Origin of the sequence: Pseudonocardia lacus, from assembly GCF_018531445.1 — a bacterium.
Classification (GTDB): domain Bacteria; phylum Actinomycetota; class Actinomycetes; order Mycobacteriales; family Pseudonocardiaceae; genus Pseudonocardia; species Pseudonocardia lacus.
In genome coordinates this window covers 1-41,335 of the sequence record NZ_JAHDTH010000046.1, presented here as the reverse complement: position 1 = coordinate 41,335, position 41,335 = coordinate 1, and the positions used below count along the sequence as shown (strand labels likewise).

Here is a 41,335-nt window from a genome sequence, read left to right as displayed (position 1 = left end):
GGCGCGGGGGCGGCGGTGACCGGCGGCGGGGCCGGGGCGGCGGTCGTCGGGAACGTGGGGACGGCGACGGGGATGGTGGTCGCGGGCGGCGCGACCGTGGTCGGCGCGGCGTCGGTGGGCGGGGCGGCGGTCGCCGTCTCCCCGCCGGGCGGGGCCGCGGCCTGGCCGTCACCGCCGCCGTCGAGGGCGAGCGAGGCCAGCCCGATGATCCCGGCGATCACCCCCACCCCGACCAGGGCCAGGCCGGCGACCCGACGACGGGACGGCCCTCCGGACGGAGCGGGTGACGTCACGATGGCCTCCAGTGCGGACGATGACCGGCATGTCGGGCGAGTGCCCTGCGGTCATCGTTGCGTCACCAGGGCTCGATGCCCAGCCGACGCGCCGCGCGGGTGCGCTGCCGACTGGCCCGCAGCCGGCGCAGCCGCTTGACCAGCAGCGGGTCGGCCGCGAGCGCTTCTGGGCGGTCGACCAGCGCGTTCAGCACCTGGTAGTAGCGGGTGGCTGACATGTCGAACAGCTCGCGGATGGCCTGCTCCTTGGCCCCCGCGTACTTCCACCACTGCCCCTCGAAGGCGAGGATCTCGCGCTCCCGGCGGTCGAGCTCGCCGACCGCGACGGTGCCTGCCGATCCTGCGCTGCGCCCGGTGGCGGACTCCATCAACGCTCCTCGCGGCCTCGTTCGACGTCCTGACGACAATCGCGAACGACAGCGGTGTCATTACACGCCTGTCATTAGCGGGCGTCATTGAACCACGCTCGTCCGACGGAACCGGCGCAGGCGCGCTGGCCCGCGGCGGCCCCCAGTAGGCTCGTCGGGTGGCGGTCCGACCCATCCGCATCATCGGCGATCCGGTGCTGCACACCCCGACCCGGCCGGTCGAGGTCTTCGACGAATCGTTGAAGGCGCTGGTCGAGGACATGTTCGAGACGATGGCGGCGGCCGAGGGCGTCGGCCTCGCGGCCAACCAGGTCGGTGTCGACCTGCGGCTGTTCGTCTTCGACTGCCCCGACGAGCAGACCCGCACCCGCGTGCGCGGCGTCGTGGTCAACCCGGTCCTGGAGACCTCCGAGCGGCCAGAGGGCATGCCCGACGAGGACGAGGACGACGAGGGCTGCCTGTCGGTGCCCGGGGAGGTCTTCCCCACCGGGCGCGCGGAGTGGGCCCGGGTCACCGGCGTCGACGTCGACGGCGCGCCGGTCGAGGTGGAGGGTCGCGGGTTCCTGGCCCGCTGCCTGCAGCACGAGACCGACCACCTCGACGGCATGCTCTACGTCGAGCGCCTGGTCGGGCGGTGGGGGCGCGCGGCGCGCAAGCAGGTGCGGCGCAACGGCTGGGGCAGGCCGGGGCTGTCCTGGGACCCCTCCACGCAGCAGGCCGAAGAGGTCTGAAGCGCGCGTACGCTGGTCCTGCAACGGTGTAATCGCCGCAGGAGGTCCCGGTGGACGAGCTCGACTCCTACTCCCGCACGGTCAGCGCCGTCGCCGCCGAACTCACCGCCCGCGTGGCGGCCGTGCAGGTGCGGCGGGGCAGCGGCTCGGCGGTGCTCGTCGAGGTCGACGCGGACGACGGCGCCGTGCTGGTGACGAACGCGCACGTGGTCGGCGACGCCGACCGCGGCCGCGCGGAGTTCGTCGACGGCACCGGGCTCGACGTGGCGGTCGTCGGCACCGACCCGCTGTCCGACCTCGCCGTCCTGCGCACGCGCTCGACCACCGGCCTGCCCACCCCGGCGCGGCTCGGTGACGCCGACGAGCTGGTCGTCGGCCAGCTGGTGGTGGCGGTGGGCAACCCGCTCGGCCTGGCCGGCTCGGTGACCGCGGGTGTGGTCAGCGCGCTCGGTCGGGCGCTGCCCACCCGCAGCGGCCGCGCCGGGCGGGTCGTCGAGGACGTCATCCAGACCGACGCCGCGCTCAACCCCGGCAACTCCGGCGGCGCGCTCGCCGACGGTCGCGGCCGGGTGGTCGGCATCAACACCGCGGTGGCCGGGGTCGGGCTGGGGCTGGCGGTGCCGGTCAACGCCACCACCCGGCGGATACTGGCCGCGCTCCGCGCCGACGGCCGCGTCCGCCGGGCGTACCTGGGCGTCGTCGGCAGCCCGGCGCCCGTCCCGGCCGCGGTCGCCGACCGCTACGCCCGCACCAACGGCCTGCGCCTGGTCGAGGTGGTCCCGGGCAGCCCGGCGGCGCGGGCCGGGCTGCGGGCCGGCGACCTGGTCCTCGACGTCGGCCGCACGCCGGTGCACGACGCCCAGGGCATCCAGCGCCAGCTCTTCGGCGACGCGGTCGGCGTCCCGCTCCCGGTGACGGTGCTGCGCAACGGCGCCATGGTCGACGTGATCGCGGTCCCCACCGAGCTCGGCTGACCCGTCGAGAACGAACCTGTCGTGATCAACAGGGCTTTTTGATCACGACAACTTCGTTCTCGACGGTGGGGTCAGTCCTGGACGAGGCCGTTCTCCCAGGCCCACGCCGCGATCTCGACCCGGTTCCGGGTCGACAGCTTGGCGTGCACGTTGGTCAGGTGGGTCTTCACCGTCGACAGCGAGACGAACAGCTCGGCGGCGATCTCGGAGTTCGTCCGGCCCCTGGCCACCGCCCGCACCACGTCGAGCTCGCGCGGTGAGAGCGCCCCGGTCACCGCGGAGCGGGCCTTCGGCGCGGCGGACAGGTGCTCCAGCAGCCGCACCGTCACCGACGGCGAGACCAGCGCGTCGCCGTTGGACGCCGCCCGCACCGCCTCCACCAGCAGCCGCGGCCCGGCGTCCTTGAGCAGGAACCCGCAGGCGCCCGCGCGCAGCGCGCCGTAGACGTACTCGTCGAGGTCGAAGGTGGTGACCACGACGACCCGGGGCGGCTCGGGGTCGGAGGTGAGCGCCTTCGTGGCGGCGAGGCCGTCGAGGTCGGGCATCCGGATGTCCATCAGCACGACGTCGGGCTTGAGCCTGCGGGCCAGCTCGACGGCGGCGACCCCGGTGCCGGCCTCGCCGACCACCTCCACGCCGTCCTCGGCGGACAGGATCAGGCGGAACCCCGTCCGCACCATCTCCTGGTCGTCGGCCAGCAGTACCCGGATCACCGGACTCCCTCCAGCGGCAGCCGCGCGGCCACCGTCCACACCCCCGGCGCGGTCGGCCCGGCGCTCAGGTCCCCGTTCAGCGCCGACACCCTCTCAGCCATCCCGGCCAGGCCGAACCCGCTGGTCCCACCGCGCGGAGTCGCTGTCGCCTTCACGCCATCGCTGCGCACCGCCAGGTGCAGGGCGTGGTCGCGCAGCCGGATGTCGATCTCGACGACGGTCGCCTCCGGGGCGTGCCGGCGCACGTTGGTCAGCGCCTCCTGCACCACCCGGTAGCCGGTGGCGGCCACTCCCGCGGGCAACACGGCGCGCTCCAGGCCGGGGTCGGTGCTCAGCCGGACCATCCGGGCGTCCGGGTCGAACCGCTCGACGAGCGTGCGCACCTCGGCGAGCTCGGCACCGGGGGTGCGGGCGCCGTCGCCGTCCTGGCCGCGCAGGACCCCGACCATGCTGCGCATCGCGGCCAGCGCGTCGGTGCCGGCGGTCTCGATGGCGGTCAGGGCGCGGTCGACGTCGTCGGGGGAGGTGCGGGCGACCACGGCCGCGGCCTGCGCGGCGACCACGATGCCGGTGACGTGGTGGGCGACGACGTCGTGCAGCTCGCGGGCCAGCTCCATGCGCTCGCTGGTGCGGACGTCCTCCAGCGCGACCCGCCTGCGCGTCTCGACCTCGCGCAGGGCGAGCCCGATGGCGACCGCGCCGCCCCAGCCCACCGCGCAGATCACCGCGAGCGAGAGCTCGCCGGCGATCCGGCCCAGCGGCGCCCACACGATCGCCACCGCCGCGGCCGCGGTGAGCAGCATCGCCGTGCGCAGGTTGCTGCCGCGCAGCACGGAGACCACCAGGATGGCCAGCGCCAGCTGCTCGGTGAAGGAGAACCCGCGCAGCACCATCGTCTCGAGGTAGTCGCCCTGCGTGGCACCGACGATCTCGGCCTGCAGGGTGAACGCCAGCGACACCGCGATCGCGAGCGCCGCCACGACGTCGCGGCCCACCCGGGGGAAGCGGCGCAGCAGCGCCAGCCCGGCGACCGTCACCGCCGCCGGGATCGTCATCATCGAACCGCCGGCCGTGCCCATGACGACGTCGATGGCGAACCAGAAGCCGAGCGCCACCAGCTCGGCGATCAGCCCGAGCCGCTGCCGCAACCAGCGCAGCCTCCGGATCACCCGGCCAGGCTAGTGCGGGCGCGGCCGACGACGCCCTCGGCCGGAAGTACGAACCGCCCGCCGGGGCTCTGGCCGTCCGGCCGAGGTGCGGGCTGGCCGTCGACCGCCAGTGTCTGCGTCCATGACGGACACCGCCACCGCGCTCCCCGGCCGGGCCACGGGCCCCGCCCCGGACGCCGCGCCGCCCGCACTGCGCGGGATCGCGCTCACCCACCGCTTCGGCGCCACGACCGTGCTGCGCGAGGCCGACATCACCGTGCACCGGGGCGAGGCGGTCGCGGTGACGGGGCCGTCGGGCTCGGGCAAGTCGACGCTGCTGCACTGCCTGGCCGGCATCCTGGTGCCGCAGAGCGGGCAGGTGTGGCTGGGCGCCGACCGGATCGAGGGCTGGTCGGAGGCGCGCCGGACCCGGCTGCGCGGGTCGCGGTTCGGGTTCGTGTTCCAGTTCGGCCAGCTGCTGCCCGAGCTGCCGGCGGTCGAGAACGTGGCGCTGCCGCTGATGCTGGGCGGGATGGGTCGCCGGCAGGCGGTGGACGAGGCCCGCAAGTGGTTCGCCCCGCTCGGCCTGGCCGGGTTGGAGGAGCGCAGGCCCGGGCAGCTGTCCGGCGGCCAGGAGCAGCGGGTGGCGATCGCCCGCGCGCTGGTCACCGGGCCGGACGTGGTGTTCGCCGACGAGCCGACGGGCGCGCTGGACAGCGCCACCGGCCGGCACGTGATCGACCTGCTGGCCGGGCTGGTGGCGCGCACGGGCGCCGCGCTCGTCGTCGTCACCCACGACGCCGAGGTCGCGGCCCGCTGCCACCGCACGGTCGTCCTGCGTGATGGCCGCACGGGCGGTGCGGCATGAGCGCAACGCCGCCCTCCCCGCCGCCGCCCGGAGTTCAGGAAAGCCACGTTCCGGTCCCCACGGGGCAGCATCGTGGCTTTCCTGAACCGGGGGCGGGGGGACGCGCGGGGGCGCGGGGCGGCGGACGGCTGGTCCGGGCGGTGGGGTTGAGTCTTCGGCTGCTGCGCCTGGGCGGGCGACGGGCGTGGACGGCGGCCGGGCTGATGGGGGCCGGCGTCGCGGTCGGCACGCTGCTGCTCGCCGTGGCGGTGGGCGCCCTGCACGGCTGGGACGCGCGCGAGTCGCGCACCGGGTGGCGCCCGGCGGCGCAGGGCCCGGAGACGACGGATGTGCCGGCGTCGGCGGTGGCGCTGGTGCGCACGACGTCCGACCGGGTCGCCGGGCAGCCGCTGCAGGTGGTGGACGTGGCGGCGGTCGGCACCGGGACCGGCCCCGCCGACGTCCCGCCCGGGTTGCCGCACGTGCCGGCTCCCGGTGAGCTGTGGGTGTCGCCCGCGCTGGCCGAGCTGCTGCGGGAGCTGCCGGCCGACCGGTTGGCCGACCGGTTCGGTGGCGTCGCCCCGACCGGGACGATCGCCGCCGAGGGGCTGCGCGACCCGGCGGAGCTGGTGGCGGTGCGGGGCGCGGCCGCGCCGCTGCCGGGGGGCGCGGCGCTGGACTCGTTCGCCGGTTCCCCGCTGCAGCTCGACGAGATCGAGGTGTACCGGCAGCTGACGGTCGTCGCCGTGGTGCTGATGGGGGTGCCGGCGGTGGGGCTGCTCGGCGCGGCCGCCCGGTTGAGCGCCGCCCGGCGGGTGCGCCGGCTGGCCGCGCTGCGGCTGCTGGGCGCGGGGACCGGGCAGGTGACCGTGGTGGCGGTGGCCGAGGTCGCCGTGGTGGCCACGGCGGCGGCGGTCGCCGGGGCCGCGGCGCAGTGGGCGCTGGCCCCCGCGCTGGCCGCGATCGAGCTGGGCGGCTCCGGCTGGTACGCCGACGACCTGCGCCCGTCGCCCGTCGCGCTGCTGGTGGTCGTCGCGGCGGTGGCGCTGCTGGCCACGCTGGCCGCGGTCGGCGGCACCCGGCAGGTGGTGGTGGGGCCGCTGGGGGTGGCCAAGCGGGACCGCCCGGGCGGGGCGCGGCTGGTCCGGCTGCTGGGCGTGGTCGCGGCGGTCGCGGTGTTCGCCGCGGCGAACGCGGTCATGCGGACCGGTAGCCCGGACGTGGCCGGGCTGGTGTTCGGCGGCGGGATGCTGGCGCTGTTCGGGGCGGCGTCGCTGGTCGGGCCGCTGGTCGTGCGGCTGTGCGGGCGGGCGATGGCGCGCTCGGCGCGCACACCCGCGGTGCTGCTGGCCGGGCGCAGGCTGCTCGACGACCCGAAGGGCGCGTTCCGGCCGCTGGCCGGGCTCACCCTGGCGGTGTTCGTGGCCGGCTTCCTGGCCCCGCTGACCGCGACGGTCAGCGGGACCTTGGCCGCGGACGACGTCGCGCTGCGGATGGACCCGCGCGACGGGCGGCCCGCGGTGGTGGCCGAGGCGGTGCAGCGGCGGCTCGCGGACCAGGAGCTGGCGGCCGAGGTCACGACGACGCGCAGCGAGGTCGCCGTCGTGCCGGGCCCGGGCGTCGACCGCGACCGGGTCCGCACCGCCCTCGCCCCGCTCGCGCCGGGCAGCTCGCTGCTCACCGAGGCCGAGCGCGACGGCCAGGGCAGCGTGCTGGTCGGCGACCTGGTCCGGGGCGCGCTGGTGGTGCTGTCCGGCACGTTCGTGCTCGCCGCCACCTCGGCCGGGACGACGGCCGCGGCGCGGGTGCTCGACCAGCGCGACACGCTGCGCAGGCTCCGCCTGGCGGGCACGCCGCTGGCCGTGCTGGACGCGGCCCGGCGCATCGAGACCGTGCGCCCGCTGCTCGTCAACGCGGCCATCGCACTGGCACTCGGGCTCATCTGCGCTGCGCCGTTCGTCGCGCTGACGGAAGTGTTCGATCCGGCCGCACTCGTGCTGCTGGGTTCGGTCCTCGCCGTCGGGCTGCTGCTCGTGGTGCTGGCCTCGGCGGCCAGCCGGCCGCTGCTGCGGGCCGTCACCGCCGAACGCGGCGGTGACGAATGACAGGCGGGGACGAATGCGGGACGGGCCCGTGGACGACCACACGATCGGAACCGATGGGAGAACGATGAGCGAGTTCGCGAGCGGATCACCGGCCCGGCGCGAGGACCCCGGCTACGCGGTGCGGACCGCCGCGCTGGTCAAGGTGTACGGGCGCGGCGCGGCCGCCGTCCGCGCGCTGGACGGGGTGAGCCTGGACGTCCCGGCCCGCCGCTTCACCGCGATCATGGGGGCGTCCGGCTCCGGCAAGTCGACGCTGATGCACCTGATGGCCGGGCTGGACACGGCCACGTCCGGCTCGGTGCTGCTGGGCGGCACCGAGCTGAGCCGCTGCGGCGACGCCGAGCTGACCGCCGTGCGGCGCACCCGCGTCGGCTTCGTGTTCCAGGCGTTCAACCTGCTCCCGCAGCTGACCGCCGAGCAGAACATGGAGCTGCCGGCCCGCCTCGCCGGCGTCCGCCCCGACCCCGCCTGGCGCCACCACCTGGTCGACCTGCTGGGCCTGCGGGCCCGCCTCGACCACCGGCCCACCGAGCTGTCCGGCGGGCAGCAGCAGCGGGTGGCGCTGGCCAGGGCGCTGCTCACCCGCCCGGAGGTCGTCTTCGCCGACGAGCCGACCGGCAACCTGGACACCGTCACCGGCCACGAGGTGCTGGAGCTGCTGCGGCACTCGGTGGGCGACCTGGGGCAGACGGTCGTCATGGTCACCCACGACCCCGTCGCGGCGTCCTTCGCCGACCAGGCCGTGCTGCTGCGCGACGGGCGCCTGGCCGGCTCCCTGCCCTCCCCGCGCCCGGAGGAGGTGCTGTCCGCGCTGGCCGGGTTGTCCCGGTCCGTGGCGTGACGTCCCCGGCGCTCCCGGCCCGGGCCGCACGCGACGAGAGTGGCTTTCGTCCAGCCAGATTGGGCGAGAGCCACTCTCGTCCGCCGAGGTCGCCCGTCGAGCGGCGGGCCGACCGGGGCTCAGCGGCCGGTCAGGACTCGATCGGGTCGAGCACGAAGACCGGGATCTGCCGGGTCGTCTTCTTCTGGTAGTCGGCGTAGTCGGGGTAGGCCGCCACGGCCCGCTCCCACCACTGCGCCTTCTCCTCGCCCTCGACCTCGCGGGCGATGTAGTCGCGGGTGACCGTGCCGTCCTGCAGCTCGACGTGCGGGTCGGCCTTGACGTTGTGGTACCAGACCGGGTGCTTCGGGGCGCCGCCCAGCGACGCCACGATCGCGTAGCGGCCCTCGTGCTCCACGCGCATGAGCGGGACCTTGCGCAGCTTGCCGCTCTTGGCCCCGCGCGTGGTCAGCAGGATCACCGGGATGCCGCGGATCGTGGTGCCGTCGGTCGTGCCGTTGGCCTGGATCTTCTCGGTGTGCTTGCGGACCCAGTCGGTCGGGCTCAGCTCAGTCTCTCCTTGAAGGGGCATGTCCCGATCCAACACAGCGGCGCGGTGATTTGCTCCGCGGGTCACCCGCTACCGTCGCCGCCATGGGGGAACCGGCCGTGGGGACGACACCGCCGCGGGTCATGACGATCGCCGGCACCGACTCCGGGGGCGGCGCGGGCGTGGCCGCCGACCTGCGCGCGCTGACCGCCTGCGGGGTGCACGGGTGCGTCGCGGTCACCGCGGTGACCGTGCAGAACTCGCTCGGCGTGTCCGACGTGCACGTGCTCCCGCCCGAGACGGTGGCGGCGCAGATCATCACGGTGGCCTCGGACATCGGCCTGGACGCGGTCAAGACCGGCATGCTGGCCGGCACCCCGACCGTCGAGGCGATCGTCGGGGCGTGCGACGAGGTGGGGATCGGCGTCGGCGGGCGCACCCCGCTCGTGCTCGACCCGGTCGCCGCGTCCATGCACGGCGACCAGCTGCTCGCCGACTCCGCGCTCGACGCCTTCCGCTCCCTGCTGTTCCCGCGGGCGACGATCGTGACGCCCAACCTCGACGAGGTGCGGCTGCTGGTCGGCATCGACGTGCACGACCGCAAGGGCCAGTACGACGCCGCCCGCGCGTTCCACGACCTCGGCGCGCGCCACGTCCTGATCAAGGGCGGTCACCTGGTCGAGGACACTGAATCCTGCGTGGACCTCTACTCCGACGGCACCGGCTTCACCGAGCTGCCCGGGCCGCGGTTCGACACCGGCAACACCCACGGCGGCGGCGACTCGATGGCGTCGGCGATCGCGGCCGCGCTGGCCCGGGGAGCGTCGGTGGCCGACGCCGTCGCGTTCGGCAAGCGCTTCGTCACCGAGGCGGTGCGCAACTCCTACCCGCTCGGTGCAGGTCACGGACCGGTGTCCAGCATGTGGACGGTCCGTCACTGGTGGGAGTAGCCCGCCGGCGGACACGCGACAAGGAGCCGTCGCGCGATGTTGCCGGGCGAACTAGGGTCCCGAATCGATGAGCATCATGGGCACGCGCGTCCGCCGCGTCGAGGATCCGGTATTCCTCACGCGGGGCGCCACATACACAGACGACCTCACCGACGAGCGGCTGTCCGGTGCCCTGCACCTGACGTTCGTCCGCTCCCCAATGGCCCACGCCCGGATCACGAGCGTGGACGCGACGGCAGCCCGGGAGGCCCCGGGCGTCGTCGCCGTCATCACGGCCGAGGAGATGGACCTCGAGCCGACCAAGCACTTCCCCGCCGTTCCCGACGCCATGGCCCGGCCGTGGTTGGCCAAGGACGTCGTGCGGTTCGTCGGCGAGCCGGTCGCCGCCGTGCTGACCGAGCAGGCCTACCAGGGCGAGGACGCCGCCGAGCTGGTCGAGGTCGACTACGACCCGCTGCCGGTGGTGACCACCCTCAAGCAGGCGGCCACCGACGAGACGCTGCTGTTCCCGGAGGCGGGCACCAACTTCGCGGTCCCGTCCTTCGGCAACGACGACTTCAGCGACGACCTCTTCGAAGGGTGTGAGGTCGTCGTCACTCGGGAGATCGTCAACCAGCGCGTCGCCGCGGCGCCGCTGGAGACCCGGGGCGCGGCCGCGGCGTGGGGCGAGGACGGCCGCGTCACCCTGTTCCTGTCCACCCAGAACGCCCAGCAGAGCAAGGGCGAGGTGGCCGGCTGGCTCGGCGTCGACCCGGCGCAGGTCCACGTCATCACCCCCGACGTGGGCGGCGGGTTCGGGGCCAAGATCGGCGCCGACCCGGAGTTCGCGCTGGTCGCCTGGGCGGCCCGGCACGTCAAGCGCCCCGTGCGCTGGAACGAGTCGCGCTCGGAGAACATGACCGGGATGCTGCAGGGCCGCGCCCAGCTGCAGACCATCACCATCGGCGGCAACCGCGACGGCAAGGTACTGGCCTACCGGCTCGACGTGCTCGCCGACGCCGGCGCCTACCCGCGGATCGGCACCGCGCTGCCGACGTTCACCCGCATGATGGCCGGCGGCGTCTACGACATCCCCAAGGTCGAGACCCGGGCCAGGGTGCTGGTCACCAACACCACCTCCACCGGCGCCTACCGCGGCGCCGGGCGCCCGGAGGCCACCGCGGCCATCGAGCGGGCGTTCGACCTGTTCGCCGCGGAGATCGGCATGGACGTCGCCGAGGTCCGCAAGCGCAACGTGCCCCCGCCGGACGCGTTCCCGTTCACCAACAAGGGCGGCGCGCAGTACGACACCGGCGAGTACGCCAAGGCGATCGACACGGTGCTGGAGGCCGGGGGCTACCAGGCCCTGCGCGCCGAGCAGAAGGCCCGCCGCGAGCGCGGCGACGTCATGCAGCTCGGCATCGGGCTGTCCTGCTTCGTGGAGATCACCGCGGGCGGGATGGCGGCCGAGGACGCCACGGTCGAGGTGCACGCCGACGGCACCGTCACGGTGCTCACCGGGACCTCACCACACGGCCAGGGCCATGCGACGGCCTGGGCGATGCTCGCCAGCGAGAAGCTCGGCATCCCGGTCGAGAAGATCACGGTCAAGCACGGCGACACCGACCTCATCCCCAAGGGCGTCGGCACGATGGGCTCGCGCAGCCTGCAGTCCGGCGGCGTGGCGGTCTACAACGCCGCGGGCGAGCTCGCCGACCTGGCCAAGCAGCGGGCCGCCGAGCTGCTGGAGGCCAGCGTCGACGACCTGGAGGTCGCCGAGGGCGAGGTCCGGGTGGCCGGCACCGGCACCGGCATCACGCTGGCCCAGCTGGCCGAGAAGGACCAGCTCCGCGTCGAGACGCACTGGGACCAGCAGCTGCCCACGTTCCCGTTCGGCGCGCACCTGGCCGTCGTGGAGCTGGACACCGAGTCCGGGAAGGCGGTCGTCGAGAAGATCATCACCATCGACGACGCCGGCACCATCCTCAACCCGCTGCTCGCCGAGGGGCAGCGCCACGGCGGCATCGCCCAGGGCATCGCCCAGGCGCTGCTGGAGGAGGTCGTCTACGACGCCGACGGCAACCCGCTGACCGCCACCTTCGCCGACTACGGCATCCCCTCCGCGGCCGAGCTGCCCAGCTTCACGCTGCTCACCATGGAGACCCCGACGCACCTCAACCCCATCGGGGCCAAGGGCATCGGCGAGGCGGGCACCATCGGCGCCACGCCCGCCGTGCAGAGCGCGGTCTGCGACGCGGTCGCGCACCTCGGCATCCGGCACATCGACATGCCGGCCACCCCGCTCCGGGTGTGGGAGGCCATCAACGCCGCACAGAACGGCACCGCGACCACGAACGGGAGCGACGCATGACCGTCAAGGTCGAGATCACCGTCAACGGCGAGTCCACCAGCGCGGACGTCGAGCCCCGCCTGCTGCTCGCGCACTACCTCCGCGACCAGTTGGGGCTCAAGGGCACCAACGTCGGCTGCGACACCACCTCCTGCGGGGCGTGCACCGTCCTGCTGGACGGCGAGTCGGTCAAGTCGTGCACCGTGCTGGCGGTCCAGGCCGACCAGCAGTCGGTCACCACGATGGAGGGCCTGTCCAGCGACCCGGAGAACCTGCACCCGGTGCCGGCGGCGTTCCGCGCCGAGCACGGCCTGCAGTGCGGGTTCTGCACCCCGGGCATGGTCATGGCCGCGGTCAGCCTGCTGGAGGAGAACCCCAAGCCCACCGAGAAGCAGGTCCGCGAGGGCCTGGAGGGCAACCTCTGCCGGTGCACCGGCTACCACAACATCGTCCGCGCGGTGCTGGCCGCGTCCGGTCAGGACCCCGACAAGGCCGAGGGTTCCGAGCCGGACGTCGTCGCGCCGGGCTTCTCCACCGGGAGCGGCGCATGATCCCCGTCGGATTCGCCTACGAGCGCCCGTCCAGCGTGGACGGCGCGCTGGCGCTGCTCGCCGAGCACGGCGAGGAGGCCTCGGTGATGGCCGGCGGGCACTCGCTGCTGCCGGTCATGAAGCTGCGCCTGGCCGCGCCCGAGCTCATCATCGACATCAGCAAGCTGTCGGAGCTGAGCTACGTCAAGGTCGACGGCGACGAGGTCGCCATCGGCTCGGGCACGAAGCACCGCACGGTCGAGGCGTCCGAGGTGCTGGCCGCCGAGGCGCCGCTGCTGGCCGCCGTGGCCCGCACCGTCGGCGACCCGCAGGTGCGCCACCGGGGCACCATCGGTGGCTCGCTCGCGCACGCCGACCCGGCGTCCGACCTGCCCGCCGCGGTGCTCGCGCTCGGCGGCACGGTGGTGCTGCGCAGCCCGCGCGGCACCCGCTCCGTGCCGATCACCGAGTTCTACACCGGGGTGTTCTCCTCGGTGAAGGAGCCCGACGAGCTGATCGTCGAGATCCGGGTGCCCCGCACCGGTGGCGCCGGGTGGGCGTACGAGAAGTTCACCCGCCGGGCCAACGACTGGGCGGTCGTCGGCGTCGCGGTGGTCGACGGCCGGGTCGGGCTGGTCAACATGGGCCAGACCCCGCTGCGGGCCACCGCCACCGAGGAGGCGCTGGCCGCCGGCGCGTCGATCGCCGACGCCGCCGCGCTGGCCGACCAGGGCACCGAGCCCCCCGAGGACCTCGCCGGCACCAGGGAGTACCGCCGGCACCTGGCCCGGGTGCTCACCAAGCGGGCGCTCACCACCGCCGCCGGCGGCTGATCGTCCCCGCCCACCCGGCCCCGCCGACCCGGCCGACTCGGTTCAGGAAAGCCACGATGCTGCCCTCTGCGGGCAGCATCGTGGCTTTCCTGGCGTTCGGGGGGCGGGGGTGGGACAGGGGTGGGACAGGCTCGGAGCGAGAAAGTTCGGTGGATTTGTGTGATCCGCGGTGGGGTCGGGAACGTGACCATCGTGACCGCCGAGACCCCCGATTCCGGCCCACGGGTCGTCGCGGGGCGGTACGTCCTCGGGCGAGTGCTGGGGACGGGCTCCTCCGCGGTGGTTCGCAAGGCCCGTGACCTGCGCAGCGGCGCCCTGGTGGCGCTGAAGCTGTTCCACCGCGGCGCGAACGCCGTCGACCTGCGCCAGCAGCGCCAGGAGATCGAGGCGCTCTCGCGCCTCGACCACCCCGCGCTGGTCGGGCTGCGCGACGGCGGCAGCGTCGAGGGGCGCCCCTTCGTGGTGACCGACCTGGTCAACGGCCCGTCGCTGGACGTGCGGCTCAAGGAGGGCCCGCTCGACCCGTCCGCCGTGCGCCGGGTGGGCCTGCACGTGGCCCGCGCGCTCGACCACGTCCACCAGGCCGGCTACATCCACCGCGACGTCAAGCCGGCCAACGTCCTGCTCGGCGACGACGGCCGCGCCCGCCTCGCCGATTTCGGCATCGCCCGCGCCGTCGACGGCACCGCGGTCACCACCACCGGCTGCATCGTCGGCACCGCCGCCTACCTGGCTCCCGAGCAGGTCCGCGGCGAGCGGGTCGGCCCGCCGGCCGACGTGTTCGCGCTGGGCCTGGTGATGCTCGAGGCGCTCACCGGGCGCCGGGAGTACCCGGGCCGGGCCATGGAGTCCGCGGTCGCCCGCCTGCACCGCGTGCCCACGATCCCGGCCGGCCTGCCCGGTGGCCTCACCCGGCTGCTCGCCGCCATGACCAGCCCCGACACCGCCGCTCGCCCGACCGCGGCCGAGGTGGCCGAGGCCCTCACCGCCGCGGAGGCCCCCGCCGCCGACTCGCCGCCCACTGGCCCGACCCCCGTCGTGACGCCCGTGGTGATGCCGGAACCGGCTGCGGTCGGCCGGCACCGGCGCGCCGTGCTGGTGCCCGTCGCCGCGGCGGCGCTGCTGCTGGTCAGCCTGGTCGGGGTGCTGGCGTTGATGATGGGCGTCGGCCCGGTCGGCGCGGAATCCGCCGACCCGGTCGCCAGGTTCCCCGCCGTGCAGCCCGTCCCGGCGGTCGTCGAGGCGGTCCTCCCCGACGGCCCCTGACTCCCGCCGCCGTCAGCCGGCGAGGCCGGCGGAGCGGGCGGCGATGGCGGCCTGCACCCGGGAGCGCAGGCCGAGCTTGGTCAGCACGCGGGAGACGTGCGTCTTCGTGGTCGCCTCGGTGATCACCAGTCGGGCCGCGATCTCGGCGTTGGACAGGCCCTCGCCCAGGCAGCCGAGGATCTCCCGTTCGCGTGCGGTCAGCTCGTCGAGGCCGGGGACCTGCGCGGGCGCTGGGGCGGTGGGCGCCGGGAGGCGGGCCAGCACCCGGCGGGTCACCTCGGGGGCCAGCACGCCGTCGCCGCGGGCGACCGAGCGGACCGCCGCGATCAGCGCGGGCGCCTCCACCGTCTTGAGCAGGAACCCGGCGGCACCGGCGGCGAGGGCGTCGTCGATGTAGTCGTCGAGGTCGAAGGTGGTCAGCACCAGGACGTCGCAGACGCCGTCGCCGACGAGGCGGCGGGTGGCCTCGATGCCGTCGATGCCGGGCATGCGGATGTCCATCAGCACCACGTCCGGGCGCAGCCGGACGGCCTCGGCGACGGCCCCCAGCCCGTCGGCGGCCTCGGCGACCACCTCGATCCCGGGCGCCGAGCCCAGGATCAGCACCAGGCCGGTGCGGATGGCGGCCTGGTCGTCGGCGACGACCACGCGCACGGGGGCGTCGGTCACGGTGCCCCCGCCCGGTCGGGGACGGCGGTGGGCAGGTCGGCGCGCACCGTCCAGGTGCCGCTGCGGGCGCCGGCTTCCACGGTGCCGCCGACGGCGGCGGCCCGCTCGCGCAGCCCGAGCAGCCCGGTGCCGGTGCCGCCGGGGTCGTGGCCCGGCACGGACCCGACGGCGTTGGCGAGCTCGACGGTCAGCGTCTCGTCCGCGCGGGCCAGCCGCAGCGAGACGGTGCTGCCCGGGGCGTGCTTGGCCGCGTTGGTCAACGACTCCTGCACGATCCGGTAGGCGGTGAGGTCCACGGCGGCCGGCAGCGGGTCGGCCGGTGGGCGGCGGTCGTCGACCTCGATGCGCAGCCCGGAGGCGCGTCCGGCGTCGAGCAGCGGGGCGAGCTGGTCGAGGCCGGTCGGGGCGGTGCGGGCGTCGGCGTCGATGGCGTCGCCCGCGCGCAGCAGCCCGATCATCGCCCGCATCTCGTTCAGCGCCGACACGCTGCCGGCGCGCACGGCTTCCAGGAGCCTGCGCTGGGTGGCCGGGTCGACGTCGGGCAGGGTCAGCGCGGCCTCGGACTGGATGGCGATGGCCGAGAGCTGGCCGGCCACGACGTCGTGCAGGTCGCGGGCCATCCGGGCGCGCTCGTTGGCGATCGCGGCCGCCCGGTCGAGGTCGGCCACGCGGCGGGCCTGCTCGGCGCGCTCCTCGGCGGCGACTATCAGCTCCCGGTGGTGGCGCACCTCGCGCGCCCACACGACCGGGACCAGCAGCAGCGACAGCCCGAGCAGCGCCAGCACCGCCTCCCGGGTGCCGGCGGCGGCGAAGCTGCCCAGCGCGCCCAGCGCGAGCACGACCCCGACCGCCGCGGTGATCGTCAGGCTGGCCCGGCGCGACGAGTACAGCACCGCGTTGTAGATCGCCTCACCGCAGGCCAGTGACACCCCGATGTGGATGCTGCCGGTCAGCACCGCGCCGGTGACCGCGACCGATCCGCACACCACCAGGCCGGTCACCGGGTACGAGCGGCGCAGCACCAGCCCGGCGCAGGCCCCGCCCAGGATGAGCAGCGCCTGCCAGGCCGGCGGTGGCGGTGGCGGCGGGCCGTTGATGCTGATCGAGTTGGCGACGTCGGGCACGATCGCCACGAGCAGCACGCCGAGCGCGAAGTAGACGCCCGCGCGCAGCGCGTCGTCGGTCCGAACCCGCCCGGTCACCACCCCATTTCACCACCCGCCGCCGACCCCGGCGTCGATCGAAGGATGTACGCGGCGGCCGGGGAAGACCGATCCTCCGCCCGACGCGCCCGGGGCGCCCGCGCAGCAGGCTCGTCACCATGTCCGAACTGCTCGCCAACCCGCTGGTCTGGCTGATCGCCGCGGCCGAGATCGGGTTCTGGGTGCTGCTGGGCGCGGGCCTGGTCGCCCGCTACCTGCTGCGGCTGCGCCGCACCAGCGCCGTCCTGCTGCTGCTCGTCCCGGTGCTGGACCTGGTGCTCATCGGGGCCTCGCTGGCCGACGTGGCCACCGGCTCGCCACCGGGCCAGGTGCACGGCCTGGCCGCGGTCTACCTGGGCGGCACCGTGGCGTTCGGGCACTCGCTGATCCGCTGGGCGGACGGCTGGGTGGCGCACCGGTTCGCCGGCGCCCCGCGCCCGCGGGGCAAGCCGAAGTACGGCGCGGAGAGGGTCGCCTACGAGTGGCGCGAGTGGGCGAAGATGGCGCTGCTGACGGGCATCGCGGTCGCGGTCATGCTGCTCGTCGCCGGTGTCGCCGGGACGGGCGTGCCGCCGGTGCCGCAGTGGGGCGCCGACCCGATGTGGAACTGGGCGTTCCGGGTCGGGATCGTGACGCTGATCTGGTTCGCCGTCGGTCCGGTGTGGACCACGATCGCCCCGCCGCGCGACCGGGAGCACGCCGATGCCGACCGCTGAGCGCACCCGCGGCCGGATCGCCGCCCTCGACGTGCTGCGCGGCGTCGCGATCCTGGGCACCTTCGGCTCGAACGCCTGGCTGTTCGCCCAGGCCGGCGGCCCGGCCGCGCTGCTGACCGGGGGCGGCGGCCTCGCGAACGACCCGGTGCAGGCGGGGCTGCTGGTGCTGTCCAACGGCAAGTTCCTGGCCCTGCTGACGCTGCTGTTCGGGATCGGGGTCGAGGTGCAGTACCGGTCCGCGGTGCGCCGCGGGCTGCCGTGGCCGGGGCGATACTGGGTCCGCGCGGCGATCCTGTTCGTCGAGGGCCTGCTGCACTACCTGCTGGTCTTCGAGTTCGACGTGCTCATGGGCTACGCGATCGCGTCGCTGGTGGTCGCGCACGTCATCGGGCGCTCCGACCGGGTCGTGCGCGCGGTGATGGGCGTGGTCGGCGGGGTCTACGTGGCGGCGCTGCTCGGGCTGACCGCGCTGCTGGCCGCGTTCCCCGGCGGCGGGGGCGGTCCGGCGCCCGCGCCGGCGTCGACCGCGAGCTGGACGGCGCAGGTGGGCGAGCGGGTGGCGAACTTCGGGCTGTTCCGGGTCGAGCTGGTGCTGATCGTGCCGTCCGCGGTCGTGCTGTTCCTGGCCGGCTCCCGCCTGATGCGCGCCGGGGCGTTCGAGGACTCCCCTGCGGGCGCCCGGATCCGGCGCAGGCTGATGGTGCTGGGGCTGGGCGTGGCCGCGCCGCTGAACGTCGTGACCACGTTCGGGGGCACCGCCTTCGTGCTGGTCGACCGGTACCTGGTGGCCCCGGCCGTCGCGTTCGGCCTGCTGGCGCTGATCACGGCGGTGGTGCTGCGCGGACCCGGCGGGGCCGCCCGGCGCGGACTCACGGCGGTCGGGCGCACCGCGCTGTCGTGCTACGTGCTGCAGAACCTGCTGGCCGCGGTGCTGTGCTTCGACTGGGGCTTCGGCCTGGCCGGCCGGCTGCAGGGCGCCTGGCCGTGGTGGGTGGTCGGGCTGTGGGCCGGCACGTCGCTGCTGCTGGTCGGGCTGGCGACGCTCTGGCTGCGCCGCTTCGACCGCGGCCCCCTCGAACTGCTGACCCACCGCCTCCTCCCGACCCCGTCGAGAACGAACTTGTCGTGATCATTCCGCCTTGTTGATCACGACAACGTCGTTCTCGACGGCGGGGAGGCGCTCGACCGTGCCGCGGCCGCCGTCCACCCGCACCCGGTCGCCGGTGCGCAGGACGGTGGTCGCGTTGCCGCAGCCGACGACGGCCGGGATCCCGAGCTCGCGGGCGACGATCGCGGCGTGCGAGAGCGGCGCCCCGACGTCGGTGACGACGGCGGCGGCCCGCGGGAACAGCGGGGTCCAGCCGATGTTGGTCACCGTGGTCACCAGCACCTCGCCGGCCTGCAACCGGTCGCCCTCCTCCGCTCCTCGCAGCACCCGGACGACACCCTCCACGACCCCGGACGCCCCGGGGAACCCGCTGACGGTGCCGTCGGCCGGCACGGCGGTGGTGTCGTCGGCGCTGAAGACGTCCCCCCGGCGGTGCGGGTCGGCGGCCCAGGCGAACGGGTCGAACCGCCCCCGGATCACCGACGGGTAGGCCGGCAGCGCGGTGTAGCGCTCGTGGGCGGCGCGGCGATCGGCGAGCGGGGGCACCGGGCCGCCGCGCAGCACCGCGGTCAGCTCGTCGACGGCGAGCATGAAGACGTCGTCGCCGAGCCCGGTCAGCTCGCCCGCGCGCAGGAACAGCGCCCGGGCCACGGTGAACGCCCGCACCACCTCGGTGCGCGCCTGCTCGCGGCCGCGCTCGGTGCGCGCCCACCGGTCCAGGCGGGCCCGCAGGGACCGCTCCCGGCCCGGGTGCGCGGCGACCAGCCGGTCCCACGCGGCGCGGTTGGCCGCCTCCACCCGCTCCAGCATCTCCAGCGGGTCGGTGCCGGCGGCGCGCAGCGCGGCGATCTGCTCCCGCACCCACCCGGGCCGCTCGACGGGCCGGGGCAGCGACACCTCGAACTCGTGCGGGCTGCGGTGCCCGTACTCCCGGGCGTACTCGGCCTCGTCGATGTCGCCGCGCTCCAGCCGGGCCAGCCCGACCACCGGGCCGAGGCTGGCCAGCACGTCGCCGTCGACGGTCAGGCCGGAGGTCAGGGCGGCGGCGTCGGCCTCGCCGACGAGCTTGCGCAGCCGCCGCTGCGTCGTGAGCAGGGCCAGCGGGTCGGCGCGCCCGGCGGCGGCGAGCATGTCCGAGGCGAGCACGACCAGCGGCGCCACCTCGTCGTCCCAGACGCGGGCCAGCGCCGCGGGATCGTCGGTGGCCCGGACGCGGTCGATCGCCGCGGCGCACCGCGCCGGGCTCCCGGCGACGTAGGCCGGCAGGCGCGGCGCGTTGCGGCGCACCTCGCGGACGAACCGCACGGCGTTGGGCACCAGCACCCGCAGCACGCGCAGGCGGGCGAGCGGCACCGGGTCGATCGCGACGCCGGCCGGGAGCCGGCCGAAGACCTGCTCGGTCAGCGCCCGGAACCTGACCAGCGAGACGCCGAGCGCCCCGGACAGCGCCGCGGACAGGCTCAGGTTCAGGTACAGCCGCCCGCCGATGCGCCCGTAGGCCTCGTACCCGGGCAGCGCCAGCGTGCGCATCGCCCGGCCCAGGAAGATCCGCACCAACGACCACGTCGCCGGTGTCATCACGTCCGGGATGGCCTCGCCCAGGTTGGTGTTGGTCCACAGGAAGTCGCCGCCGGCGCTGTCGTTCCACGGGTCGCGCACGCCGGTGACCGGGCGGGCCTGGACGATCGCGAACACGCCCGCGGCGCGGGTCCACTCCACGTCCATCGGGCCGCCGTACTCGGCGGCGATCCGCCGGCCCAGCCCGGCCAGCTCGGCCGCGGCGGCGTCGTCGAGGACGGGCGCGGCGCGGCGGTCGTCGGGCACCGGGCGTTCGACGGTGCCGTCGGGGGTGCGGACCGTCATCACCGCCTTGTCGCCGGTGCGCCGCTCGCGCACCGCGCCGGTGGCCGCGTCCAGCACCAGCTCGTCGGGGGTGACGGCGCCGCCGACGAGCGACTCGCCCAACCCCCAGGTCGCGTCGACGACCATCCGGTCCGCCGCCCCGGTGACCGGGTCGGCGGTGAACAGCACGCCGGCCGCGTCGGCGTCCACCAACTCCTGGACGACCACCGCCAGCGCCACGTCCGGCGGCGCGATCCCGGCGCGCTCGCGGTAGGCCACGGCGCGGTCGGTCCACAGCGACGCCCAGCAGCGCCGCACGGCGTCGACCACGGCGTCCGCGCCGCGCACGTCCAGGAAGCTGTCCTGCTGGCCGGCGAACGACGCGCCCGGCAGGTCCTCGGCGGTGGCCGACGAGCGCACCGCGACCGCGGGCGACCCGAGCGCGGCGTAGGCGGCCCGGACCGCGTCGGCGATGTCGGCGGGCACCTCGTGCGCGGCGAACAGGGTCGCGACCCCGGCCCCGTCGGAACCGGCGATCCGCTCGTCGAGGTCGTGCTCGGCGACGAACCGGCGGTAGGCGGCCGTCGTGACGTGGAAGCCGGCCGGCACGGGCAGCCCGGCGCGGGCCAGCCGGCCGAGCGACTCGCCCTTGCCCCCGGCGGTGGCCAGGTCGGCCGCGGGGTCGGCGAGGTCGAGCACCACCGGGGCGGTGACGGGGGCGGTCATGGCGGGTCCTCCCTGCCGGCGCCGGCGGCACCATCTGCGGCGTCATCGGCGGCTACGGCGGTGCTGACGTGGTCGCGGACGGCCGCGTCCAGGGCGGCGGCCGCGGTGGGGTCGAGCGGGTCGGGTGGGGCGAGGGCCAGCTGCAGGACGTCGGCGACCAGGTCGGGGGCCGCGTCCTCGGGCAGGCGCAGGGGTCCGACGAGCAGCGGGGCGGTCACGAAATGGCCGTGGAAGACCGAGCTGAGCACGGCGACCAGCTCGGGCAGGGTGCGGTCGGCGCGGACCAGCCCGGCGCCCTGCAGCCGGCGGAGCAGCGAGACGGTGCCGTCGCGGGGCATCGGGTCGCGATCGCCGCGCACGAGCGGCGCGATCAGCCTGCCCAGCACCTCGCGGTCGTTCAGCAGGATGGCGGTCATCAGCCGGTGCCGCTGGTAGGCGCGCACCTGCGCGGCGAACAGATGACGCAGCCCGACGAGCCCGTCGCGGCCGCTGATCTCGGCCCGGACGTGGCGGTGCATGGCGGCGCGCTGGTGGTGCAGCACCGCGACGAACAGCGCTTCGCGCGCTCCCCACCGCTGGTAGAGCGTGCTCTTGGAGACGCCCGCCGCGCGGGCGACGTCGTCGAGGGTGGTGCGGTCGTAGCCGCGGTCGAGCAGCAGGGCGGCGGCCGCGTCGAGGATCGCCGCCCCGTCGACATCGGACCGTCCCCTCGGCGACACCGCTCCTCCGTTCGTTGTGACCAGAAAACCTCATCTGGTCACGATGCACAATAGTCTTCACGGAACTGGCAACCGGGAGCCCCTAGGCCCCGGTCACCGGCCGCAGCAGCGCCGCGGTGGCCTCCTGGTGGTTGTGCTCGGCCCAGCCCAGCGGGGTGGCGTCGAACCGGGCGTCGCGGCGGTCCGGATCGGCGCCCAGCTCCAGCAGCAGCGCCACCATCGCCGCGTCGCCGGCGTGCGCGGCCTGGTGCAGCGGCGTGGCGTCGCCGTCGGGGTGCAGGTCGAACCCGAGCTCGACCAGCAGTCGCACGGCCCCGGTGCGGCCCACCTCGGCCGCGACGCGCACCGCGTTCGGCCGGCGCTCCTTCGCCCGCGCCAGCAGGGCCGGGTCGGCGGCCAGCGCGGCGTCCCGGTCGCCGGCGAGGCAGGCGCTGAGCAGGTCGTCGACCGGATCGGTGCGGGGCACGGTGGCGCCGGCGGCGCGCAGCAGTTCGGCGACCTCCCGGTTGCCCCGCCCGATCGCCAGCTCGTAGGGGCGCAGGCCGTGCCGGATCGGGTGGCGGGTGCCCAGGCCGTCCGGGTCGGCGCCGGCGGCCAGCGCCAGCCGGGCCCACTCCGGGCGGTCGTGCTCGGCGGCCACGGAAAGCTGGTCCTCCAGTAGCGCCGCCGGCCGCTGGCGCAGCAGCGCCGTCCACGGGCCGCTGCCGTCGCGGCCGAGGCCGAACTCGACGAGCAGCCGCAGGTGGCTGTCGTCGGGGGTGAACATGCGGTTGTAGAGGGCCTGCGCGTCGTTCGGGTCGGCGCCGGCCTCCAGCAGCACCCGGGCCAGCGCCTCGGCATGCCGGTGGGGCGGCTGGTTGGCGCCGTCCTCGCCACCGCCGAAGGCCCCGGTGAGCGCGGTGAAGGCGCAGATGCCGCCCCACAGGTAGCCGGAGTCCGGGTCGGCGCCGTGGCGCAGCAGTAGCCTGGCCACGCCGAGCGGGTCGGCGCCGGGGGCGTCGATCCGGGAGTAGGCCAGGTACAGCAGCGGCACCCAGTCGAACGGGCCGCCGGAGCGGGTGGCGGCGGCGGGGTCGGCAGCCAGCAGTCGCTCGGCGGCGGGCGGGTCGCCGGTCGCGGCCGCCGCGTGGATCGAGGCGCCGCCGAGTGCGGGGTCGGCGGCCAGCAGCGCGCCGGCCCGGGCCTGGTCGAGCAGGCTGTCGCCGCCGTAGCGCAGGCAGCCCAGCCGCAGCAGCTCGTCGACCGGGTCGTCGGCCGGCGCGACCTTGTGCGGCGACCGGGTGCGCGCGAGCACCGCGTCGAGGTGGTGGCGCAGGTCGGGCCAGCTGGTGAAGCCGTACGCCCTGGCCAGCGCGAGCTGGGCGTCGGCGAGCTTCGGGGCGGCCGGCGGGCGCGGGTGGTGCTCGGCGAAGAGGGCGGCGGCCCGCTCGTCGCCCTCGCGCAGCCCGCGCAGCAGCCTGCGGGCCTGTCCGCGGAGGTGGTCGAGGCTCGGGTCCTCGGGGAAGTGCAGCGTCGGCATGGCGGCCTCCGGTCCGTGAGCCCGGCGTCCGCATGCTCGGGCCGGACGGGAGTGCCGTGGCGGCCGTGCTGACCTGCGACAGGTGGGCTGAGCCCTTCCCGCGGACCGGGGGCGACCTGCGCGCCGGCCCCGACGCTACCGCCCGCGCCCCCACCCGTCGAGAACGAGGTTGTGGCGCGTTGGACCGGTCCAATATCACGACAAGTTCGTTCTCGACGGTCACCGGCCGATCAGTCCAGGCGGCAGGGATCAGCGGGCGGGGAGGACCTTGGTGGCCTCCCAGGAGCGGGTGACCCCGGTGAAGCCGCGGCGGGCGTACCACCGGCGGGGCCAGTCGTCGGCCTCGGCCTGCAGTACCAGCAGGTCGCAGCCGGCCGCGGCGGCCAGCGCCCGGCTGGTGCGCAGCAGCGTGTCGCCGTGCCCACGGCCGCGGTGCGCCGGGTCGGTGGCCACGGCGTCGACCAGCGCTGTCCCACCGTCGATCTTGAGCACGCACGCGGCGACCGGCACGAACCGGGAGAACACGGCCAGGTAGCGCAGGTCGACGACGGGTTCCTCGGCGGAGTAGCGGGCGGCCAGCTGGGCGATCTCCGGCGCGGTGATGCCGGGCAGGGTGCGCCGCCAGTTCGCCGCCCAGAACGAGGTCAGCCGCACCCGGGCGACCTGCTCGGCCCACGGCTCGCCGGCGACGGGCTCGATCGGCCCGTCGACCGGGGAGGCCATCCCGACCAGCGCCTCGACCGTCCAGCCGCGGCGGGCCAGCCCGGCCGCGGTGCCGGCCAGGTGGTCGCCGGTGAGCCGGGCCCTGCGGTGGCGCAGCCCGGCGCCGCCGAGCACGCGGTCGGTCTCGGCGATCACCTGCGCGGTGTCGACCTCGTCGTCGACCAGCAGCTGGTTGTGCTGGTAGGACGCCGGGTAGGGGTCGGTGAGCACCGCGGTGCCGCCGGCGACGGGCAGTTCGTGGGTGGCCGCCCGGCGCAGCAGCGACGGTTCGAGCGTCGCCAGCCGGCCGGCCGCGTCCTGGCGGGGTAGCCGCGGCGGGGCGAAGCGGCCGTCGGGTCCGGGCCGGTAGGGCAGCACGGCCGTCACCGCGCAGAGCGGGACCGCGCCGTAGGCGTGCGGGAACAGCATCGACGCCGGGTCGGTCGGCAGGCCGGGCTCGTAGCGGACCTCGACGCCGATGCGGTCGGGGTCGAGCACCAGCAGCCAGACGTCGGGGCGGCCGGCGAACATCCGGTCGGCGGGCAGGTGGACCTGCTCGGGCGTGGACAGGTGCACGAAGCCCACCTGGGCGAGCGAAGGCGGGGCCAGCACGCCCGCGGCGACCGCGGCCTTCCACTGCTCGATCGTCGCCAGGTGCAGCAGCGGTTCCCCCACCCGTGAATCATCCCGCACCGCCGCGCCGGTGGACGCGGGGTCGCGCCACTCCGGGACCGCCGCCGACGGACCGCGACGGGCGATACCCGTCCGACCACGACCGGTCACCGACCCCTCCGGTCGGGTGGGTCCGCGGGGTCCGGTCGGTGGGGGAGTCTTGTATTGGCACCCGGTGCCACTTAGCGTCGGGGGCGTCCGCGCAGCCGACGTGAGGAGCCGCTTATGGCCGCCACCCCGCAGAACCAGTCCGCGCCCGCGGAGCCCGTCGTCGAGGAGACCCTGGTCGAGGAGGTCTCCATCGACGGCATGTGCGGCGTCTACTGACCCGGCGCGGAAACCGTTGACGGACTCGACCGGCGCCGGTCCCGCCCCCGCGGCGGGGCCGGCGCTCGACAACGCCGCGACCGACGCCGAGCAGTTCGACCCCACCCGCGCGTTCCGGTGCAGCCCGCAGGTCTCGCTGCGGCCCGAGCCGTTCGGCGCGCTCGTCTACCACTTCGGCACCCGCAAGCTGTCGTTCCTGAAGACGCCGCAGCTGCTGGCGGTCGTCTCGGGGCTGGAGCGGCACCCGTCGGTGCACGCCGCCATCGACGCCGCGGGCGTCGAGCCGGCCCAACGCCCCGCCTACCTGAAGGCACTGGCCGGTCTGGCCGCGAACGGAACCATCGAGGAGCGTTAGCGTGAAGCTGGTCGAGCACTTCCAGTACGGCCTGAACTCGCCGATCTGCCTGACCTGGGAGCTCACCTACGCCTGCAACCTGGCGTGCGTGCACTGCCTGTCGTCGTCCGGTCGGCGCGACCCGCGCGAGCTGACCACCGCCGAGGCCAAGGGCGTGGTCGACGAGCTGCAGCGGATGCAGGTCTTCTACGTCAACATCGGCGGCGGCGAGCCGACGGTGCGCCCGGACTTCTGGGAGCTGCTCGACTACTCCATCGACCACAACGTCGGGGTCAAGTTCTCCACCAACGGCGTGAAGCTCGACAAGAAGCGCGCCGCCCAGCTGGCCCGCACCGACTACGTCGACATCCAGATCTCGCTGGACGGCGCCACCGCCGAGATCAACGACCACGTCCGCGGCCCCGGCTCCTACGCCACCGCGATGCGCGCGCTGGAGAACCTGGCCGAGGCCGGGTTCGGCCAGCCCAAGATCAGCGTCGTGATGACCCGGCAGAACGTCGACCAGCTCGACGAGTTCGCCGCCATCGCCGCCAAGTTCAACGTCCAGCTGCGGATCACCCGGCTGCGCCCGTCCGGGCGCGGCGCCGACGTGTGGGACGAGCTGCACCCCACCGCCGCCCAGCAGCGCCAGCTCTACGACTGGCTGGTCAGCCACGGCGACCAGGTGCTCACCGGCGACTCCTTCTTCCACCTCTCCGCCTACGGCGAGGCCCTGCCCGGGCTCAACCTGTGCGGCGCGGGCCGGGTCGTCTGCCTGATCGACCCGGTCGGCGACGTCTACGCCTGCCCGTTCGCCATCCACGAGAACTTCCTGGCCGGCAACGTCCGCGACGAGGGCGGCTTCCAGCGCGTCTGGCAGCACTCCGAGCTGTTCACCGAGCTGCGCCGGCCGCAGACCGGAGGGGCCTGCCGCTCCTGCTCGTTCTACGACTCCTGCCAGGGCGGGTGCATGGCGGCCAAGTTCTTCACCGGCCTCCCGCTCGACGGCCCCGACCCGGAGTGCGTGCGCGGGTTCGGCGAGCAGGCGCTGGCCGCGCGCGACGGGTCGACCGCCATCCCGAAGTCCGACGTCGACCACTCGCGGTCGGCCCCACGTAACTCCCGCGGGCGCGGGCCCGTCCCGCTCACCCTGACCGCCCGCCCGGCGGACGCCGCCCGCCCGGACCGCGCCTGCGACGCCAGCCCGCTCGCCGTCGGCGCCGACTCGCCGCTGTCCCCGGCCGCCGCCCGCGCCTGAACCCGCTCACCGGCGCGTTCACCCTGCGGGGGCGCACGGCGCCGAGCCGGGTCCTGTTCGGACCGCACGAGACCAACCTGGGCGACGGGCGGCGGTTCTCCGCCCGGCACGCCGCCTACTACGGGCGGCGTGCCGCCGGCGGCGCCGGCGTGGTCGTCACCGAGGTCGCCTCGGTGCACGACTCCGACTGGCCCTACGAGCGCGCCCCGCTGGCCGCGTCCGGCTGGGGCGGTGTGCTGGCCGCCTGCCGACCGCACGGGGCGCTGGTGCTGGCCGGGATCGGCCACGCCGGCGGGCAGGGCAGCTCGGCGCACCGGCGCGAGGCGCTGTGGGCGCCGTCGCGGGTGCCGGACGTGGTCTCGCGCGAGGTGCCGATGGCCGTCGAACAGCCCGAGATCGACGCGCTCGTGGCCGGCTTCGCGGCGGCCGCCGCGCTGGCCGCGGCGCAGGACCTGGACGGCGTCGAGGTCGACGCCGGCGAGTTCTCGGTCCTGCGGCAGTTCCTGTCCGGGCTGACCAACCGCCGCACCGACGGCTACGGCACCGACCGCACGCGGCTGCTGCGCGAGGTGCTGGCCGCCGTGCGCGCCGGGCTGGGCGACGACCGCGTCCTGGGCCTGCGGCTGAGCTGCGACGAGATGGCCCCGTGGGGCGGGATCACCCCCGACGAGGGGCTCGCGACCGCCGCCGCGGTGGCCGGCGCCGTCGACTACCTCGTGCCGGTGCGCGGCGGCGCGATGGCCGCGTCCCGACCCGACCTGCACGTCGCGCCCGGCTTCGGCACCCGGCTGTGCGCGGCGGCGCGGCGGGCCACCGGTGCGCCGACCGTCCTGCAGGGCGGCGTGGTCGACCCGGCCGCCGCGCGGGCCGCCCTCGACTCCGGCGTGGCCGACCTGGTGGAGATGACCCGCGCCCAGATCGCCGATCCCGACCTCGTCGCGCACGTGCGCGCCGGCCGTCCCGACCGGGTTCGCCCGTGCACGTTGTCCAACCAGCGCACCGCCGTGCGCGACCCGCGCAACCCGGTCGTCTCCGACGAGGTCGAGCCGAGCGCCGGCCACGAGCTCGACGACGAGTGGCCGCCCCCGGTCGACCCGGTGCCCCGCGATGCGCTCGTGGTCGGCGGGGGCCCGGCCGGGCTGGAGGCGGCCCGCACGCTGGCGCTGCGCGGGCACCGGGTGCGGCTGGTCGAGCGGGGGCCGGTGCTGGGCGGGGCGCTGCACTGGGCCGCCGCGGTGCACGGCCGGGCCCGGATGGGTCTTCCGGTGCCGTGGTGGGCGGCGGAGCTGCGCAGACTCGGGGTCGTCGTGGAGCTGGGCGTCGAGGCCACCCCCGACGACCTCGACGCGGTCGAGCGCGCCGGTGCCGCGGTCGTCCTCGCCACCGGCTCGCGCCCGGCGCCGCCGGCGTTCGACTCCGACCGCCCGGTGGTGGCGGCCGGCGAGTTCGAGGCCGCCGTGCTCTCCGCGGGGTCGACGCCCGCGGCCCTCGCCGATCTCACCGGTCCGGGGTTCAGGAAAGCCACGATGCTGCCCCCTGGGTTCCGGAACGTGGCTTTCCTGAACCCGGGCGCGGTGGTGGTGCGCGACCCGATCGGCGACGGCACGGGTGTCGGGATCGCCGAGCAGGTCGCGGCGGCCGGGTGGGCGACCGTCCTCGTCACACCCGACCAGGTCGCCGGCACCCAGCTCGCCCGCACCGGCGACCTCGCCCCCGCCAACGCCCGCCTCGCCCGGGCCGGGGTCGCGCGGGAGCTGCGCTCGACCGTGCGCGCGGTCGTCGACGGGCGGGCGGTGCTGGAGCACGTCTGGACCGGCGAGGGCCGCACCCTCGACTGCGCCCTGGTGCTCGACTGCGGGCACCGGCTCCCGGCCGACGCCCTCTGGCGGGCGCGCCCGCACCTCAGCCGCGCGGGCGACTGCGTGGCACCCCGCACGCTGTACGAGGCGGTCCTGGAGGGCCGCCGCGCCGCAGCGGCGGCGGTGTCGCGGTGAGGCTCGCCGAGCCGCTGCGCGTCGGGCCGCTGCGGCTGCGCAACCGGCTCGTGTTCTCCGCGCACCTGACCAACGCCGCCGTCGACGGCCTGGTCACCGACCAGCACGTCGCCTACTACGCCGCGCGCGCCGCCGGCGGGGCCGGGCTGGTGATCACCGAGGAGCACTCGGTGCGCCCCGACGACCACCCCTACGAGAAGCTGATCCGCGGCTGGGACCCGGCGGTCGTGCCCGGCTACCGGCGCCTCACCGGGGCCGTGCACGCGCACGGCGTGCCGGTGCTGGCCCAGCTCAACCACAACGGCGGCCAGTCCAGCGGCATGTACTCCCGCCGGCCGGTCGTGGCGCCCTCCCCGGTGGCCGACCCGATGTTCCGCGAAGTGCCCTGCGAGATCACCACGGCCGGCATCGCCGAGCTGGTCGAGGGCTACGCCCTCGTCGCGCGGCACTGCGTCGAGGGCGGGTTCGACGGCGTCGAACTGCAGTGCTCGCACGCCTCGATCCTGCGCCAGTTCCTCTCCCCGCTGACCAACCACCGGACCGACGACTACGGCGGCCCCCTGGAGAACCGCGTGCGTACGGTCCGCGAGGCCCTGGTCGCGGTGCGCGCCGCGGTCGGGCCCGACCGGGTGGTCGGGGTGCGGCTCTGCGGCGACGAGGGCATCCCCGGCGGAACACCCCTCGACGAGATGGTGCGCACCGCGCGGCTGCTCGAACCGCACATCGACTACGTCAACACCTCGATCGGCGTGGCCACCGCGACCCTGCACCTGATCGAGGCGTCGATGCACGTCGAGCCCGGCTACGCGCTGCCCATCGCCGCGGCCGTGCGGCGCGCGGTCTCGGTCCCGGTGGTCGGGGTGGGCCGGTTCACCGCGCGGGAGCACGCCGAGCGCGCCCTCACCGAGGGCCACTGCGACCTGGTCGGCGTCGTCCGCGCCCAGATCGCCGACCCCACCTTCGCCGCCCCCCTCCTCCCGCCCGCCCCCGCTGCGTCGGCCCCCTCGCAAGTTCAGGAAAGCCACGTTCATGAACCTGCGGTTCAGCAACGTGGCTTTCCTGTCCTGTGGGGACCTGAACGTGGCTTTCCTGAACCGGGAGTTCCGGAACGTGGCTTTCCTGAACCGGGAGTTCCGGAACGTGGCTTTCCTGAACCTCCGAGGCGGGGCGGCCCGTCCGAACGGCGCAGCGGGCAGGCGTGCATCGGGTGCAACCAGGAGTGCGTGGGGCGGGTGGGGCTCAACCGGAGCCTGCAGTGCGCCGTCAATCCGCGGGCCGGGCGGGAGGCTGTGCCGCTGCCGGCGCCGACCGGGTCCCGGCGGGTGCTGGTGGTGGGGGGAGGGCCCGGTGGGCTGCGCGCGGCCGCGACCGCCGCGGAGCGCGGCCACCGGGTGCTGCTGTGCGAGCGCTCGGCGGCGACCGGCGGGCAGGTCGCGCTGGCCGCCAGCGCTCCCGGCCGCGCCGAGCTCGGCCACCTCACCCGCGACCTGCTGGCCCGCTGCCGGGCCCTCGGTGTCGAGGTCCGGACCGGCTGCGAGGTCGACGCGGACCTCGTGCGGGCGCTGGCACCGGACGCCGTCGTGCTGGCCACGGGGGCGGGCCCGGGGCGCCCGGAGTGGGCGCGGGGCGTCGACCGGGTCGTCGACGTCCGCGACGTGCTGGCCGGTCGGGCGGCGCCCACCGGGTCGGTGCTGCTGCACGACGAGGTGGGCGACCACGCGGCGACGTCGGTCGCCGAACTGCTCGCGGCCCGCGGCTGCGCCGTGCGGATCTCGACCCCGGCCATGGTCGCGGCCCAGTACCTGGGCACCACGCTGGACGCGGAGATGTTCCACCGCCGCGCCCACCGGGCCGGGATCGCCCTCGACACCGACCGGGTGGTGCTCGCCGCGACCGCGCGCCCCGACGGGGTGCTCGTGCGGGTGCTGGAGCACACGACCGGCGCGGTTGCGGACGTCGAGCACGACTGGGTCGTCACGGCCGTCCCGGCCGAACCCCGCGACGGCCTGTGGACCCAGTTGCGCGGGCGCCCCGGCGTCCACCGCGTGGGCGACTGCCTGGCCCCGCGGTCGGCCGGGGCCGCCGTCCGCGACGGCGACCGGGTCGCCCTGGTGCTCTGACCGGTCCTGCGGGATCGGCGCCGCCGGCACCCGTTCGGGGTCCACCGGTGGTGCCGCTCACCGCGTGGTCCTCCGCTGGGTGACCGCTCGCTGCTCCGGTGCGGCGATCGGGCGTCGGCGGCGTTGGTGACGGGGTCCGCGCTCGCTACGGTTCGGTCGTGCGCTGCCGCTCCGCCCACCGTCTCCCCGCTCCGCGCCCCGGCCCGGCAGGGGCGCGGTGACCGGGCGCCTGGGCGAACGCACCTGGGTCGAGCTGGACGGTCCGGCCCCGCGCACCGTCCTCGTCCCGGTCGGTTCCCTCGAGCAGCACGGCCCGCACCTGCCCCTGGACACCGACGCCCGCATCGCGTCGGCGGTGGCCCGCCGCGCCGCCGACGGCGACCCGTCGGTGCTGCTGGCCCCGCCGCTGGCCTACGGCGCCTCCGGGGAGCACGAGGGCTTCCCCGGCACGCTGTCGATCGGCCACGACGCGCTGCGCGTGGTGCTGGTGGAGCTGGGCCGGTCGGCGGCGGCGTGGGCGTCGCGGCTGGTGTTCGTCAACGGCCACGGCGGCAACCTGCCCACCGTGCCGGCGGCGGTCGACACCCTGCGCCACGAGGGCCGCGACGTGGCCTGGTACGGCTGCGCGGTGCCCGGCGGCGACGCGCACGCCGGGCGCACCGAGACCTCGATCCTGCTGGAGCTGGACCCGTCGGTGGTGCGCAGCGGGGCGGCGCAGCCCGGCAACACCGCGCCGCTGCGCGAGCTGCTGCCCGCGCTGCGCCGCGGCGGGGTGACCGCGGTCAGCCGCAACGGGGTGCTGGGCGACCCGACCGGGGCCAGTGCCGCCGAGGGCCGCCGGCTGCTCGACGAGATGGCCGCCGACCTGCGCGCCGGGCTCGCCGGGTGGGAGCCGGACGCGAACGGCCGCCTCTGAGTCGGCGCCGTCGAGCGTGTCCCGCCGATCCTTCAGGACGGGCCGCTGACCAGCAGCGGGACCAGCTGCTCGGCCGGGGTCAGCGAGCCGTGCTGGCCGGGCATGCCGGAGATGAGCGGCTCGGCCTCCGAGCGGGTCACCGCCGCCGTGCCGCGGGTGGCGACCACGACGTCGCCCAGGCGCGCGGTCGTGCGCTCGGCGACGTCGCCGAACCAGTTGCGGGCGACGGCCTCCTCCCGCGACAGCACCCAGGCGGAGTCGCCGAGGACCTCGCGCCAGGTGGCGAGCACGTCGTCCGCGGCGCCCTGCCGGGCGTACACGTGCCGGGCCCGCGGGTCGCCGCCCAGCAGCAGCACCCCGCGCTGCAGGTCGGAGTTGCGGTCGAAGTCGAAGCGCCGGTCGACCTCGACCATGCCGTGGTCGCCGGTGATCGCCAGCAGCGCGCCGGCCGGCAGCTCCTCGGCGATCCGCGCGGCCAGCCGGTCGACCTGGGCCAGCTGCATCCGCCACGGCAGGCTGCCCGGCCCGTGCAGGTGGCCGAGCCCGTCGAGCTCGGAGTGGTAGCCGTAGCAGAGCTGGCGGCCGGGCCGATCGACGGCGGTGACGATCTCGGCGGCGAGGTCGCCGAGCGCGAGCGTCCCCCGGAACCGCCCGCCGCGCAGCGCCGCCCTGGTCAGCCCGGAGCCCCGGAACTGCCGCTGCGACACCACCGTCACCGCGACGCCCGCCGCGGCCGCCCGTTCGAACGCCGTCGGCAGCGGCTGCACCTGCTCGGGCGGGTGTTCCTCGCGCAGGTCGACGCTCTCGCCGGTGCCGTGCGTGGTCCAGCGCAGGCTGTCGAGCAGCTCGTCGCCGGTCCGGAAGCTGATGCCGACCACACCGTGCGCGCCGGGCGGGGCGCCGGTGCCCAGTGACGCGAGGCTGATCGAGGTGCTGGACGGGAACCCGGCCGTGAGCGGGCCGAGGTCGGGGAGGCCGGCCAGGAACGGGGCGTCGTCGGGGAACCGGCGCAGCAGGTCGGCGCCCAGGCCGTCGACGAGCAGCAGCGCGACGGCCCGCACCGCCGGCAGTTCCAGCTCCGACCCCTCGGGCGCGTCGGGTTCGGCCGGCACGGCGAGTGCGGCGAGGATGGCCGGCATGACCTCGGCCAGCGAGCGCCGGCCGTAGCGGGGCAGCAGCGGCTCCTCGTGCAGGCCGGCGGTGGGACTCACCCCCGCAGCCTCGCAGATGGACGGGCCGCGCGTCGCCCCCGTCCGCGCTCGCTCCTGGCCGCCCCCGGTTCAGGAAAGCCACGATGCTGCCCTCAGAGGGCAGCATCGTGGCTTTCCTGAACTACGGGAGCCGGGGTGGGGGCGCGGGCATAGGGTCGGGGCGTGGGTGGAGGGGCGGGTGGGGGGCCGGGGGAGGCGCGGGTGCCGCGGGGGACCGTGGTGCGGCTGGACCGGCAGGCCCTGCGCCTCGACGGCGGCGCGGTGCTGGTCGGGGGGGCGCCGCCGCGGATGATGCACCTGGCCCCGGCCGCCGCGCGGCTGGTGGGCGCCGACGGGACGACCACAGTGGACGGTCCGACGTCGGCGGCGCTGGTGCGCAAGCTCCTCGACGCCGGCATCGCGCACCCGGTCGAGGTGCCGGTGGGGGCGGTGCCGGTCGCCGACGAGGTGACGGTCGTCGTCCCGGTCCGCGACCGCGTGGACGGCCTGCGCAGGCTGCTCGCCGCGCTCGACGGCATGCGCGTGCTCGTCGTCGACGACGGGTCGGCCGATCCGGGCGCCATCGGGGCGGTCGCGGCGGAGGTGGGGGCGTCGGTGCTGCGCCACGGCCGCAGCCGGGGGCCGGCCGCCGCCCGCAACACCGGGCTGGCCGCGGCGACGTCGCCGCTGGTCGCGTTCCTGGACTCCGACGTGGTGCCCGAGCCGGGGTGGCTGGACCCGCTGCTGGCCGCGTTCGCCGATCCGGCGGTCGGGCTGGCGGCGCCGCGGATCGTCGCGCTGGCCCCGGTGCGGGGGTGGTTGGGCCGCTACGAGGCGCTGCGCTCGTCGCTCGACCTGGGGCCGGACCCGGCGCTGGTGGTGCCGCGCAGCCGGGTCGCGTACGTGCCGAGCGCGGCGATGGTGGTCCGCCGCGACGCCGCGGGCGCGGGCTTCGACGAGGGCATGCACGTGGCCGAGGATGTCGACCTGGTGCTGCGCCTGCACACGGCGGGGTGGCGGCTGCGCTACGAGCCGTCGTCGCGGGTCGCGCACGACCACCGCACGCGGCCGGCGCAGTGGTGGCTGCGCAAGGCCTACTACGGCACCGGCGCGGCGCCGCTCGCGCTGCGCCACCACGGCGCGGTGCCGCCGATGGTGCTCAGCCCGTCGGGCGCGGCGATCGCCGGGCTGGTGGTGCTGGCCCGGCCGTGGTCGCTGCTGGCCGCCGCGGTGGTGGGAGCCGGGGCGACCGAGCGGCTGGCCCGGCGGCTGGAGCGGCTGGGCAGCCCGCGGCGCACGGCCGCGCGGCTGGTCGGATCGGGTGCGCTGGGCACGGTCGCGCAGACCGCGGACGCGGTGACGCGGCACTACTGGCCGGTCTCGGTGGTGGCGGCGCTGCTCTCGCGCCGGGTCCGCCGCCGGGTGCTGGCGATCGCGGTGGTCGAGGGGGTCGTGGACTGGTGGCGGCACCGCGACCCGCAGCGCCGCGCCGAACTCGATCCGGTGCGGTTCGTGCTGGCCCGTCGGCTGGACGACCTCGGCTACGGGGCGGGGCTGTGGTGGGGGGCCTGGCGACACCGCACGGTGCAGCCGCTGCGTCCGGTCGGATCGGGGGCGTCCGGCCGTTCGGAGCGATCCGCTCGGCCGGGGACGAACGGGCGCGGAAGTCCCCGCCCCGCCCGCAGGGTTAGTCCGAATAGTTGATCGAAGAAGGGGTAGGGCTCCGCTTCTGCGGTGGCGAACGGGTATTCGTTCCGCCAGCGCGGAATCGGGGTCGGACTCGCCGTGGGCGCATGTGAGCTGTGCCTCCCCGATGGGGGCACCCTGACCCGCGGATCACTTGCACCCGTCGATCATCGGCGGTGTGATGTGGTCGCCGCCACAACGGAGTGGTCGGCACCGGACGCCGAGGTCGTTGTCCGACCGACCGCGTCCGGACGGTCCCCGGGAGCCCAGCGCGGCGCTGTCGTCGCGGTTCGAGGAGAAGCTGATGGCACAGGTCCGGGTCACCGTCGACGGCGTGAACTACGCCGACGACGTCGAGCCCCGCACATTGCTGGTCCACTACCTGAGGGAACGCCTCGGCAAGACCGGCACCCTGGTCGGCTGCGACACCAGCAACTGCGGTGCGTGCACCGTCCACCTCAACGGGCAGAGCGTGAAGTCCTGCTCCGTGCTGGCCGTGCAGGCCGACGGCGGCGAGGTCCTCACCATCGAGGGCCTGGCCAGGGACGGCAAGCTGCACCCGGTGCAGGAGGCGTTCAACGAGCACCACGCCCTGCAGTGCGGCTACTGCACGCCCGGGATGATCATGCAGGCGGTCGACCTGCTGGGCGACAACCCCGACCCGGACGAGCGCGAGGTCCGCGAGGGCATCGAGGGCAACCTCTGCCGCTGCACCGGCTACCAGAACATCGTGCGGGCCGTGCAGTCCGCGGCCCAGAAGATGAAGCCCGGCGCCACCGCCGACGCGCAGACCCCGGCGTCGGTCGCCGGAGGGGGCAACTAACACATGACGACGACCGCCGAACCCACCACGACGCCCTCCCCCGAGGTCGGCAAGGCCCGCGTCCGCAAGGAGGACGCGCGCCTGATCACCGGCCGCACCCGCTACACCGACGCCATCACTCCGCAGGGCACCCTGCACGTCCACGTCGTCCGCTCGCCGCTGGCGCACGCGAAGATCCTCGGCGTCGACAAGGCCGAGGCCGCGGCCTCGCCCGGCGTCATCGGCGTCTACACGGCCACCGACCTGGGCGTCGAGTCCGTCGGGCTGCCCTGCGCCTGGCCGATCACCCCGGACATGAAGGCCCCGCAGCGCCCGCTGCTGGCCTCGGACACCGTGCACTTCGCCGGCGAGGGCGTGGCCGTCGTGGTCGCCCGCTCGGCCGCCGAGGCCCGCGACGCCGCCGACCTCGTCGACGTCGACTACGAGGAGATGGAGCCGGTCCTCGACATGGAGGCCGCGCTCGCCGAGGGCGCCACCCTCGTGCACCCCGACCTGGGCACCAACGAGAACGCCACCTGGGTGTTCGACTCCGGCGAGGCCGGCACCGGCGGCAGCGTCGCCGACGCGATCTCCGCCGCCGAGGCCGACCCCGACTCGGTCGTGGTCAAGCGGCGCTTCCGCCAGCAGCGGCTGATCCCGGCGTTCATGGAGCCGCGGTCCTGCGTGGTCGACCCGACCGGCGAGCAGATGGTCATCTACGCGGCCACCCAGATCCCGCACATCCTGCGCACGATGACCACGGTCACGATGGGCGTGCCGGAGTCCAAGGTCCGGGTCATCGCCCCGGACGTGGGCGGCGGCTTCGGCGGCAAGATCGGCGTGCTGCCCGAGGAGATGCTCTGCGTCGCGCTGGCCCAGAAGCTGCGCCGGCCGGTCAAGTGGACCGAGACCCGCTCGGAGTCGCTGCTGGCCGCCCACCACGGCCGCGACCAGATCCAGGACATCACCATCACCGCCAAGCGCGACGGCACGGTGACCGGCCTGGACGTGCACCTGCTCGCCGACATGGGCGCCTACCTGGGCCTGGTCGGGCCGGGCGTGCCGATCCTGGGCGCGTTCATGTTCAACGCCATCTACAGGATCCCGGCGCTGAAGTTCACCTGCACCAACGTCTTCACCACGAAGACGCTGACCGACGCCTACCGCGGCGCCGGGCGCCCGGAGGCCACCTTCGCCATCGAGCGGATCATGGACGAGCTGGCCGTCGAGCTCGGCCGCGACCCGATGGAGCTGCGCCAGCAGAACTGGATCCCGCACGAGGAGTTCCCGTTCACCACGGTCGTCGGGCTCACCTACGACTCGGGCAACTACGAGCAGGCCACCGACCAGGCCATGGCGACCTTCGACTACGCGGGCCTGCGCCGCGAGCAGGAGGAGCGCCGCCGCAACGGCGATCCGGTCCAGCTGGGCATCGGCATCTCGACGTTCACCGAGATGTGCGGGTTGGCCCCGTCGCGGGTGCTCGGCTCGCTGTCCTACGGCGCGGGCGGCTGGGAGGCCGCGAGCGTGCGGATGCTGGCCACCGGCAAGGTCGAGGTCATCACCGGGGCGTCGGCGCACGGCCAGGGCCACGAGACGGCGTTCAGCCAGATCGTCGCCGACCGGCTGGGCGTGCCGTTCGAGGACGTCGAGATCCTGCACGGCGACACCCAGATCTCGCCCAAGGGCCTGGACACCTACGGGTCGCGGTCGCTGGCCGTCGGCGGCCCGGCGATCACCATGGCCGTCGACAAGGTCATCGCCAAGGCCAAGAAGGTCGCCGCGCACCTGCTGGAGGCCGCCGAGGACGACCTGGAGTTCGCCAACGGCTCGTTCACGGTCCGGGGCACCGACAAGGGCAAGGCGATCCAGGAGATCGCGTTCGCCACGTTCATGGCCCACGACCTGCCCGAGGGCATGGAGCCGAGCCTGGACGCCGACGCGGTCTACGACCCGGAGAACTTCTCCTTCCCGCACGGCACGCACCTGGCCGCCGTCGAGATCGACACCGAGACGGGCCACGTCGACCTGCGCAAGTACGTCTGCGTCGACGACGTCGGCGTCGTGATCAACCCGCTGATCGTCGAGGGCCAGGTGCACGGCGGGCTGGCCCAGGGCATCGCCCAGGCGCTGTTCGAGGAGGCCAACTACGACGAGCAGGGCACGCTGGTCAACGGCACGTTCGTCGACTACACCCTGCCCTCGGCGGCCGACCTGCCCAGTTTCGACACGGCCGTGGTGAGCACCCCGGCCACGACCAACCCGCTGGGCGTCAAGGGCGTCGGCGAGGCCGGCACGATCGCCTCCACCCCGGCGATCGTGAACGCGGTGCTCGACGCGGTGCGCCAGTTCGGCGTCACCGACATCGAGATGCCGACCACCTCGCAGCGGGTGTGGCGGGCCATCCAGGAGGCCCAGGGCCGCGCCACCCAGGAGACCCCGGTGGACACCCACTCGCCGGGTGCCGGCCTCGGCTCCATCGACCCGAACAACCCCCAGGGAGAGGTCCAGTGATCCCGGCCAAGTTCGACTACGTCAAGCCGGCGTCGGTCGCCGACGCGGTGCGGGCGCTGCGCGAGGGCGGCGACGACGCCAAGATCATCGCCGGTGGGCAGAGCCTGCTGCCGGTGCTGCGGCTGCGGCTGGCGGCCCCGTCGCTGGTCATCGACCTCGGCGGGATCCCCGAGCTGCGCGGCATCCGCGAGGACGGCGACCGCATCGCCATCGGCGCGATGACGTCCTACTACGACATCCTGCGCGACGACCTGGTCACGCAGCACGTGGCGCTGCTGGCCCAGGCGACCGAGACGGTGGCCGACAACCAGGTGCGCCACCGCGGCACGCTGGGCGGCTCGCTCGCGCACGCCGACCCGGCCGGCGACCTGGGCGCGCCCGCACTCGCGCTGGACGCCGAGATGGTGATCGCCGGCGAGACCGGCACCCGCACGGTGCCGGCCGCGGAGTTCTTCGTGGACTACTTCACCACCGCCATCGGCGAGGGCGAGATCCTCACCGAGATCCGGTTCCCGAAGTACACCGGCTGGGGCAGCCACTACGAGAAGTTCAACCGCACCGCGCAGGCCTGGTCGATGTGCGCGGTGGCGGCCGCGGTGCGCGTCGAGGGCGGCACGATCGCCGAGGCGAGGGTGGGCCTGACCAACATGGGCACCACCCCGATCCGGGCCGCGGGTGTGGAGCAGGCCCTGATCGGGCAACCGGCGAGTGCGGAGGCCATCCGGACGGCAGCCGATCGTGCGACGGAGGGCACGGCGGCTCCGAGTGACGCGGATGCCGCCGCGGACTACCGTGAGCACCTGGCCAGGGTGCTCACCGGCCGCGCGGTGCTCGCCGCGGCGGGCTGATACGACGCTTTGCACAGCGGACGTCCGCTCCGGGGCACCGGGGCGGACGTCCGCTCGCTTTTACCCGAGGAGAGCTCATGCAGCTGGAGAACAAGTTCACCATCGAGGCGCCGATCGAGAAGGCGTGGGAGGCGCTCAACACGCCCCAGACCATCGCGCCCTGCTTCCCCGGGGCCACGCTGACCGAGTACGAGGGCGACTCGTTCACCGGCACGGTCAAGGTCAAGCTGGGCCCGATCTCGCTGACCTACAAGGGCAAGGGCACCTACGTCAGCCGGGACGAGGAGGCCCACAAGGTCATCATCGAGGCCTCCGGGCGCGACTCCCGGGGCAACGGCACCGCCAGCGCGACGGTGACCGGCTCGATGGTCGCCGACGGCCCGGACAAGACCGCGGTCACCATGGTCACCGACATGACCATCACCGGCCGCCCGGCGCAGTTCGGCCGCGGGGTCATCTCCGACGTCGCCGACAAGATCATCGGTCAGTTCGCGTCCTGCGTGGCCGAGAAGCTGACCCCGCAGGCCACCGACGCCCCGGCCGCGTCCGGGGGCAGCGCGTCCAGCGCCGCGCCGGCCGCCGCGGGCTCGCCGAACGGCACGTCCAGCAGCACCGCGAAGCCGACCAGCGGCACGGCCACCGGGATCGTCCCGTCGACCACGGCGACCACCACCGCCGGCGCGACCAAGCCCGCGTCGACGGCCAGCCCGTCCGGGCCGATGAAGAGCGAGATCGACGCGATCGACCTGCTCGACACCGCGGGCGCCCCGGTCCTCAAGCGGCTCGCCCCGGTGATCGCCGGCGGCCTGCTGCTGCTGATCATCTTCCTGATCCGGCGCAGCCGCTCCGGCAGCTGAGTTCCCAGTTCACCGCACACCAGGAAGGCCACCTTCCCCGCGCCGGACGCCGGGGAGGTGGCCTTCCCGGCGTTCAGCGGTGGGTGGCGGCGAAGTCGGCGAGCAGGCGGTCGTACAGCTCGGGGTCGGGTACGGCGTCGATGTCGTCGACGGCGAAGAACCCCACGTTGTCCATCCACCGCGCCAGGTCGGGGAGCGCGCCGTAGTCGGCGTCGCTGAGCCCGACGAACTGCCAGAACGCCGGCACCGACGCCGCGGAGCGCAGCTGGCGGCGGATGTCGTCGTCGCGGGTGATGCCGCCGTCGGAGCAGAACAGCACCAGGGTCGGCCGGGGGTCCTCGGTGCGGTCGCGGTCGATCGTCTTGCGGATCTCGGCGATGGCCTTCGGCTCGTTGTTGAAGGCGCCGACCCGCCCCATGTCGACCTGGCCCGGTTGCAGCCCGCGCTGCCGGCGGCGGGTCGAGCCGACCCTGGCGTGCAGTGCGCTCCACCGGCCGGGGTCGTCGAGCCACAGGTCGGGCAGCCGGGCGGGCTTGGCGGCGAACGTCCAGGCCTGCACCTGGCCGCCGAGGTGCTCGCCGAGGACCGCCACCCGCTCGACCAGGCGCGCGACGACGCCGTGCTCGTAGAGCCAGCCCATCGACAGCGACGCGTCGAGCACCAGCACGATCCGCGCGCGGACGTGCTCGAGCCCGTGCGCGGCCAGCGAGTCCCGCACCGACTGCCGGCGCACGGACTCCGGGTCGAGCGGGACGCGGGGCGGCGGCTCCTCGGTCGGGACGGTCGGCGGCGGCACCGGTGGCGGGGCGGGTGCCTGCCGTTCGGCGGGCGGTGGCGGTGGCGGTGGCGCGGGTGCAGCCGGTGGCGGTGGTGCGGGAGCGGGCGGTGGCGCCGGCACCTCCTCCTCGGCGATGGCGATCCCGAAGTCGGCCACCAGCGCGCCCAGCCCGGCGGCGTAGCCCTGCCCCACCGCGCGGAACTTCCAGCCGTCCCCGCGCCGGTAGAGCTCGCCGCCGATGACCGCGGTCTCGGTCGTGGAGGTCATCGCGAAGTCGGCGATCTCCCGCCCGTCGGCGGTGTCGATCACGCGCAGCCGCAGGTCGCGCACGTCGGCGAAGCTGCCGTCGTCGACGGAGGCGGCGATCACGACCCGCGCCACGTCGTCCTCGACCCGGCCCAGCTCCACGCGCACCGAGTCCTCGGCGTCGCCGGGCACGCCGAGGTAGCGCACGGCCCCCGACGGGTGCTCCGGCTGGTTGAAGAAGACCAGGTCGTGGTCGGTGCGCACGCCACCGCCCGCGGCGACCAGCAGCGCGGACGCGTCGATGTCGGGCCCGTCGGGCCCGGCCGCCCAGGACAGCTCGACGCGCACGCTCGCCGCGTCGACCGGCAGGTTCGCGCCCTTGCTCAGGCTCGCCACCCCGCGAGGATGCCAGCCGGGCCCGCGCGGACCGGGTCACCCCCCGGGCGCGCGTGACGGGGCGAAGGTGGGCACCAGCGCCGGGTCGTTGAACGCGGTGATGCGGGCGATCCGGTCGCCGCGCACGGTCAGCACCGTGACGCCGTGCTCCACCCAGTCGCCGCCCACGTGCTCGTACATGATGGCGGCGGGCTGGCCGTTGGCCCGCACGGGCACCATCCGCCACCGGTCGGGGTGGCGCAGCACGCGGGCCCCGAGGAACCCGACGACGGCGGCCCGGCCGGTGAACCAGGTGGGGATCGGCGGCATCTCCAGCTCGACGTCCGCGCGCAGCAGCCCCACCAGCGCGTCCGGGTCGGCCCGGGTGAAGGCGTCGACGTAGCCGGCGAGCAGGGCGCGCTGCACGTCCCCGTCCGGCTCGGCCAGCTCGTCCTCGACGGGGGCGACCGCGGCGAGCCGCTGCCGGGCCCGGCGCAGCGCGCTGTCGACGGCGGCCTCGGTCGTGCCCAGGATCTCGGCGGCCTCGGCGGTGCGGAACCCCAGCACGTCGCGCAGGGTGAGCACGGCCCGCTGCCGGGCGGGCAGCAGCTGCAGGGCGGCGATCAGCGCCAGTCGCACGCCCGCCCGGCCGGCGACCACCGCCGCCGGGTCGTCGGCGCCCAGCGCCGCGTCGGGCGCGGGCTGCAGCCATGGCACCGACGGGTCGGCCGCGCCGAGGGCGACCCGGTGGTCGTCCG

At 75.5% G+C, this 41,335-nt stretch carries 36 protein-coding genes and 1 pseudogene; 23 read left to right on the top strand and 14 right to left on the bottom strand.

What is annotated here, in order from left to right:
- Positions 1-293 (bottom strand): annotated as a pseudogene (locus KIK08_RS12800) (LytR C-terminal domain-containing protein); the annotation flags it as partial.
- A gap of 62 nt (positions 294-355) precedes the next feature.
- Positions 356-661 carry a nucleoid-associated protein NapA gene (gene napA / locus KIK08_RS12795; RefSeq protein WP_214403308.1) on the bottom strand — a complete coding sequence of 102 codons (306 nt, stop codon included), beginning with the start codon at positions 659-661 and terminating at the stop codon, positions 356-358.
- Between the two features lie 158 nt (positions 662-819).
- Between napA and KIK08_RS12790 the strand changes: the two genes are divergently transcribed.
- Together KIK08_RS12790 and KIK08_RS12785 are read left to right on the top strand one after the other, a co-directional pair.
- Positions 820-1,392, top strand: coding sequence for a peptide deformylase (locus KIK08_RS12790; protein WP_214403307.1), 573 nt, complete (start codon positions 820-822; stop codon positions 1,390-1,392).
- Positions 1,393-1,442: 50 nt separating this feature from the next.
- Entirely contained in the window at positions 1,443-2,366 is a 924-nt protein-coding gene (locus KIK08_RS12785; RefSeq protein WP_214403306.1) for a S1C family serine protease, read from the top strand.
- A 71-nt stretch (positions 2,367-2,437) separates the two neighbouring features.
- Here KIK08_RS12785 and KIK08_RS12780 read toward each other — a convergent pair whose 3' ends face one another.
- Together KIK08_RS12780 and KIK08_RS41700 are read right to left on the bottom strand one after the other, a co-directional pair.
- Complete coding sequence (locus KIK08_RS12780) at positions 2,438-3,079, bottom strand: response regulator (RefSeq protein WP_214403305.1); 642 nt, start codon at positions 3,077-3,079, stop codon at positions 2,438-2,440.
- The gene (locus KIK08_RS41700) at positions 3,076-4,248 is read right to left on the bottom strand and encodes a sensor histidine kinase (protein WP_214403304.1); all 1,173 of its coding nucleotides are present in this window, start codon (positions 4,246-4,248) and stop codon (positions 3,076-3,078) included. The genes KIK08_RS12780 and KIK08_RS41700 overlap by 4 nt, the downstream gene beginning before the upstream one ends.
- A 121-nt stretch (positions 4,249-4,369) precedes the next feature.
- On the opposite strand from KIK08_RS41700, the gene KIK08_RS12770 reads away from it, so the two are divergent.
- The 3 genes from KIK08_RS12770 to KIK08_RS12760 all read left to right on the top strand — a co-directional run bounded on the left by KIK08_RS12770 (position 4,370) and on the right by KIK08_RS12760 (position 8,020).
- Complete coding sequence (locus KIK08_RS12770) at positions 4,370-5,095, top strand: ABC transporter ATP-binding protein (protein WP_214403303.1); 726 nt, start codon at positions 4,370-4,372, stop codon at positions 5,093-5,095.
- Positions 5,096-5,235: 140 nt separating this feature from the next.
- Positions 5,236-7,179 (top strand): FtsX-like permease family protein, encoded by a 1,944-nt coding sequence (locus KIK08_RS12765; protein WP_214403302.1) that lies wholly within the window; start codon positions 5,236-5,238, stop codon positions 7,177-7,179.
- A gap of 64 nt (positions 7,180-7,243) precedes the next feature.
- Positions 7,244-8,020, top strand: a complete 777-nt coding sequence (locus KIK08_RS12760; protein ID WP_214403301.1) for an ABC transporter ATP-binding protein — start codon at positions 7,244-7,246, stop codon at positions 8,018-8,020.
- A gap of 130 nt (positions 8,021-8,150) precedes the next feature.
- Here KIK08_RS12760 and KIK08_RS12755 read toward each other — a convergent pair whose 3' ends face one another.
- A complete protein-coding gene (locus KIK08_RS12755) occupies positions 8,151-8,591 on the bottom strand; it encodes a nitroreductase family deazaflavin-dependent oxidoreductase (RefSeq protein WP_214403300.1) in 441 nt (146 codons plus the stop codon).
- 62 nt (positions 8,592-8,653) lie between these two features.
- Here KIK08_RS12755 and thiD point away from each other — a divergent pair, with 62 nt between their 5' ends.
- The 5 genes from thiD (at position 8,654) to KIK08_RS12730 (ending at position 14,457) form a co-directional block, all read left to right on the top strand.
- Complete coding sequence (gene thiD / locus KIK08_RS12750) at positions 8,654-9,499, top strand: bifunctional hydroxymethylpyrimidine kinase/phosphomethylpyrimidine kinase (protein ID WP_214403299.1); 846 nt, start codon at positions 8,654-8,656, stop codon at positions 9,497-9,499.
- A gap of 67 nt (positions 9,500-9,566) precedes the next feature.
- On the top strand, positions 9,567-11,849 hold the full coding sequence (locus tag KIK08_RS12745) for a xanthine dehydrogenase family protein molybdopterin-binding subunit (protein ID WP_214403298.1): 2,283 nt from the start codon (positions 9,567-9,569) through the stop codon (positions 11,847-11,849).
- A complete protein-coding gene (locus tag KIK08_RS12740; protein WP_214403297.1) occupies positions 11,846-12,379 on the top strand; it encodes a (2Fe-2S)-binding protein in 534 nt (177 codons plus the stop codon). Before KIK08_RS12745 ends, KIK08_RS12740 begins: the two co-directional genes overlap by 4 nt.
- Positions 12,376-13,191, top strand: coding sequence for an FAD binding domain-containing protein (locus KIK08_RS12735; protein WP_214403296.1), 816 nt, complete (start codon positions 12,376-12,378; stop codon positions 13,189-13,191). Before KIK08_RS12740 ends, KIK08_RS12735 begins: the two co-directional genes overlap by 4 nt.
- Positions 13,192-13,374: 183 nt before the next feature.
- A complete protein-coding gene (locus KIK08_RS12730; protein WP_214403295.1) occupies positions 13,375-14,457 on the top strand; it encodes a serine/threonine-protein kinase in 1,083 nt (360 codons plus the stop codon).
- A gap of 12 nt (positions 14,458-14,469) precedes the next feature.
- Here the strand turns inward: KIK08_RS12730 and KIK08_RS12725 are convergent, their stop codons facing one another.
- Together KIK08_RS12725 and KIK08_RS41695 are read right to left on the bottom strand one after the other, a co-directional pair.
- Positions 14,470-15,126: a response regulator gene (locus KIK08_RS12725; protein ID WP_214403294.1), complete on the bottom strand. Its 657-nt coding sequence runs from the start codon at positions 15,124-15,126 to the stop codon at positions 14,470-14,472.
- A complete protein-coding gene (locus KIK08_RS41695) occupies positions 15,123-16,328 on the bottom strand; it encodes a sensor histidine kinase (RefSeq protein WP_214403293.1) in 1,206 nt (401 codons plus the stop codon). Before KIK08_RS41695 ends, KIK08_RS12725 begins: the two co-directional genes overlap by 4 nt.
- A 119-nt stretch (positions 16,329-16,447) precedes the next feature.
- On the opposite strand from KIK08_RS41695, the gene KIK08_RS12715 reads away from it, so the two are divergent.
- Both KIK08_RS12715 and KIK08_RS12710 read left to right on the top strand, forming a co-directional pair.
- Positions 16,448-17,044 (top strand): hypothetical protein, encoded by a 597-nt coding sequence (locus KIK08_RS12715; protein WP_214403292.1) that lies wholly within the window; start codon positions 16,448-16,450, stop codon positions 17,042-17,044.
- Complete coding sequence (locus tag KIK08_RS12710) at positions 17,031-18,173, top strand: DUF418 domain-containing protein (RefSeq protein WP_214403291.1); 1,143 nt, start codon at positions 17,031-17,033, stop codon at positions 18,171-18,173. Before KIK08_RS12715 ends, KIK08_RS12710 begins: the two co-directional genes overlap by 14 nt.
- Here the strand turns inward: KIK08_RS12710 and KIK08_RS12705 are convergent, their stop codons facing one another.
- The 4 genes from KIK08_RS12705 to KIK08_RS39860 form a co-directional block, all read right to left on the bottom strand.
- Positions 18,174-20,720 (bottom strand): PEP/pyruvate-binding domain-containing protein, encoded by a 2,547-nt coding sequence (locus KIK08_RS12705; protein ID WP_214403290.1) that lies wholly within the window; start codon positions 20,718-20,720, stop codon positions 18,174-18,176. It lies immediately after the preceding gene.
- The gene (locus KIK08_RS12700; RefSeq protein ID WP_214403289.1) at positions 20,717-21,439 is read right to left on the bottom strand and encodes a TetR/AcrR family transcriptional regulator; all 723 of its coding nucleotides are present in this window, start codon (positions 21,437-21,439) and stop codon (positions 20,717-20,719) included. Before KIK08_RS12700 ends, KIK08_RS12705 begins: the two co-directional genes overlap by 4 nt.
- 82 nt (positions 21,440-21,521) lie before the next feature.
- The gene (locus KIK08_RS39865; protein ID WP_250556884.1) at positions 21,522-22,958 is read right to left on the bottom strand and encodes an ankyrin repeat domain-containing protein; all 1,437 of its coding nucleotides are present in this window, start codon (positions 22,956-22,958) and stop codon (positions 21,522-21,524) included.
- Between the two features lie 249 nt (positions 22,959-23,207).
- Positions 23,208-24,335, bottom strand: a complete 1,128-nt coding sequence (locus tag KIK08_RS39860) for a GNAT family N-acetyltransferase (protein ID WP_308257609.1) — start codon at positions 24,333-24,335, stop codon at positions 23,208-23,210.
- 222 nt (positions 24,336-24,557) lie between these two features.
- Between KIK08_RS39860 and mftA the strand changes: the two genes are divergently transcribed.
- The 6 genes from mftA (at position 24,558) to mftE (ending at position 31,281) form a co-directional block, all read left to right on the top strand.
- Entirely contained in the window at positions 24,558-24,659 is a 102-nt protein-coding gene (mftA, locus tag KIK08_RS12680) for a mycofactocin precursor MftA (protein WP_214403288.1), read from the top strand.
- A gap of 16 nt (positions 24,660-24,675) precedes the next feature.
- Entirely contained in the window at positions 24,676-25,014 is a 339-nt protein-coding gene (mftB, locus tag KIK08_RS41000; protein WP_214403287.1) for a mycofactocin biosynthesis chaperone MftB, read from the top strand.
- Position 25,015: 1 nt separating this feature from the next.
- Entirely contained in the window at positions 25,016-26,251 is a 1,236-nt protein-coding gene (mftC, locus tag KIK08_RS12670) for a mycofactocin radical SAM maturase (protein WP_214403286.1), read from the top strand.
- Positions 26,185-28,245 carry a mycofactocin system FadH/OYE family oxidoreductase 1 gene (locus KIK08_RS12665; RefSeq protein ID WP_408004670.1) on the top strand — a complete coding sequence of 687 codons (2,061 nt, stop codon included), beginning with the start codon at positions 26,185-26,187 and terminating at the stop codon, positions 28,243-28,245. The genes mftC and KIK08_RS12665 overlap by 67 nt, the downstream gene beginning before the upstream one ends.
- Positions 28,242-30,365 carry a mycofactocin system FadH/OYE family oxidoreductase 2 gene (locus tag KIK08_RS12660; RefSeq protein WP_214403285.1) on the top strand — a complete coding sequence of 708 codons (2,124 nt, stop codon included), beginning with the start codon at positions 28,242-28,244 and terminating at the stop codon, positions 30,363-30,365. Before KIK08_RS12665 ends, KIK08_RS12660 begins: the two co-directional genes overlap by 4 nt.
- A gap of 217 nt (positions 30,366-30,582) precedes the next feature.
- Positions 30,583-31,281 carry a mycofactocin biosynthesis peptidyl-dipeptidase MftE gene (gene mftE, locus KIK08_RS12655; protein ID WP_214403284.1) on the top strand — a complete coding sequence of 233 codons (699 nt, stop codon included), beginning with the start codon at positions 30,583-30,585 and terminating at the stop codon, positions 31,279-31,281.
- A 32-nt stretch (positions 31,282-31,313) separates the two neighbouring features.
- On the opposite strand, the gene KIK08_RS12650 is transcribed toward mftE, so the two are convergent.
- Positions 31,314-32,492 (bottom strand): alkaline phosphatase family protein, encoded by a 1,179-nt coding sequence (locus KIK08_RS12650; protein WP_308257608.1) that lies wholly within the window; start codon positions 32,490-32,492, stop codon positions 31,314-31,316.
- A gap of 201 nt (positions 32,493-32,693) precedes the next feature.
- On the opposite strand from KIK08_RS12650, the gene mftF reads away from it, so the two are divergent.
- From mftF to KIK08_RS12625, 5 genes are all read left to right on the top strand, one after another.
- Positions 32,694-34,175, top strand: a complete 1,482-nt coding sequence (gene mftF, locus KIK08_RS12645; RefSeq protein WP_308257607.1) for a mycofactocin biosynthesis glycosyltransferase MftF — start codon at positions 32,694-32,696, stop codon at positions 34,173-34,175.
- A 286-nt stretch (positions 34,176-34,461) separates the two neighbouring features.
- On the top strand, positions 34,462-34,980 hold the full coding sequence (locus KIK08_RS12640; protein WP_214403282.1) for a (2Fe-2S)-binding protein: 519 nt from the start codon (positions 34,462-34,464) through the stop codon (positions 34,978-34,980).
- A gap of 3 nt (positions 34,981-34,983) precedes the next feature.
- On the top strand, positions 34,984-37,473 hold the full coding sequence (locus tag KIK08_RS12635) for a xanthine dehydrogenase family protein molybdopterin-binding subunit (RefSeq protein WP_214403281.1): 2,490 nt from the start codon (positions 34,984-34,986) through the stop codon (positions 37,471-37,473).
- Positions 37,470-38,321 carry an FAD binding domain-containing protein gene (locus KIK08_RS12630; RefSeq protein ID WP_214403280.1) on the top strand — a complete coding sequence of 284 codons (852 nt, stop codon included), beginning with the start codon at positions 37,470-37,472 and terminating at the stop codon, positions 38,319-38,321. Before KIK08_RS12635 ends, KIK08_RS12630 begins: the two co-directional genes overlap by 4 nt.
- A 77-nt stretch (positions 38,322-38,398) precedes the next feature.
- Complete coding sequence (locus KIK08_RS12625; protein WP_214403279.1) at positions 38,399-39,178, top strand: SRPBCC family protein; 780 nt, start codon at positions 38,399-38,401, stop codon at positions 39,176-39,178.
- Positions 39,179-39,251: 73 nt separating this feature from the next.
- Here the strand turns inward: KIK08_RS12625 and KIK08_RS12620 are convergent, their stop codons facing one another.
- A complete protein-coding gene (locus KIK08_RS12620) occupies positions 39,252-40,598 on the bottom strand; it encodes a VWA domain-containing protein (protein WP_214403278.1) in 1,347 nt (448 codons plus the stop codon).
- 36 nt (positions 40,599-40,634) lie between these two features.
- The coding region (locus KIK08_RS12615; protein WP_214403277.1) for a sigma factor-like helix-turn-helix DNA-binding protein at positions 40,635-41,335 on the bottom strand (701 nt) is incomplete at its 5' end.

What these genes read in the sequence shown, in the direction of transcription:
- napA (WP_214403308.1), bottom strand. Translation starts at nt 661, where the DNA reads ATGGAGTCCGCCACCGGGCGCAGCGCAGGATCGGCAGGCACCGTCGCG.
- KIK08_RS12770 (WP_214403303.1), top strand. Translation starts at nt 4,370, where the DNA reads ATGACGGACACCGCCACCGCGCTCCCCGGCCGGGCCACGGGCCCCGCC.
- KIK08_RS12760 (WP_214403301.1), top strand. Translation starts at nt 7,244, where the DNA reads ATGAGCGAGTTCGCGAGCGGATCACCGGCCCGGCGCGAGGACCCCGGC.
- KIK08_RS12755 (WP_214403300.1), bottom strand. Translation starts at nt 8,591, where the DNA reads ATGCCCCTTCAAGGAGAGACTGAGCTGAGCCCGACCGACTGGGTCCGC.
- thiD (WP_214403299.1), top strand. Translation starts at nt 8,654, where the DNA reads ATGGGGGAACCGGCCGTGGGGACGACACCGCCGCGGGTCATGACGATC.
- KIK08_RS12745 (WP_214403298.1), top strand. Translation starts at nt 9,567, where the DNA reads ATGAGCATCATGGGCACGCGCGTCCGCCGCGTCGAGGATCCGGTATTC.
- KIK08_RS12740 (WP_214403297.1), top strand. Translation starts at nt 11,846, where the DNA reads ATGACCGTCAAGGTCGAGATCACCGTCAACGGCGAGTCCACCAGCGCG.
- KIK08_RS12735 (WP_214403296.1), top strand. Translation starts at nt 12,376, where the DNA reads ATGATCCCCGTCGGATTCGCCTACGAGCGCCCGTCCAGCGTGGACGGC.
- KIK08_RS12715 (WP_214403292.1), top strand. Translation starts at nt 16,448, where the DNA reads ATGTCCGAACTGCTCGCCAACCCGCTGGTCTGGCTGATCGCCGCGGCC.
- KIK08_RS12710 (WP_214403291.1), top strand. Translation starts at nt 17,031, where the DNA reads ATGCCGACCGCTGAGCGCACCCGCGGCCGGATCGCCGCCCTCGACGTG.
- KIK08_RS12705 (WP_214403290.1), bottom strand. Translation starts at nt 20,720, where the DNA reads ATGACCGCCCCCGTCACCGCCCCGGTGGTGCTCGACCTCGCCGACCCC.
- KIK08_RS39865 (WP_250556884.1), bottom strand. Translation starts at nt 22,958, where the DNA reads ATGCCGACGCTGCACTTCCCCGAGGACCCGAGCCTCGACCACCTCCGC.
- mftA (WP_214403288.1), top strand. Translation starts at nt 24,558, where the DNA reads ATGGCCGCCACCCCGCAGAACCAGTCCGCGCCCGCGGAGCCCGTCGTC.
- KIK08_RS12640 (WP_214403282.1), top strand. Translation starts at nt 34,462, where the DNA reads ATGGCACAGGTCCGGGTCACCGTCGACGGCGTGAACTACGCCGACGAC.
- KIK08_RS12635 (WP_214403281.1), top strand. Translation starts at nt 34,984, where the DNA reads ATGACGACGACCGCCGAACCCACCACGACGCCCTCCCCCGAGGTCGGC.
- KIK08_RS12625 (WP_214403279.1), top strand. Translation starts at nt 38,399, where the DNA reads ATGCAGCTGGAGAACAAGTTCACCATCGAGGCGCCGATCGAGAAGGCG.